Source organism: Salinisphaera aquimarina (assembly GCF_042643355.1).
In the GTDB taxonomy this organism is placed as follows: Bacteria; Pseudomonadota; Gammaproteobacteria; order Nevskiales; family Salinisphaeraceae; genus Salinisphaera; species Salinisphaera aquimarina.
In genome coordinates, this window is record NZ_JBHRSS010000001.1 from 681,691 (window position 1) to 724,931 (window position 43,241).

At 59.3% G+C, this 43,241-nt stretch carries 42 protein-coding genes and 2 pseudogenes; 13 read left to right on the forward strand and 31 right to left on the reverse strand.

The annotated features are described in order from the left end of the window. Positions 1–199 precede the first annotated feature (199 nt). The 3 genes from ACFOSU_RS03220 to ACFOSU_RS03230 all read left to right on the forward strand — a co-directional run bounded on the left by ACFOSU_RS03220 (position 200) and on the right by ACFOSU_RS03230 (position 7,270). A complete protein-coding gene (locus ACFOSU_RS03220) occupies positions 200–1,918 on the forward strand; it encodes a hypothetical protein (protein ID WP_380686362.1) in 1,719 nt (572 codons plus the stop codon). Between the two features lie 543 nt (positions 1,919–2,461). Further along, a complete protein-coding gene (locus tag ACFOSU_RS03225; protein WP_380686364.1) occupies positions 2,462–6,346 on the forward strand; it encodes a hypothetical protein in 3,885 nt (1,294 codons plus the stop codon). A 3-nt stretch (positions 6,347–6,349) separates the two neighbouring features. Then, the gene (locus ACFOSU_RS03230; RefSeq protein WP_380686366.1) at positions 6,350–7,270 is read left to right on the forward strand and encodes a peptidase U49, Lit peptidase; all 921 of its coding nucleotides are present in this window, start codon (positions 6,350–6,352) and stop codon (positions 7,268–7,270) included. Between the two features lie 147 nt (positions 7,271–7,417). Here ACFOSU_RS03230 and ACFOSU_RS03235 read toward each other — a convergent pair whose 3' ends face one another. Then, positions 7,418–7,798, reverse strand: coding sequence for a hypothetical protein (locus ACFOSU_RS03235; protein ID WP_380686368.1), 381 nt, complete (start codon positions 7,796–7,798; stop codon positions 7,418–7,420). Between the two features lie 634 nt (positions 7,799–8,432). Here ACFOSU_RS03235 and ACFOSU_RS03240 point away from each other — a divergent pair. Then, positions 8,433–8,759: a YnfA family protein gene (locus ACFOSU_RS03240; protein WP_209064985.1), complete on the forward strand. Its 327-nt coding sequence runs from the start codon at positions 8,433–8,435 to the stop codon at positions 8,757–8,759. Positions 8,760–8,973: 214 nt separating this feature from the next. Here ACFOSU_RS03240 and merA read toward each other — a convergent pair. The 6 genes and pseudogenes from merA to ACFOSU_RS03270 all read right to left on the reverse strand — a co-directional run bounded on the left by merA (position 8,974) and on the right by ACFOSU_RS03270 (position 13,133). Next, a pseudogene (gene merA, locus ACFOSU_RS03245) lies at positions 8,974–10,619 on the reverse strand (mercury(II) reductase). A 22-nt stretch (positions 10,620–10,641) separates the two neighbouring features. Beyond that, the gene (gene merF / locus ACFOSU_RS03250; RefSeq protein ID WP_209064980.1) at positions 10,642–10,854 is read right to left on the reverse strand and encodes a mercury resistance system transport protein MerF; all 213 of its coding nucleotides are present in this window, start codon (positions 10,852–10,854) and stop codon (positions 10,642–10,644) included. Positions 10,855–10,860: 6 nt separating this feature from the next. Then, positions 10,861–11,160: a cation transporter gene (locus tag ACFOSU_RS03255; protein WP_348767511.1), complete on the reverse strand. Its 300-nt coding sequence runs from the start codon at positions 11,158–11,160 to the stop codon at positions 10,861–10,863. A 12-nt stretch (positions 11,161–11,172) separates the two neighbouring features. Then, on the reverse strand, positions 11,173–11,535 hold the full coding sequence (locus ACFOSU_RS03260; RefSeq protein WP_209064978.1) for a mercuric transporter MerT family protein: 363 nt from the start codon (positions 11,533–11,535) through the stop codon (positions 11,173–11,175). An 88-nt stretch (positions 11,536–11,623) separates the two neighbouring features. Beyond that, positions 11,624–12,025: an Hg(II)-responsive transcriptional regulator gene (gene merR / locus ACFOSU_RS03265; protein ID WP_380686463.1), complete on the reverse strand. Its 402-nt coding sequence runs from the start codon at positions 12,023–12,025 to the stop codon at positions 11,624–11,626. Positions 12,026–12,725: 700 nt separating this feature from the next. Beyond that, positions 12,726–13,133: a MerR family transcriptional regulator gene (locus ACFOSU_RS03270; RefSeq protein ID WP_209064974.1), complete on the reverse strand. Its 408-nt coding sequence runs from the start codon at positions 13,131–13,133 to the stop codon at positions 12,726–12,728. A gap of 115 nt (positions 13,134–13,248) precedes the next feature. Between ACFOSU_RS03270 and lnt the strand changes: the two genes are divergently transcribed. The 3 genes from lnt to lspA all read left to right on the forward strand — a co-directional run bounded on the left by lnt (position 13,249) and on the right by lspA (position 16,043). Further along, on the forward strand, positions 13,249–14,775 hold the full coding sequence (gene lnt / locus ACFOSU_RS03275) for an apolipoprotein N-acyltransferase (protein ID WP_293623296.1): 1,527 nt from the start codon (positions 13,249–13,251) through the stop codon (positions 14,773–14,775). An 82-nt stretch (positions 14,776–14,857) separates the two neighbouring features. After that, on the forward strand, positions 14,858–15,487 hold the full coding sequence (locus ACFOSU_RS03280; protein ID WP_209064972.1) for a cation diffusion facilitator family transporter: 630 nt from the start codon (positions 14,858–14,860) through the stop codon (positions 15,485–15,487). 103 nt (positions 15,488–15,590) lie between these two features. Continuing rightward, positions 15,591–16,043: a signal peptidase II gene (gene lspA / locus ACFOSU_RS03285; RefSeq protein WP_353163403.1), complete on the forward strand. Its 453-nt coding sequence runs from the start codon at positions 15,591–15,593 to the stop codon at positions 16,041–16,043. 82 nt (positions 16,044–16,125) lie between these two features. Here lspA and ACFOSU_RS03290 read toward each other — a convergent pair whose 3' ends face one another. The 14 genes from ACFOSU_RS03290 to ACFOSU_RS03355 form a co-directional block, all read right to left on the reverse strand. Next, a complete protein-coding gene (locus tag ACFOSU_RS03290) occupies positions 16,126–16,743 on the reverse strand; it encodes a protein-disulfide reductase DsbD domain-containing protein (RefSeq protein ID WP_380686372.1) in 618 nt (205 codons plus the stop codon). After that, entirely contained in the window at positions 16,730–17,917 is a 1,188-nt protein-coding gene (locus ACFOSU_RS03295; RefSeq protein WP_353163507.1) for a protein-disulfide reductase DsbD family protein, read from the reverse strand. The genes ACFOSU_RS03290 and ACFOSU_RS03295 overlap by 14 nt, the downstream gene beginning before the upstream one ends. Next, complete coding sequence (locus ACFOSU_RS03300) at positions 17,914–18,732, reverse strand: TVP38/TMEM64 family protein (protein ID WP_380686376.1); 819 nt, start codon at positions 18,730–18,732, stop codon at positions 17,914–17,916. The genes ACFOSU_RS03295 and ACFOSU_RS03300 overlap by 4 nt, the downstream gene beginning before the upstream one ends. Positions 18,733–18,768: 36 nt before the next feature. Then, positions 18,769–19,002, reverse strand: coding sequence for a hypothetical protein (locus tag ACFOSU_RS03305; RefSeq protein ID WP_380686378.1), 234 nt, complete (start codon positions 19,000–19,002; stop codon positions 18,769–18,771). Between the two features lie 202 nt (positions 19,003–19,204). Next, on the reverse strand, positions 19,205–19,840 hold the full coding sequence (locus ACFOSU_RS03310) for a peroxiredoxin (RefSeq protein ID WP_293623890.1): 636 nt from the start codon (positions 19,838–19,840) through the stop codon (positions 19,205–19,207). A 69-nt stretch (positions 19,841–19,909) separates the two neighbouring features. After that, positions 19,910–20,200: a hypothetical protein gene (locus ACFOSU_RS03315; RefSeq protein WP_293623891.1), complete on the reverse strand. Its 291-nt coding sequence runs from the start codon at positions 20,198–20,200 to the stop codon at positions 19,910–19,912. 4 nt (positions 20,201–20,204) lie between these two features. Beyond that, positions 20,205–20,531: a hypothetical protein gene (locus tag ACFOSU_RS03320; RefSeq protein ID WP_380686381.1), complete on the reverse strand. Its 327-nt coding sequence runs from the start codon at positions 20,529–20,531 to the stop codon at positions 20,205–20,207. A 34-nt stretch (positions 20,532–20,565) separates the two neighbouring features. Next, positions 20,566–21,006 (reverse strand): DUF411 domain-containing protein, encoded by a 441-nt coding sequence (locus tag ACFOSU_RS03325; RefSeq protein ID WP_293623893.1) that lies wholly within the window; start codon positions 21,004–21,006, stop codon positions 20,566–20,568. Between the two features lie 726 nt (positions 21,007–21,732). Continuing rightward, positions 21,733–21,990 (reverse strand): hypothetical protein, encoded by a 258-nt coding sequence (locus ACFOSU_RS03330; protein ID WP_293623894.1) that lies wholly within the window; start codon positions 21,988–21,990, stop codon positions 21,733–21,735. 383 nt (positions 21,991–22,373) lie between these two features. Next, positions 22,374–23,369, reverse strand: coding sequence for a competence protein CoiA family protein (locus ACFOSU_RS03335; RefSeq protein ID WP_380686383.1), 996 nt, complete (start codon positions 23,367–23,369; stop codon positions 22,374–22,376). A gap of 190 nt (positions 23,370–23,559) precedes the next feature. Further along, on the reverse strand, positions 23,560–24,183 hold the full coding sequence (locus ACFOSU_RS03340; RefSeq protein WP_380686385.1) for a hypothetical protein: 624 nt from the start codon (positions 24,181–24,183) through the stop codon (positions 23,560–23,562). A 26-nt stretch (positions 24,184–24,209) separates the two neighbouring features. Further along, entirely contained in the window at positions 24,210–25,058 is an 849-nt protein-coding gene (locus ACFOSU_RS03345; RefSeq protein WP_380686387.1) for a hypothetical protein, read from the reverse strand. A gap of 89 nt (positions 25,059–25,147) precedes the next feature. Continuing rightward, complete coding sequence (locus ACFOSU_RS03350) at positions 25,148–26,194, reverse strand: DNA-binding protein (RefSeq protein WP_380686389.1); 1,047 nt, start codon at positions 26,192–26,194, stop codon at positions 25,148–25,150. Then, on the reverse strand, positions 26,194–26,499 hold the full coding sequence (locus ACFOSU_RS03355) for a hypothetical protein (protein WP_380686391.1): 306 nt from the start codon (positions 26,497–26,499) through the stop codon (positions 26,194–26,196). Before ACFOSU_RS03355 ends, ACFOSU_RS03350 begins: the two co-directional genes overlap by 1 nt. A gap of 325 nt (positions 26,500–26,824) precedes the next feature. Here ACFOSU_RS03355 and ACFOSU_RS03360 point away from each other — a divergent pair, with 325 nt between their 5' ends. Both ACFOSU_RS03360 and ACFOSU_RS03365 read left to right on the forward strand, forming a co-directional pair. Continuing rightward, positions 26,825–27,094 (forward strand): CopG family ribbon-helix-helix protein, encoded by a 270-nt coding sequence (locus ACFOSU_RS03360; protein WP_380686393.1) that lies wholly within the window; start codon positions 26,825–26,827, stop codon positions 27,092–27,094. Next, on the forward strand, positions 27,094–27,369 hold the full coding sequence (locus ACFOSU_RS03365; RefSeq protein ID WP_380686395.1) for a type II toxin-antitoxin system RelE/ParE family toxin: 276 nt from the start codon (positions 27,094–27,096) through the stop codon (positions 27,367–27,369). Before ACFOSU_RS03360 ends, ACFOSU_RS03365 begins: the two co-directional genes overlap by 1 nt. Positions 27,370–27,604: 235 nt before the next feature. Here the strand turns inward: ACFOSU_RS03365 and ectB are convergent, their stop codons facing one another. Together ectB and ACFOSU_RS03375 are read right to left on the reverse strand one after the other, a co-directional pair. Further along, positions 27,605–28,876 (reverse strand): diaminobutyrate--2-oxoglutarate transaminase, encoded by a 1,272-nt coding sequence (gene ectB, locus ACFOSU_RS03370; RefSeq protein ID WP_380686397.1) that lies wholly within the window; start codon positions 28,874–28,876, stop codon positions 27,605–27,607. A 22-nt stretch (positions 28,877–28,898) separates the two neighbouring features. Continuing rightward, a complete protein-coding gene (locus tag ACFOSU_RS03375) occupies positions 28,899–30,359 on the reverse strand; it encodes an NAD-dependent succinate-semialdehyde dehydrogenase (protein WP_380686399.1) in 1,461 nt (486 codons plus the stop codon). A 211-nt stretch (positions 30,360–30,570) separates the two neighbouring features. On the opposite strand from ACFOSU_RS03375, the gene ACFOSU_RS03380 reads away from it, so the two are divergent. From ACFOSU_RS03380 to ACFOSU_RS03390, 3 genes are read left to right on the forward strand one after another with little or no spacing between them, the layout of a single operon-like run. Next, positions 30,571–31,926 (forward strand): MFS transporter, encoded by a 1,356-nt coding sequence (locus ACFOSU_RS03380; protein ID WP_380686402.1) that lies wholly within the window; start codon positions 30,571–30,573, stop codon positions 31,924–31,926. Then, positions 31,923–33,206 (forward strand): NAD(P)/FAD-dependent oxidoreductase, encoded by a 1,284-nt coding sequence (locus tag ACFOSU_RS03385; protein ID WP_380686404.1) that lies wholly within the window; start codon positions 31,923–31,925, stop codon positions 33,204–33,206. Before ACFOSU_RS03380 ends, ACFOSU_RS03385 begins: the two co-directional genes overlap by 4 nt. A gap of 11 nt (positions 33,207–33,217) precedes the next feature. Then, positions 33,218–33,874 (forward strand): hypothetical protein, encoded by a 657-nt coding sequence (locus ACFOSU_RS03390; RefSeq protein WP_380686406.1) that lies wholly within the window; start codon positions 33,218–33,220, stop codon positions 33,872–33,874. A gap of 24 nt (positions 33,875–33,898) precedes the next feature. Here ACFOSU_RS03390 and ACFOSU_RS03395 read toward each other — a convergent pair whose 3' ends face one another. From ACFOSU_RS03395 to ACFOSU_RS03425, 7 genes and pseudogenes are all read right to left on the reverse strand, one after another. Further along, on the reverse strand, positions 33,899–34,561 hold the full coding sequence (locus ACFOSU_RS03395; protein ID WP_380686408.1) for a DUF6629 family protein: 663 nt from the start codon (positions 34,559–34,561) through the stop codon (positions 33,899–33,901). Between the two features lie 72 nt (positions 34,562–34,633). Further along, positions 34,634–36,061 carry an amidase gene (locus ACFOSU_RS03400; protein WP_380686410.1) on the reverse strand — a complete coding sequence of 476 codons (1,428 nt, stop codon included), beginning with the start codon at positions 36,059–36,061 and terminating at the stop codon, positions 34,634–34,636. Positions 36,062–36,091: 30 nt separating this feature from the next. Beyond that, positions 36,092–37,312, reverse strand: a complete 1,221-nt coding sequence (locus tag ACFOSU_RS03405) for a pyridoxal phosphate-dependent aminotransferase (RefSeq protein ID WP_380686412.1) — start codon at positions 37,310–37,312, stop codon at positions 36,092–36,094. Beyond that, positions 37,309–37,710 carry an ectoine synthase gene (locus ACFOSU_RS03410; protein ID WP_380686414.1) on the reverse strand — a complete coding sequence of 134 codons (402 nt, stop codon included), beginning with the start codon at positions 37,708–37,710 and terminating at the stop codon, positions 37,309–37,311. Before ACFOSU_RS03410 ends, ACFOSU_RS03405 begins: the two co-directional genes overlap by 4 nt. 57 nt (positions 37,711–37,767) lie before the next feature. Continuing rightward, positions 37,768–39,540 carry a thiamine pyrophosphate-requiring protein gene (locus tag ACFOSU_RS03415; protein WP_380686416.1) on the reverse strand — a complete coding sequence of 591 codons (1,773 nt, stop codon included), beginning with the start codon at positions 39,538–39,540 and terminating at the stop codon, positions 37,768–37,770. A gap of 82 nt (positions 39,541–39,622) precedes the next feature. Beyond that, positions 39,623–41,215, reverse strand: a complete 1,593-nt coding sequence (locus ACFOSU_RS03420) for an FMN-binding glutamate synthase family protein (protein ID WP_380686418.1) — start codon at positions 41,213–41,215, stop codon at positions 39,623–39,625. A 134-nt stretch (positions 41,216–41,349) separates the two neighbouring features. Then, positions 41,350–41,490, reverse strand: a pseudogene (locus ACFOSU_RS03425) (leucine zipper domain-containing protein); the annotation flags it as partial. 413 nt (positions 41,491–41,903) lie between these two features. On the opposite strand from ACFOSU_RS03425, the gene ACFOSU_RS03430 reads away from it, so the two are divergent. Further along, on the forward strand, positions 41,904–42,197 hold the full coding sequence (locus tag ACFOSU_RS03430) for a hypothetical protein (protein ID WP_380686420.1): 294 nt from the start codon (positions 41,904–41,906) through the stop codon (positions 42,195–42,197). 545 nt (positions 42,198–42,742) lie between these two features. Here ACFOSU_RS03430 and ACFOSU_RS03435 read toward each other — a convergent pair. Continuing rightward, positions 42,743–43,241: integrase core domain-containing protein (locus tag ACFOSU_RS03435; protein ID WP_380686422.1), on the reverse strand; the 499-nt coding region annotated here is incomplete at its 5' end.

The following is a 43,241-nucleotide window of genomic DNA, read 5'->3' on the forward strand; positions in this document are numbered from 1 at the left end:
CGTGAGCCTGAAAGAACTACTCAGTCACGATATCGAGAAAATGAACAATTTTTGTTGCGCGGCGCGGCCGTGCCAGAGAAGATCGAAGTAATAGGGATCGCACGCGCCCTCCAGAAAAGGGTACTCGGTTACGTGATCGACCAAAGCCGCGGCGCTGCCTGCCAGGAAATCGTCACCATGTAGTCTGGGGGTTTGAGTAGTGCGCCGATTTGATAGAAAGGCCCTGAGCGCTCTAGCGTGGGCTCCGGAAAAAGAAGACGCGGTCGCATGGTTGCTCGGTGCCGAGGCATCTGTTGATTTCCTGCGAGATAACGCCACGCGCGATGAGCTCGTGATCTACGCCAGTGGTGGCGCGGTTCTGGTGCATGGCGTACTCGCGCCGGCCAACCAGGTGACTCCGCCAAACCACAACGACCTGCGGGGTGCCTACCTTATGCCGGAGGACGCGTGGTGCATTCAGCGTGCCTGGGGCGGCGGGGCAGGTCATCGCATGTACCTCGATCCGCCCCTTAGCAGCGCGGGCTGCAAGTCCCTGGTGGGCGGAGAGAAGCTCATTTATCGCCGTTCGTTCAACGGAGTGACCAAAGACGCGCCGCCTATTGAACTCAGTCAGAAACTGGTGCACAGCTTGGCGCTGTACTGGGTCGAAGAGCGAAATGCGTATTGTCGACTCGATGATCGAGGCGATATCGAGGACGTTATCCGGGTGGTCTGGCTCAAGGGGCCACCCACGGAGCCCGAGATGGCGGTGGTGACCATCCTGATCGAGGACTTGGCCACCTACATGGCGCTAGCTGACATGGTGCTGGTGTTCAAATTCGATTTCACTCGTTTTGAGCCCAAGAACTTCGGCGGGTGGCACCAGGAGCGTCAGACAAACAAGAAGTCGGCGCCAGACCTGTTCTACGACGTGGGTTGCTCGGCGAACGCCAGCTACGCCAACGGCATCATGGTTCTGCGCTCCAAACTCACCGTCGAACAACTCGTTCAGGCATGGAGGGACGAAGAGGACGAATCCAAAAAGCAGTACGCCATGTTCAAGATCGTCGACTGGAAGAACCAGCGCCAGATAGAAACGTCCTGCGGTCCAGACCACCTGTCGAACTACTTCGAAAAGTCCGACAAGCCTTTCGAGATCTCACCAGCTTTCTTCCGCCCCGAAGTGCTCACGCGATTCAAGAACGATCCTGAAAAGTACGACTTGGAAGACCGCAGCATCGGTTGTCGAAATGCTTGGTATCTGAAGACCTACGACATCAATGAAGCCGGGCAGGTCCACACCTACGTCGGTTACCTGGCCAAGCTGCCGTACGAGGAGCAGGTGTACTGGCAGTCATTCAACGAATGGCCCAAGGCGCCGATTTCCAAGCGTGCCTACGAGAATGATTTCGAAGGTAAGTGGAGCAGCGAGTGCGATCCGCTGCAGATGCTCAAGTACAAAATCCGTCAGCTCGACCAGAATCCGCCCGCGTGGTGGAAGATTCGCGGCGACGAGTTGATAGACGTTGCCCGCTACCCGGCGACCGATTCAGTGTCCGAGTGGGGCGACGAGATCCTCGCGCTGGATCAAATGCTGGTCGAAGGCTTCCTCGCCAAGCCCTTGCAGAAGCTCGCGACGGACGCCGGCCGCAAGATCGACAAGCAATGGCAATCGGTGCGCTTGCTGCAGGATTATCTGGAAGCCCAAGGTCGCGCCCCTGAGGAAGCGAGAGCGGTGATGGAGCCGCTGGCGCGGTTGCACGGGCTGCGCAGCATCCTCAAAGGCCACGGCGCCCCGTCCAAGAGTACGGCCGCCTCCAAGAGTGCACGCAAAGACCACGGCACGTTGCGCGCACAGTTCACTGCCTTGGCAGGCGAGTGCGACGACACATTCATTTCTGTCCTAAGGGCATTCGGCACGGCGATCAAGCTGGACTAGGGCTCGGACGTCGCGGCTTGAGATATCGACACCTACTTGGCGTCGATGCGATCGCACAGCTGGCCGATGAGCTTCGAGAGGCGGTCATTGTCGCCTTGACCTTGATGTACTCGGCCAGATTCGCGACGTGGGTTGCCTCCGGCGGCAGCGGCAGCGGCCGCCGGTCTACCGGGCGTGTTGATCGATCGGGTTGAGTTCCAGAGGGGTGGTCAAGGTCATCCGCTTGATAACGTGATTGTGTGGGGGCTACGCCGCAAGGACATAATCGATGTCTTGATGGGCAAAGGAGGCAAATGATCGTTTCTGGAACGAGCTCGGCATCGGCAAGCGAGCTCTTGCAATTGGATCAAAAGCGACGATTCTGACGGACAACGCGGCATGGAGCGTGGTTTGCGACGCTATGTTGGCCGCTCGTGTAACAGTAGGGCCGGACTTGATCAAGCGTCTTCAGGGATAGATCAGCGGTGATCTTTAGTCGCCGGGTTGCCTCGATTTTTTTGTAGTATGTGGAGTTATTGGCTTCTACAAAGCTAAATACTATTAATGAAAGAAGAAGTTGATAGCGCGCACGAACAATGGAAAAAATCCCGCTCTGGTGCTTGGGCTGGACGCGGTTTCCATTACCAGCATCTCATTTCAACTTTGCTCCTCATTCGTCAGTGGGCCGGACTTGCCCCGTCTGGTTCCCTCGTGCCCGAGGGGTTGGACGACTGCGTCTTGGAGCTTGCAGATCGTGACATCTGGCTGCAGATAAAATCGCGTAAGGCCGCTGTGTTCAACGACACAGAAGTGCAAACGTTTCTGACCGCTACCCGTGCCAAGGTCGCGGCGATCAAGGGTGTGAAGAAAAATCACGCCGCCATTGTTCTTGAGCATCCGCGGACCGGTCGCATCGAGGGTAGTATCGACGAGATTTTTGGCGCTGAGAACCTATCGGTGTTTTCGTGCCCCGAGCCGGGCGAAGAAAGTGTCAAGCTGCTAACGTCAAAGCTCGACACAGCAGAAGTCATTGCCGGCGGCATTGTCAGCGATCTTTACAGGCTGGTCGCCGAGGCATCGCAGGAGAACGCGTCCTTAACCTTTGAAGAACGACGGCGGATATCTACCACTGAAATTGAACGCCGTATCTTTGAACGTTTGGAGGCCGAGGACCCTTCCGAGATAGACCGTGCCATGGCATCCGGCGCCCTGGAGCCGGTTGATTTCAGGAGCGCTATCAGCGAGCCGGCGTTCTATCAAGGCGTAAAGGTTCTTCCCGGGCATGTCGCAGCCGGGCTTGCGTTTGATCGCCCAGATGACTCGGATACCGTTATCCGCGCGCTTAGGCGACGACGGCATGTTCTCATATCGGGTCCATCAGGCGCCGGAAAATCCGCACTAATGTGGCTGTCCGCCGAGCTGCTTGCCGGCGAGTTCAGGTGGTATCAGGTTACGGCACGGGCTGTCGCCGCGGACGCCGATGCCATCATTCGCTTTGTACGTGCCCGCCACCCCAACGATGACGCCCCGATTGGTTTGGCGTTCGATGATGTTGGTTCTGTCAATAACGACCTCTGGAACGTTCTCGTCCGCGAACTGAGAGGTATGCCTGCAGTCTATTTTCTTGGCTCGGTGCGCCAGGAAGATATCTCTCTTATCGCCAACCAGCCAGATACGGAGTTCATACGTGTCCGCCTTGATGAAGAGCTGGCCGAAACTGTGTGGCGGAAGCTTCATGCTGAGAGGCAGACGAGGTGGGAGCACTGGCGGGAGCCGTTCGAGCAGTCCGAAAGCCTCATGCTGGAATATGTACATCTGCTGACGCAGGGCCGGCGGCTTCAGACCGTAATCGATGAGCAGGTGCAGCAACGACAACAGGAAAAGCGGACCGACGAGCTGGCAATCATACGAAGCTCAGCGGTGATTTGCGCGCGGGGCGGGGAGATACGGGCAAGCAAGCTATTTGAATTGCTCCATATGAAACCTGACGATGCCAGTCGAGCGTTGTCTAGGCTTCTTGACGAACATCTAGTGAGAGAAATCCGTTCCGGTGTGCTGGGCGGCCTGCATATCCTCCGCTCTCAGGCCCTCGCCAAGGCGTCGCATGATGAGGCGGTATTCCTGAGTAATGACTCTCTGTGGCAAAGCCTGCCGGCGGTGACTGGTGAAACCGTGCCATTTACCGTTCAATCAATTCTTGCGGAGGCACAAAAGGAAGATGAGACTGCGGCGTTGCGCAAGCTCGCGGAAATACTTGGCGCTAGCACAGACGTCGATACATGGACGGGCATACTGACCGGGCTGGGGCTAGCTACCCTCGAACGTCGTGTCAGTTCGTTTATGGATGTGCTTACGCAGCACGGGGTGCAGCGCGCTCAATGGTCACTTGCTTCGATGTTCGGCGATCCGGGCACCGACATTCCCGAGCTCTCAGACTTCGAGCAGTGGCAAAGTATCCGGGACGCTGTGCTTTCTTTCCGTGCTTTGCCGAAGGACGATCTGCGTCCCGCATGCCTAGAGTGCCTTCCCGATGGAAGCGTTGTCCCTTGCTGCCAGAATCTGCAGCAAGCCAACAAATTCCTCTCGTGCCTTGCGCCCATATGCGGGGGAGACCCCGTCCCACTAACAATGGTACCGGACTTTGTTGGCGACTTAGAGCAGGATATTGGCCAGGTTGCGTCCTTGCTCTCCACGGCCTATCTGATTGGCCCCAGTGTGGCCGAACACCTAGTGCAGGCGTTTGGCGGCGAGCAGGTTCTGTTCGAGTGGTACCGGTCTCAAACGCCATGGATTAACATGCCGGCGATTGAGCCCAACGGATCACACGGGCGCACGGTCCGAGCAGACTGGTACTACGTAGCTGAAGCTGAAGCTGAACAGCCTGACCCGCATGAAATCGTCTGCGGCATTTGCGAGACATTGATCGCCATTTCACCAGGCTCAGATGCCGCGGCATCCGACGCCATGAATCCGCAAGGCCGGCCGATTGCCATCGGTGATTTCAGACCATGGTCCAAAAATATGCCGCGGTCGAATCTTCCCGCAAAAGTGCGTGTGGCCTGGAATGTGACGTTCCGGCAAATACTGCTAGCCAGATCAGCGTCTGACACTCTCACCGACTATACCCGGCAAATGGCTGGGCTGGTAAAGCGAACCGAGAAGGTCTTTCGATCCTTCAGCGAGAAATGGATCAAGGGCAAGAGCATCGCAAACGCGGAGGCGCTGGCCGAGGAAGTCAATGAGATTATAGAGGCGGTCAATGCGCTTGCTTACGCTACCCCCGAAAAACCTACGTCCGAAATGACTGTCCCGGCGGCAGGTGCAGGGGAGGACGAGACACTTGGGGCGCTTCTTACCAGCGTACTCGGCAATCTCATGAGCAGGATGAACAAGGTTCCTGGGGAAGGAGTCAAAGCCGCAGCTACCTTTGCTGGCAGCCTCACCGCACAGGCGCAGAACCATGGGCAGTCAACCATATGGCGGACAAGTCCAGATCCGCCTCTTCGTGAGCTCGGCGCTCTGCAAGAGCGTCTCGGCGATGTTGCCAGCATTCTGCATGAAATGGCGCAGAATAGTGGCCAATCATCAATTCAGGGAATCGTGCGGACTGCGCGGAAAGGCAGCCTTGGTAAGGCAATCCGTACGACCGCTCGGCGCTGTCGATCGCTTGCCGATCAGCGGTTTCGCCAAAGGCTTCAAGATCTAAAAAATGCTCTTAAGAACGAAGGGTGGAATGCCCTGTGCCGGTCGCGGCCAATTGGCGAGGTGGACAGTGTGTACTGGCCTGCCCGAGAGGTAGCGGTGCTCGTCGAGATAACCGATTTTGAAACGGACGCTGGATCTATCGAAGCTTCTCTCGCCGCCGCACAGAATCACCTCGGAACTGACTGGCCTTTCAGAGTTGTACCCGTGATCAATAACTATGTCGTGCCGGCTTTGGCCCTTATTCCTTCATCCCACGTGACGTTGCCGGATCATGACTTCGCGAAGAACTGGCAAGGCCTTATCGACCGTCCGTTCCTCTCGCCAGAGATTGTCGATCGGTTTGACGCCGCGTTAACAGCCTGTACTCAACTATCCGGGATACTGGCCTGCCGCGACCCGGAGAACCTACACCCGAATGAGCAAGAAGTGTTTTCAAAGGCCGTTGAATCGTTCGAGCGCAATCGTGACGATGTCGCTGAGGCGGCTGAAACGACGAGTGCTGATCACCTGGCCTGGGCATGCAGCTATCTGAATGAATCTTGGGACCAGGTTGTCGATGAGTTTGAAGCCGCAAAGGCCGGGCAGATCGTTTCTCAGCCGCTCTGCATGAGTGCCCATCTCGCACTTGCTGGACAGTCGACTGAGCACACGACGGACCTCGCCGCATTGCGCATCCTTATGTTGCAGGCAGAGTGCATGAGCACGGCCGAGCATACTGACATTTCGTCGACACGGCCGGTGTGACCGATGGAATACTCGCCGTCTCCAGAAGAAATCGTTGCCGCCAGTATGGAAGCGGCCGTGCCGGAACGCCGTGATGAGATACGGGCTTTGTGGAGGCAGTATCACCCGAAGGTCATCGTAGCTAAGGATGCGAAGCGCGTTACGCTGAATGCAACCAAAGACCGGATCAAGTTCGATACGAAGACCATGGAAGTATTCTGGCTTATTGGCTTCAGTGGTTGGCGGGCCATCGAGTGCTATTCGCCCCATGTCATCGGATCAGCCGCATCAGGCCAAACGGTCAAACGGATCATTAAGGGTGATGAGGGGCTTGCCGAGATTGAGCGTGCATACAAGGAGCGCCGCGCGGCTGCGCAGGGACTAATCGACGCAGCGGGTCCGGCAACCGCACCATGGCCGCCCGACTTGCCACGTCCGAACTCTAGTCGCGACGCTGCATGTGATCCTCAATACAAGGCTGCATTCGATCTCACTTGGCTCGCCGTAGCGTTCACGCTGTTCCATGAATTCCGCCACGTGATACTCGATCGAGACAAACAGCGTCCGCAAGATCTAAGAGAAGAGGAACTAGCATGCGATGTCTGGGCGCGCGAGTTTATGACTGCCAAACTCGCAGCCTATGCTGAAGATCACGGCCATGACCATCACGAGGTATTGCGCAAACGCTCGATGGGTTTCGCTCTTGCAGTCCTGATACTCCATGAGATCACCCCAGTCTGGGATCATGGCGGTAATAATGCCTATTTTTCGGTACAGACCCGCATGCAGACAATCCTCGAGAATACGCCGCTTCCCGATAACGACCATTTCTGGGTGTTTGCCGCGTCATTGTTAATTGGGATATTTCGGCAAAGGGGGCAGCCAATTTCGGCGCCGGCGACGGATCCTCAATCGCTGGCGCGCCATCTTTTGGCAGAGCTGTAGGCGACCGGGGAATTCCCGCCTAATGGTGCGTCCGCTGCGGTTGGTCGAGATCCGCAAAGAGTACCTCCCTAGCAATCATCTGCAGCGAAATCTGCCGCGGCGAAACCTTCATCGTCTCGGGACTTTGCGGTTCAGCGCGCAGGGCTTCTAGGTATCACCCGTCAAAAGCGCTGTTCGAAATTCCGTCTGTATTCGATCGATAACGCTTTTCCGGGATTGGCGATCCAACGCGTAGTTGTTCCGTCTGAACTCGATCCCTTCGGGCACTGCCTTCACGTAGCCGAACATCATATTGGCGACCATGATCAGCGTGGAGTTTAACGCGCGGGCATATTTCCTCGTGATCGAGCTTTTGGCGTGACCAATCAGGGCAGCGATCGTGATTTCAATGAAGCGACGGTCGCTCGCGATGCTACGCCGTAATACGTCAGGGCTACGTCCCCAAGCGGCGTTCCCTTGCACATCTTCTTCCAACTCTGTGGGGGAAGTTCCCGACGGCGTTGTCAAAACCCTTGCTGAAGAGGACATATGTGCCTATTCGCCGCTTTCGCTCGTCTTTGAGATATTCGACAACAGGCAATCTGACAGCACGAACAGAGGAACCCTCCTTACTATCGACCAGCCGTAGGTAGCTCCCATCAAGATCGACCTCGCTCCATTTAAGGATTATGATTTTTTCGCGACTGCAGCCAGTCGGCGCGATCAGCTTAAGAATATTAGCGTGTATGCGTTAGTGGGCGCTCTCCTGCGCCTCGCGAAGAATCCCGCCTAGAATTCGGTATTCGGCCGACCATAGTCGGCCTGGTCTCGAAGGTGAGTCTGTTCGCGGCACAGGCCAGCATCGTGGCCGACACACGCTATTTGGACACGCAACCAAGGTAGCTATTTTTTAGTGGGTCGCCGAGTCGGATCGCACGACCGCGGCGCCGGTGCCGTACGCTGCTTGCGCAGTGACCTGTAAACGTCCGCTTTGGGTCGCAATCGGCCAAAAGCAGACGCTCACGGAGCTTCCGAACTCACTAATGCGCTGTTATCGCAAACACATCGACATGACACGCCTTCGGGATTCGAACCGTTTTTCAGTTCAGCCTAGTTCGTGAACGCTCAGTGCTGGTTTGCTCGCGTTAAACTGCATCGCCAAAAGCAAATCTGCTGGTCACTCATGCCGACACTTGTGGTCTATACCTGCGCTGCGCTTGCTGAGATCGCCGGCTGCTTCGCGTTCTGGTCTTGGCTCCGATCGGGGAATAGTGCGCTATGGCTTTTTCCGGGCATGGTTTCACTGGCGGCGTTCGCTTGGTTATTAACGCTCAGCCCCACTGATCAAGCAGGACGCGCTTACGCTGCCTATGGAGGCCTATATATAGTCGCTTCAATCCTTTGGATGTGGGCTATAGAAGGGCACGCGCCCGACGTCTGGGATGCCCTGGGCGGAGCGGTTTGTCTTGCCGGCGCAGCGATCATTCTGTGGGCCCCGCATGCGACGTGAAGTTTGTGCTTGAATCGCATACATCAGGGGCAAACTAGGTGAACCGATCATTGGAGGTCTGTATTGGGTGGTGCCCCAATCAAAGACATCGGGTCACGCGAAAATACCCCAAGACTTGATGGCGAATCCAGCGCTGCGAGGCTCGCCTCGCGCCGAACTGAAAGAGGTAGACGAACAACGGCTCGATCGATCAACCGATCGCTAACGGCGACAGTCACCCAGCACAGCAGGACAGCTGCTCGACATCTTTGGTAAAAGTCTGGGCACAGAGCTTGAGCGCTTCCACGTGAACCAGATAAGGAAACAACAGATCGCCCAAGGCTTCAACGGTCATGCCGTGGTGGACGGCCAATACAGCGGCCTGAATCATCTCGCCGGCTTCGGGAGCCAAGATTTGAGCTCCGAGTAGACGATGGCTGGCCGCCTCGGCAACCAGCTTGACGAATCCGCGGGTCTCGAAGTTGGCAAGCGCACGTGGTACATGTTCCAACCCCAAAGAACGGGTCTCGATCTCGAGGCCGCGCGCTTGAGCTTGGCGTTCATCCAGCCCACCGTCGCGATCTGCGGATCGGTGAAGATCACTGCCGGCATGACGGACAGATCCAGCCGCGCCCGACCGCCGGTCATGTTGACGGCCGCGCGGGTGCCGCCGGCGGCGGCCACATAGACGAACTGGGGCAGCGTCGTACAATCGCCAGTGGCATAGATATGCTCGGCGCTGGTACATAGCGAGGCATCAACCCTGATCGCACCGCGTTCATCGGTCACCACCCCGATCTTGTCTAGTGCCAAATCGCGGGTGTTCGGGGAGCGGCCCGTTGCCACCAGCAGCCGGTCGCCCTGGATCGGGCCGTCGTCGGTGTCGAGCGTGAATTGCCCTGCCGCAAAATGTACGGAACGCGCCTGGCTGTGCTGGCGTACGTCGATTCCTTCGGCGCGGAAGGCCGCGGCAAGGCCCTCGCCGAGCGCGGGGTCTTCGCTGGATAGCAGCGTACTGCGGGCCAGGACTGTGACCTTCGAACCCAAACGGCGGAACGCTTGAGCCTGTTCAACGGCAACGACAGAGGCGCCGATGACGATGATGTGCTCGGGCGTGTCCGGACTGAAAACCGCCTCATCGGACGTCCAATACGGCGTGTCGGCCAGGCCCGGTATCGGTGGGATCGTTGGGGAAGCCCCGGTAGCGATCAGAATGCGATCGGTCACCAAACGATCTTCGGACCCGTCATGTGCCGTGACAATTAGCGTATGCGCATCTTCGAAGTGGGCCCGCCCGCGGCGCAGCGTAATCGATGGATTATCGTCGAGTATTTTCTGGTACTTGGCCGCGCGTAGTTCTTCGACTCGGGACTGCTGCTGGCGCTGCAGGCGTGGCCTATTAATCGTTGGCTTGCAATCTGCCAACCCATCAAACGGGTTGTGGCGTTGGTGCTGGGCCAGTTCGGCGGCGCGAATCTGGATCTTGGACGGCACGCAGCCCACATTGACGCAGGTGCCGCCAATGATGTCGCCCGACTCGATCATGCTCACCCGCGCCCCTGCCTCAACGGCGCGGATGGCAGCCGCAAACGCGCCGCTGCCACTGCCAATGATCGCGATATGGCGGTTTTCGTCTTCTCCCGCGACCCGTGAAGACTGGGCAAGCGAAGATTCGTCGTCCCAGTTGCGGGCATCGTAGCCTTGGGCCTGTACCGCTTCGATCAGCGTGGTTTCATCTGTGCCGTCATCCAACTGGACTTCGGCACGGCGCTCGGCATAGGACACCACAGCGCTTGCGCTAGGAAGTGCATTGAGCGCGTCCTCGACCCTTTGGGCGCAGTGCGCGCAGGTCATGCCGTGAATAGCGAGTATGCGTTTCATTTGGGTTCCGGATCGGTCGGGTTTAGCAGGCCATTTTCTTACGCCGATAAACGGCGTAGATCGTCAGCCCCAGGAAAAAGGCCAGCGCGGGCAGCAGCACATAGTCCAAATAGCCCACCAGCGCAGAAAGACCGACGACGCCGAACAGGATCACCAGCACCGGCGTGAAACAGCACAGCGCCGCGATGACGGTGCCTGCAATGCCCACACTGAACAGCTTTTTATTGCGGCCCATGTGGTGTTACTCCGTTGGCTCGGACGGATAGCCAGCGCGGGTCGTGGCCGCGGTTAAGTCCGAGACCGAAGCAATCTTCGGATCGAAGGCGACCGTGGCGGTCTTGGACTCGTAGTCCACGCGCACCGTGTCGACGCCGTCGACCTGCTGGAGCGCCTTGCGCACCACAAAGGGACAGGTCGCGCAGGTCATATGACCCACCGCAAGCGTTACGGTCCTTTCAGCCGCCGCAAAAGCGCCTTGTATCCAGACCGTGCCCACCAGCAGCATGGTGGCCACTAGAATCATGCGTTGTTTTCGAACCATGACGATCGTTCCTTAGAGAAAAGCCGGCGCGTACCAGGGAAAGGTGAGCAGTGCCGTGACGAGTAATGCGAGCAGCCAGAAGATGAGGCGCTGACGGCGCTTGACCGCGGGTCGTGCGCACGCTGTATCGGAATCGCAACTCGGCTCGCGGCGATACAGCCGCCAACCGGCAAAAATCAGCAGCGCCAGCGTAATGACGACGAATATCGGCCGATACGGTTCCAGTGCAGTGAGCGAACTCATCCAAGCGCCGCCGACACCAATCGATATCAACAACACCGGCGCTACACAGCACAGGGAAGCCCCGACCGCGGCGAGTACGGCGCCGATCTGGGCCCAGGTGGTGCGACCGGTCGCGGTCGTGGGGTCGTTCATGAAAAGGCTCCGTGCCGGTTCGATAATCGGACGAAGCGCAGCTTAAACGCGGTACTCAGGTACCGTGTCAAGGGCTGGCTGAGTTATTTCAGTCGCGGTGGGACAGCGTCTTGATCAGCGGGCAATGGTCGGGAGCATGCGCGTTCCGGCAGCGATCGATCAGCCCATCCAGCGTGTCTTGCATTGCGGCCAGATCGGCGATGCGGGCTGCCACCAGCGCGCGCTGATTTTCGGCGACACGGCGTACATCATCGCAATGGCCGTCGCCCAACTTTAGCAACTCGCCGATTTCGTCAAGGCTGAAACCCAGGCCCTGCGCGCGCTTGATGAAACGAATGCGGTCAACGGTCGCGCGCGGATAGCGACGGTAGCCAGTGGAAGGTTTGTGCGGCTGATCGATCAATCCGCGTCGCTGGTAATAGCGCACAGTTTGCAGATTTACGCCGGCGGCCGCCGCGAGTTTTCCGATCGTTAGTCCAGTCTCAGCCAGGTCGTTTCAGGTTCAATTTGCCACGCGTAAATACGGTAGCAACAAGACATACTCGATGCGCCGTCACCAGCGCCTATCCAGTCGCGGGCGGTGCAAGTTCAAACCGGGCCGAGTCGGTGCTGGTAAATCTTGGTGGAGGCTCATGCTTGCCTGTAGTGGGTGACCGATACGGTTTGGACCATTGGCGACTGTATCCACTGAATGAGCAAATCCGGTCGAGCGTCGCCGCCGAGCATCTGTTTCACTGGGCATCAAACCACATCGAATTAAGGGTGCCTGATACGACTGCCCGTCAAGTCATTTTCGAAAGGCTTGGCATGGGTGCCGATCGCTGACTGGGATGGTCCACTTTAGGTCGATAGCCGGCCTCGCGCGATTAGCTATTCCGAGTTCCCTAACCGACGTGCCCCGGTAGAGAGTGCTTGAAAAACGTCTTGAGACGCTTTTATCGGCCGCCGAGAAACGCCGCCGAGTGCCACTCTGCCGGATGTAGGTTAGCGCCTGCGCCGTACCGGCGGCGCCTCTGTGCAAAAGAACGGCTCCACCCAAGTCGCCGAGCGACAATACAAACTAGAAAAGAATCGATCTGATGAAAACGTGATTGTCTTTTCCGCCGTTCATCGACTTTGTTTGGGTCAAAACACGAAACGGGAAAATCGTACGTTAAGCAGCGACGCGCGCCCGCAGCCTATCGGTAACGTTATTCATTGGCCGCTAAAGCTTCGATGATGCGGCAATTCTGGATTCGACCACCGCGGCAGGCATGAATCATATCCTCCAACGACATTTCCAACGCCTGCAAGGCCGTAAGCTTCTTACGCACGGCTTCGAGATGCTCTTTAGCGAGTCGAGCGACGTCTTCACAGGAGGCATCACTCTGATCGGCTTGCGTCAGCAGCATGCGTACATTGTCTTGGCTGAAGCCCAGTTCCCGGCAGTGCTTGATGAACATGAGCCGTTCGACATGTGAAGGGCGGTAGTGGCGCTGGCCGCCCTCGCTACGGCCTGCTTCCGGTAGCAGGCCTACGTCGCCATAGTAACGAATCGTGGCTACACCTACGCCCGTGTGTCGGGCGAGATCGCCAATCCGTAGATCGGATTGCCTCATAACCTTCTCGCGCTTGAAGCTCTAGTAGCTCGAGGACTTAGTGTGTGGCTGTTGCAGCACGCTCGCAACTAAAGCGTAGGAATATCCTGTGTGCAACCGAGCTTCGATCAACCGCATGTCGGCGCGCAACGTCTCAGCACTCCCAATCATGCTCGTGGTCTATGGTCTGGCGTTGCTCGCTGGCGGCGTTTTGCCGCTCGCTTTCGCGCCGTTAGGTTGGTATTGGCTGGCCGTGCTGTCGCCGGCGGTTCTATTCCTGTTGGCCGTGCGTCTACCAAAACGTGCTGCGCTGTGGGCAAGCTACTTCTTCGGGTTGGGTTACTTCGGTGTAGGCGTTTCATGGGTGTTTATCAGCATCAATCGCTATGGCAGCGGACCCGTAGCAGCCCTGCTCGTCACGGTAGGCTTTGTAGCCCTCTTGGCCTTGTTCCCGTGGTCAGTGGTATTTCTCGTGCGCACCTTATCCGCCCGGATGAATGGCGTTGCTCTATGGTTTGGTTTGCCAGCGGCATGGGTACTGAGCGAATGGGTCCGGCTCTGGTTCCTGACCGGTTTTCCTTGGCTTTTTTTAGGTTACAGCCAGATCGGCACGCCGCTTGCCGCGATCGCACCCGTATTTGGCGTGCTGGGCGTGAGCTTTGTGGTGACCGTTATGGCGGGGGGCCTTGCGTGGATGATTCTTCGTTTGAGCTTGCGGCGCCTGGGAATCACAAGCGGCGCACTGGTGGCGCTATTGCTTGGCATTTCATTGCTTGATCGTGAATGGACCGAGCCGGTAGTAGCCAAGCCACTGTCCATTGCGCTTGTGCAGGGGAATGTGGAACAAGACAGGAAATGGGAGTCAGGAGCGCTGGCGTTCACTTTGAGGCGCTATAGGGCACTGACACAGCCATACGCTGGAACGGACCTTATAGTCTGGCCGGAAACCGCCGTGCCGGCGTGGTTCGATCAAACCTCTGAATATCTAGACCGACTTCAAGTACGCCTCGGCGAGCGCGGATCGACCCTTATGCTGGGTATCCCCATGCGTACACGCCAGGGCGAAGCATACAATTCTGCAGTGAGCCTGGCTCGCCCAAGTCAGTTCTATTACAAACGGCATCTGGTGCCCTTCGGTGAATACGTCCCACTGCGTCGATTTGTGGGCCCATGGTTGAATATTCTGGGCGCACCGCTTGAAGACTTCAGGGCAGGCCAGCAGCCACAACTACTATATGCCTCCGGCATGCCCATCGGCGCATTGATTTGCTTTGATGTGGTGTTCGGCGCTGAAGTCACTGACCTGCTCCCAACCGCGCAGTTGTTGGTCAATCTGAGTAACGACGCGTGGTTCGGAGACTCCCTAGGGCCGCATCAACACCTGCAAATTACCCAAATGCGCGCCGTTGAAACTGGGCGCCCGCTTGTCCGATCCACCAATACCGGGCTCACGGCGGTAATCGATCACAACGGTCAACTGCTGGCGCGCGCGCCTCAGTTCGAGCCGACTGTTTTGCAGGCAGAGGTCACCCCGCGTACGGGGACCACGCCCTACGTCCGCTGGCAGGACAAACCGGTGCTGGCTGTCGTCGGGATCGCACTGGTCGTGCTCGTTGGGGTAGGAAAAAGAGACAAACGAAATTCAGTCTCGCTGAGTGCTTGACCCTTTAGTCGCTAGAGGTTTTATCGTCGTCTTATATCCAACAGAGTTTGGCGCATGATTGCGCTGGTGGAGGGAACACGGGATGGCCGATTGCGGCTGTGAATTCGAGGCCAAAGACCAGGCCCAACAAAAGGCGCTCTACTGGCTGTTGGCGATCAACGGCGTCATGTTTCTAGCTGAGTTCGGGATTGGTTTGCTAGGCGGCTCGACCGCCTTGATCGCCGACTCGCTCGACAACTTCGCTGATGCGGCCGTTTATTCTGCGGGGCTGTATGCGGTGGGGCGCGCCGCCCATCACAAGGCGCGCGCCGCTTCCATCGGCGGCGTCGTGCAAATACTGCTCGCGCTGTTCGCCGTGGGTGAGGTGGTTCGGCGAACCCTGATGGGCAGCAATCCCGAGCCCAGCTACATGATGCTGATGGGCGCGGCGGCACTCGTGGCAAACACAACCTGTTTGCTTATCATCGCCCGCCACCGACAAGGCGATGTGCACATGCGCGCGAGCTGGATATTTTCGGCCAACGATGTAATCGCCAATATCGGCGTCATTGTCGGTGGCGCGCTGGTCTACTACTTCGACACGCGGTACCCCGATCTCATTATCGGTTTGGTCGTTGGTTTTATCGTGTTACGCGGCGGTATCCGCATCCTGAAGGACGCGCGCCAAACGCGAGACGAGCTTCAGGAATCACCGTCCTCGGAAAGCACTTGAACATGGCGATATCTTCGCGCGGTGCAAACAGTAAGCATAGCTTGTGTCTGCGGGGGTGACGATAGGGGAGGACACGCTGAAAAGTTCTAGCCCGGCCGACAGGCTGCGTTGGTTGGGATTATCCGTCGTGATGCTGCTTCTGGATCAAGCAACCAAGTACGCGGCCAGCACCTATCTCGCCTATGGTGAGCGCAGAGCCGTCACAGAGTTTTTTAGCTGGACCCATCTACACAATACAGGTGCCGCATTCAGCTTTCTGGCCGATGCGGGTGGTTGGCAGCGGGCATTCCTGATCGGTGTCGCCGTTGTCATGTCGGCCATGCTGCTGGGCTGGCTGTGGCGCGGGGTGGCTTCGAAAGGTCAAGGAATAGCACTCAGTGCGATTCTAGGCGGTGCACTGGGCAACTTGACGGATCGCCTGCTACGCGGCCATGTGGTCGACTTTCTCGATTTCCACTACGCACAGTACCACTGGCCGGCATTCAACTTGGCCGATGTCTGGATTACCACGGGAGCCGCATTACTGATCTGGGCGCATAGAAAATACGGCAACTGAGCGTATCGGCCGCATTACTGAGCCAGCTCGGGCTGCCTGCATCCCCACTACGGCTCAGACCCTTTTGAAGCTTTTAGGCAGCTTAAGGTAGCGATGGGTTCACGGTGCTCGGAATCGACGTAGAAAGCGTCGAGGGTGGAAGGCAAAGCCCCGAGTCATTACAGGCTTGTACCACGGCCTGGACGGTGGGTATGTCGTTGTCGGCAACTTTATCCAGAGCTGCTATCAACTTAACTTTGCCCGAATACACCCGGATCGGGTCTTCAAGGCCGACGTCGAGTTCATCGCCCGGTGGGTATGCAAGCTCGGTCGATAACAGCACGCCGTTAGCAAATACCTTTATATCGGTCGGTATAAGAAAGTCGAAAGAGGCGGGATTGGCGTTGATATGCCACTCCGATGCGATGTCCAGTTCTATTTGGATCGTATCGCCGTCGCGCGTTGCATCGAGATTCACGTGGGCCGCGCTAAAACGCGGTGGGACGGACTTCGAGGCTGTTGATGACTCTGATGCGGTATAGAGGTCAACAACGTCCCGCTTATCATCCCGGTTATTAACTGTTGACTGGTCGGTCGTCGATTGCACTTCGGACTCCGTACTAGGCACGGTCCATTGCCAGAAAAGAAAAAGGCCGCTGACCGTGATCGCGATGGTCGCTGGCAATAGCCAAGAGAGGACAAAACTCTTATGGGTCGACACGCGTCTGCTCTCCACTGGTTTCGATGGCCGCTTTCAATGTGCTGACCGTAAATAAATCGGGCAGGCGCCGGTGAACCGCCCCGTTCGGCTTCAAGACCACGGCGAAGGGCAGGCCGGCGCCACCGAAGGATCGTAGGTAGGCGTCAAGCGCAGCGTCCGGCCGCGTGAGATCGGCGCGTAGAACGCGCATCTGGGCTGCATCGACGGCTTGCGCAATCGCGGCGTCGGCGTAAACGGTTTGTTCCAGAACTTTGCAGTTAATACACCAATCCGCCGTGAACTCGACAAGCACCGGCGCGCCGGCAGTGCGGGCCTCGGCAAGCGCGCGCTCCGTTAGCGGCTGCCAAGGCAACGCGTGCTGTGCGCCGGCCCCACGATCAAAGCCGAGCGTGACGGCGCCGGCCACGCCAGCGACCAAGACGAGCGCCGGTACCAAACGCGCGCCGGATCCGGGGCCGACCACCAATACGCGGATCAACCAGAAAGCCAGGGTCCCGAGCCAGGCGGTCCACAGCAGGGTGCCGACGCGTTCCGCGAGCACGGTCGTTGCAAAGAATGTCGCACCGGCCAGGAGAATCAAGCCCATGACCTGCTGCACGCGTGACAGCCATGCGCCGCTGCGTGGTATGCGTGTCAGTAGTCCGGGTTGGGCCAGCAGAACGAGGTAGGGCAGGGCCAACCCGACGCCCACCGCCATGAACAGCGCGAAGATCGTGCTCGGCGCCTGCGTGAGCGCAAATGCCATGACGCCGCCCAGGAAAGGCCCGGTGCAGGGCGCGGACAAGACCGCGGCCAGAAAACCGGCCAAGTAGGGTTCGGCATAGCCGTTGCCCTGGACGCGATAGACCCATTGGGGCGGTTGCACGCCGCGCCCCGCGAGACTGTAAACGCCAAGGCCGGCGAGCAGAAAGGCCAGTGCTGTACGAAACCAGAAAGCCTGGAACAGGGTGCCCCAGGTCCAGTTCAGCATGGCGGTCGCCAAAGCGAGCGCGCCGAAGAACGTGAGCGTGCCGGCCAGCAGCGCGATCGCTGCCAAAAAGCGCTGTCGCGTACCGCTGCCCACCACACGCGCGATCGTGCGCAACTTGATGGGCAACGCGGGTAGCACACACGGCGTGAGATTGAGCAGCACGCCGGCGAACAGCGCCAGCAGGAGATTCGTCCAGATCGTCATCGCCTGGCGTTTTGGCGGCGGCGATCCCGCGCCCTGGAATGGTCGTGCTCGCGGTTTCGCTCATGCGCGCCCCGCGATCGGATGACGTGCGCCGCGCCGAACAGGATCAGCGCGGCGCCCCCCGCCAGAATCCAGATATAGACCGGCAGGTGCAGCGCCTGACTACCGAGCAGTACGCTCAGTACGGTCAGCGGCAAAATACCCACGCCGGTGGTCCAGACGAACGTCCATCGCGGCACGCCGGCGAGTCCCGCGGCGTAATTGACCAGATTGAAGGACATGATCGGTATCAGGCGCGCGGTCAGCAGTGTCGTAATACTGCTATCACTCACGAATGCATCCAACCGCGCCTGATAACGCAGCGGAACCAAGCGTGACCGTGCGGCCGGGCCCAGGGCCCTTGCGATTTCGTAACTCAGTATTGCGCCGATCATTGCACCCGCCCAGGTGAGCAGTACACCCAGCCCGGAGCCGAAGACGACGCCATTGGCGATTGCGATGACCTCGGCCGGAAACGGCACGAAAGAGTGAGCCGTCATCAGGCCGATGGAAGCCGCAGGCGCCCAGGGACCAGCGCGCTCAAGGAGCGCGTGCAAACCATCGCTACTAAAATCGACAGCAAACAGGGTGTATTCGACCAAGCACCAGAGGATAACGATATCGATCCAAAGCAATGCCGCGGTTAGCACCACAGCCGCTATCAGCCACCCGCTGCGCGCGGTGCGTAGCAATGTGCGGAAGACCATAGCTAACAACACGAGGCCGAGTGCGGCCAACGCCAGGCAGACGAACAGCAAATCTGCGTTCATCGCCATCGGACTTCTCGCTGATCTTTTCGTTTCGGTAGGAAATTAAGCTTGAACATGGGTACCACGGGCGGTCATGAGCCCCCAGAGCCAGTTGATTTTGTAGGTTTCGATCTGCACGGCGGCGTAGCCGCTTTCTTTGAGCATTCGAGCGCACTCATGCGTTCGATAGGTCCGTGCGTGCGCATGCGCGCGCAGCCGTTGATAGCGCTCGAACAGCCGGCACATCAGATAATCGCCACACCAGTCCGTGAGCATGAGCTGGCCGCCTCCGGTCATAGCGACCCGCAATCCGGGCGTATCCCTCGGCCACGTTTTTGTTCGGAGCTTCGGTTTGCATATCGGAGCACAACCCTGCGAATAAATGGCCGGCGTTATATATCGTTGGGGCTATGCCAAACACGGATGGCGCGGGGCATGTTTTGTCTAAGAACCCGGACACAGCAACATGTCTGTGCCCGGGGCAGCACACTCTCAGCCGTTATTTGTTCGGCTGCTTGGTCATGCGAAGATAGGGCTTGAGCTCGTTCCAGCCGGCCGGGAACAGCTTCTCGGCTTCTTCATTGGACAACGCCGGCGACACGATCACGTCGTCGCCGTCCTGCCAGTTGGCCGGGGTGGTGACCTTGTAGTTGTCCGTCAGCTGCAGTGAATCGATCACCCGCAGGATCTCGTCGAAATTGCGCCCGGCACTCTTCGGATAGGTGAGCGTCATCCGGATCTTCTTGTTGGAATCGATGATGAACACGCTGCGCACCGTCGATGTGTCGCCGGCGTTTGGGTGGATCATGTCGTAGAGTTCCGCGACCGTGCGGTCGGAATCGCCGATGATCGGGAAATTCACGGACTGGCCTTGGGTTTCCTCGATATCGGCCGACCAGCGTTTGTGATCATCGACCGAATCCACCGAGACCACGATGGCTTTTACGGCGCGTTGGGCGAACTTCTCCTTGAGTCCGCCGACCGCGCCCAACTCCGTAGTGCAGACCGGTGTGAAATCGGCCGGATGCGACATCAACATGCCCCAGCCGTCGCCGAGCCATTCGTGGAAATCGATGCGGCCTTCGGTGGTGTCGGCCGTGAAATTCGGTGCGGTATCGCCTAGACGTAGGCTCATTTCTATACTCCTGTTCGATGAAGAAAAGGCCGACGGCCTCAATTCCGGTGGCCGCCGGCGCGCTCGTATCTAGCCCTGGTCGGTTGAACCGTCAGTGCCGTCCATATTCTCCATCTTGCTCTGCATCATCTTGTTGCAGGTTTCCATCATGTCGTTCATCTGACCCATCATTTTCATCATGGGCATGTTGCCATCGCCCATCATGCCCATGCCGTGGCCCTTGCCCTCCTGGCCTTGCATCATGTGGCCCATGTTGCCCTCGGATGCCGGCTTCGCGTCCTCGCCTTGCGTTGCGGCGAATACGGCGGGCACGCCCGCGATCAGGGCAGCGGCGATGATCGTTTTTACTGTTGTACGCATGTTTCTAGTCCTCTTTGGGTTGGTCGGAAGGTGCGCTCGATGACGCGATCTGATTTGAATAACGGGTTCGAGTATCTGGTTCCTGCCGGGACGTTGCACCATCGGTAGCGGTCGGCCGCATACTCCACATCATCCAGCCCATCATGATCATGCAGGGCAGGGTGAACAGCAGCGGGACGGCTCCGATGGTCACGACCCAGTCCCAGTTGAATACAAGCCCGACCGCCGCGGCGGCAACGCCGCCGACTAATAAGCTGCGGGGTTCGAGCCAGCGCCGGGCTGGAGGCACGGAGTCGGGTGACGTCGATTTTCCGGAATCACAGCTTTTCATCGTTTGTTACCTCGGTAATTGCCTGAATAAAGGCTCAATACGTCGTGTAAACGTCGCCATTCAGCGTTTTGATGACGAACGGTTCGCTCTTTTTGCCGGGCATGCCCGGCGAGCCGCTCGGCATGCCGGGTAAAGCGATACCTCGGATATCGGGTTCCTCGCGCAGCAGCTTGGCAACGACCGGCTCAGGTACATGCCCGACGACGACGTAGTCGCCGATGAGAGTGGTGTGACAAGACGACAACGCCGGTTCGACGCCGTGCTTTTCGTTGAGAGCCGCCATATCGTCCGTGTCGAGCACGTCCACCTCATACCCCTTGGCGTTGAGGTAGTCGGCGTACTGCTCACAGCACATGCAGCCCGGGTTGTGGTAAAGGCGAGCCTGTACCGGTGCCGCGATGGCCGCGCCGGTCGAGATAAACAGAACGAGCATGAGCGTCAGGCGCGCCACGGTCGCATTACGTAGTTGGGTCATCGGAAGAACTCCACGTGATCTAGGGAGTTCCGGAAAGCCGTTAGGCGTGCACATGCGACGTAATGGTTGATGTCGCATGACAGACCAGCACTGACCGCAGAGGCGCGGTCTGTGTAAGCTCAGCCGGAGTTTGTGACGCGCTCAGGCGTCAGTCAGATCAAGCGTGGATAGCTCGCGGGGGAAAAGGGTCGGGCCCTTCGAGTTGGCGGCCCAAATGCGTTTCGATGTGAAACGTGGGCACCGCAGGTGGCAGGGGCGTAACCCCGGCAGTGTTATGCGCAACATCAGCCATTATGCCGCAGATGGCCACTGCGCAAGTCGAAGTCGCCGCGGTTGAGTGCTGCGGCTTCGTGGTGTCGGCCTGACATAACGAGCAATCGCTTGACGCGTTCTCGGCCGGCATGGTCCACGCCATGACCGCTGGACTGGCCAGCACGCTGGTGAATACCAGCACCAAGATCAGCGCGTGGAGCACTTTAGACTTCATGTTTTCAATATAGGCCACAAATATGCCGTAAACAATACCCGGAGTGTGGTACGGGGCCGTTATTTTTTAGACGATCGGGGAATAACGCGGCATCTATTTCGGAACGGCCCGACCTTAATTCGTAGAGGGCCTTTTATTTAGTCGTTTTCGATGTGTGTACAGTCAAAACGTCGAAGCGAGAGGTGTCGGTGGTTCCGCAGCCGCGGGAGCGAATGGCTCGGGGTCTCAGACGGTGCGCTTTATGATCGTTGGGGTTTGGTGGTGTATTGATTCAAGCGCAGCCAGTTCGCCGTTGATTTCGTCGGCACCACGACGTAGAGAGATCTCAATATCGTGTTTGCCTTCTCGGCGCGCCTGACGTTCGCTCCGCTCTGATCGTATTCGTCGAAGAAAACCAGCTTGCCGCATTCGTTATCTAGGCCGATTTCGATTCGCACCGTGTCCCCGGGTATATCAGCGGGGCCGTGGCGTGCCGCGGTGTAGATCCGGTTTGCCATTGACACCCTCGCTCTAACAGATCGGTGCCTGGAATACCTGCACGGATCCGTGTGCCGCTGGGGCCGACACTCGCCCCGAGCCCACGCAGGCCTGCATTCAATCGTATGCCAAGAGCAATCGTTCACTGAACGACGGAAACGAAAGCCATCTGATCGTCGCAAATCCTGGTCCGGATCACTGCGAAAGTAGCAACGACGATGTCTTAGTGCGCCGTTGAGCAGCGTGGGTTGAGAACGGCGGCGAAGGTTCAGGCAAGAAGTTTGGAAAGTCCGCTTTGGGTCGCAATCGGCCAAAAGCAGCCCTCATATCATTCAGCCCGTAAGATTTCTCCGATTCCGAATTAGCGTATTACTTGCAGCAACGAATACTCTTTTGCCGCCTGCTACGGCTTACTCGCCTGCTTGTACTGGTTCGTGAGCTTGGCGCGCCAAGAATTTATGCCGTACCAGCGCATGAATAGCGCGCCGGGCCAAGAAGGCTCGCGCAAGTTGACCGGACATACGATCAAGAGAGTAGGGCGTTGGGCAGACGCTGGCTCGACAATATCGAATGCCAGCTCCACGTCCACCGAAGCGATGCCACGGGGTGTGGCCACTTGGCCCTCCAGGTACAACCTTGGGCCGCCGGCCTTTCGACCAATGAACATCCCAGGGCGTCTGACCTTATAAAGCTTTGGCATGACGCTGCCTCGCTCCCATTGAGCAGCTGTGGCCTCAAGGCGTGGCATCCCATCGGCACGTATTACTGGCCACGAGACGAATCGGTCTGCTTGACCGGCAGGGCTCACCAGGTAGTCGCAGATCTGGTTTGCGATCTGCTCGTAGCTATCGGATCGAGTGGGAGGGGGCATCGGACTAATGGGCGCCGATACGGCGCGACGGCGAGCCATCCCACGTTTGAACAGCCAATGGCGATCTGCCCCGTCCAAGAGCATCTGCTCGAGGATGTGACGGTTCACGTCGTAGGTTGTCTTGCTCAGGTCGATCTCGAAAGCCTCAAGGTTTGCATCTGCATAGTCATCACGAGCGGCCTGATTCTTGGCGTGTGTGACGCGAATCTCGATCCCGTATCGACGCCCACCGATTGTGGCCAGCACGTCGGCTCTACGTGTCTTGCCGATCGCAGTCTCGAGCGTGGCGGTTTCGAGCGGGGGTGTGAGTCCGGAGGGTAGAAGTATTCGCCGTTGGCGGGACGCGGCATCTGCGAGCACTTCTTTCGCGGCTCGATGTAGCGCGCTTTCACCCTCACAGCTTGTGTCGGCGAGATGAGCGAAATGCCAGATTCGTTTCTTTCTCTGACGTGCCAGCACAGGCTGGCGGCAGGTAGCGCAAAAACAGTCGCAGGCGCGCCCACGTCCGACCTCGTCGACATGCGCCATGACTACTTCGGCATTCTCAGCCCAGCCGAAATACCCATGCCAGTTCCCAACCATCGTATGAATTTACTACCTGGCGGCGAGCTGCGCAGTCCAGCGGCGCTCGAGCGGGGTGCGGCCTATCCTGATTAGTACAGAATCGCTATCCCCCCCGGCCTTTTAGCGTGAGCGGCCGGATAGGGCGATCCCCGAATCAATCGCAGCCGCGTGTCCGGCCCAGCTCATCCGGCGCCACGAAGTCGCGCCAGTGCCGCCATCCCTGTGAGCACCAGAACCCCCACTCGCGGGTTTTCTCTGCGGTAAGAAACAGGGTCGTGACAGGACACCCTTCCTCAATCTCGATGCGGTGGGGGCGTGCGGCGTCACGTCGGACAACGATATCGCCGGGGGATCGTTTCTCGCGCTTAGTGGGACCGGCGGGGTCATTCGGGTCGGCCGGAAGATGCTCCCAGTAGGTGCCATCGAGCAGCACCGTCACCCACGGCCACGGGTGATCATGCAGCGCGCGATCCTCGTCGCTGCGAATGAATCGATGAACGTAACCGTTCTCTAGCTGCTGCCCGTCGATGCACCAAAGACGCCGCAGTAGATCCCCAGCCTGCGTATCGAACAGACGGTATTTGCGCTGCACGAACCATCGGAGCATGTAGGGATCGTCTTGATCGCCGATGCGCTCGTCTGGCGGGCGCTGATCGATATGGGCATTTCGCGCCCATGCCATCACATCCTGGTGCTCGATCGAGCCGCCGGCGCAGGTGACGCCGGCTTCGAAGTCCCGCTGCGTCATGATCCGCCTAACGTCGCCATTCTTGTTCATCCTACTTGCGTAGCCATGACTCGCCCTTAACCAGCAACTCGCCGCGCCACGACCATGCGAATGGTCTGAATGATGTTGCTCGCGCTCATCCAGGGCGCGTTCAACCCCATCTGCCGCAGGATCAGCGTGGCGATACGGTAGGCATCCTCCGGCTCGACCGGAACAGCGCGTACTGGATGATCCTTGGCCCAGGTGCGGATGAAGACCTTTCGACCCTGATCTTCGAGCGAAAAACCCTTGTCGTTGTTCGGGCCATGATTCTTGTACTCGCATTTCGGGATCAGGCCGAACAGCACGCCCGCCACGACCGGCAGTTCGTTGCGCGTCATTTGAATGCGCAGCTTGCTCGACCAGTCGTAGCTTCGCGGCTCGGTTGCTGTCGCCGAGTCGAGAGACACCGTGTAATCGCCACCACGGGTATCGGCAGGCTCGAAGCACAGTGCAGCCTTACCGCCATAGATGTGCATGTTGTAATTGAATCGATCCGACGACGAATCGCTGCCAGAGCGCGATTGTAGCGGGGGCTCGTCCTGCCAATCCTCGGGCCCCGCCGCAGCAGGGGCAGTCTGTGCCGCTGGTGCATGTGCTTGCTGCGGGGGCGCCGGCTGCGGGTGCTGAGCCTGCTGCGCGGTCGCTTCGCCCCCTGATGCGCCGTTGCCGTCATTGACCGCCGTAATCTTGATGCCGATCTCGCGCATCGCCCTGGCGACGTAATTTCGCGCGCCGCTATCGCTGGTCATGTTCGAGGCCGCAGTCAGCAGCTGGTTGCGCGGGCGATTCTCGCGCAGGGCGCGAAACTGGGCACCGGTCAGCTGCGGCATATTGATTTGAGTCAACAGTTCGTTGAGCTCTCCGAGGTTTTGCGGTGCGGGCATTTTCAGGCTCCTGTTATTGTCTGATCTGGGTTCCATTATCCGCATTTCCCAGGTTCTGCAAGTGCCGCAACCGAATGAAAGTAGACGGATTAACGTTTCGATTTAGGGTTTCGTTTCGCATCTTCTTTATCTGCGTCTCGGGCCCGTTCAAGCCGATTGAGAAGGCGCTCGCGCTCGTCGGCGATCGCTGTCGCATGGGCCAGCTTTTCACGCAGGGTGTTCTGTTCGGACTGGGCGTTGAGCAGACTTTCAGACAGCGATGCCGCCTTCGTTTGGGCCTGTTCAATCGACGCTTCAAGGTCCGCAGCGTGCGACTGGCTTTTATCCAGGTCAGCATTTATTGCCTCTATGGCGCGATCTCGGTCGCGTAACGACTGTGCGTTCTCCTCGCGCTCACGGATCGCTTGATCTCGTTCGTCTCGCAGGGCGCGGATCTGTTCTGCGTGTTCGGCCTTGGCAGATAGGACTTCCTGCCTTGCCTCATCCACCTGTTTAGCCCAGAGCTTCTGCTGATCATCCGCGCGTTCTATCTCTCGATCTCGCGCGTCGCTGATCTGTTGCCGTTCGCGGACCAGGTTCTCGGTCTGCTTTCGATGGGTGGCACGCAGCTGCCGGACATGGCGTGCGGCCTGGCTGCGCGTGTCGCTCAACTCGGAGGTCAGGTGGGCATTCCTGTCCTGGCTGTCGTTCAGCGCCTCCTGGCTGACTTCCAGATCCTTGGCCAGCGATGCCGCCTCGCTTTCCGCGGCCTGTGCGCGCTGTTGCAACTGTCCGACCTGTTGTTCCAGGGCGTCGGCCTTCCGGCTTTTCTCTGCCACTGCATCGGTGAGTGACTTCTCGCGCTCTGCCATGAGCGCGCGCTGTTTCTCCAGCTCCTCTCGAGCGCTATCCCGGGCCTCGCTATAGAAGCGGTGTGCGGCATCGACCACCGAGCGGGGCAGCCCTTCGGGCAGCCCGGTACCCATTTGTTCGGCCAAGCCCTTGAGCGCGACCTTCATGTGACCGGTCAGCGTCTGCTGGGATGCCGTGGTGTCCAGTTCGCCCCGGACCTTGGCCATCGACGGATAGTCACCGCGTTCAAGCACCGCCCTGAGTGCGTCCTGCACGGCTTCCGGCGTGAGAGTGCTGCTGGCCATCAGGTCAGACTCCCAAGATCGACGTGAATGAGCGCCTCGGATTCATCGGTGACGCCGATCGGGTAAAAGCCGAGGAATTGCTGGCCGTCGTGAGAGATACCGTCGTAGCGACCGCTCGAATCCCGGTAGATCAGCGGCCGGGCGCCGAGACCGCCCATGCGTTCGGCGATATCGGCAACGACGGCCTCGGCATCGTGGGTCACCGATGGATCGCCGTCTTGGTCGATGACGACTTCGCCGCCGCTGGGCGCGATATGGACTGAGAAATCGTATTGCGCCAAAGCGCGAGGGGAGTGTTTGGGCATGACGTGGTTGAACCCGAGGTGTGGTGTCTAAATAGTACCGTACTAATACGCGATACTCACAACGTACCATATAGTACGAATATGAGAGCAGATAAACATAACCGTACTTATGTTGTGCGAAGGCGTGATTTGCGGGACGGTACAGCGTCGAAGTTCTGATGCGGTGTTTTCGTGCGTACAGGCTTCCATTCGAGTTGGCGGATTAATATTTTAATCGCTATGATTAGAAATGAATCAGAAGGGCTGACTGCAGTGTTTGTAGGCGGCAATGCCGCGCCAAACCAGTCGCTCGGTTAGCAACTACGAATGGAAAGAGGAACCCACGATGGCAAAGATCGAAACCCGAGTTCTAACCGCACACGTTCCCATCCCCATGGCCGAAAAAGTGGATCAGTTAGCCCATCGGCTTGAACGCTCGCGCGGCTGGGTCATGAAACAGGCACTCTCCTCCTGGATCGCCCAGGAAGAGGAGCGCGATCGCCTTACACGCGAGGCATTGGAAGACGTCGATGCGGGCCGCGTCATTGACCAGCAGGCAATTCAAGCATGGGCTGACAGCTTAGATGCCGATGAACCACTATCGATACCTCGCTGATGGAGGTGAAGTGGGCCCGTAAGGGCCTTTCCGACTTAGCGCGCCTATATGAATTCCTGGCTCCTGTGAATAAGCCGGCGGCCGTGCGGGCGGTAAAAACACTCACCGAGGCGCCACGTGTCTTGGTAACCAATCCCCAGATCGGCGAGCAGCTATCTCACTTTGAACCGCGAGAGGTTCGCCGCATTCTGGTCAGTCGATACGAGCTGCGTTACGAGATCGCGGGTGAGATCGTCTATGTTTTACGTGTCTGGCGCACGCGAGAGGATCGGTAGCCGGTGGCGGGGCGAAGTCCAGCCGGTTTCGGCCAGATAGTCAGCTCCCGGTCAGAAGCGGACTTCAAAAACCCTCGATCGTGCTAGCGCTCGTGACTCCAGACCGGCGTGCTACTCGATAGTGGGGAAAGGTCGGGCCAGGCCGATGATGCCGGCGCCGCGGCGCCGGTTCTTGCTTTTACTCATCACCCGCGCCTTGCTTGTAGCCCTCGGTGGTGGCTCGTGCGTTGCTGGACTACGCCGCCGCGAGACCGTACTTTTCGACCACTGTGCCGACGGCCGCGTCGATAATATCCAAGCCTTCGTCGAGATCGGCGTCGGTGGAAATCAGCGCCGGCATCACCTTGACCACGCTGTCACCCTGGCCCGTAGTTTCCATGATCAGACCGCGTTCGAAGCACTGGCCGATAATCTCGTTACCAAGCTCGGCGCGGGCACAATCCAACCCAATGAAAAATCCGCGACCACGGACTTCGGCCTCGAAGCCCGAATGCGAATCAACGATCGCCCTGAGTCGCTCACGGATATACTCCCCCTTGTCAACCACACGTTTTTCCAACGCATCGTCGCACCAAAACTTCTCAAACATGGCCACGGCCGTGACGAACGCGTGATTATTGCCCCGGAACGTGCCCGTGTGTTCGCCTGGCTCCCAGACATCCAGGTCGGGGCGCAGCATGACCATCGCCAACGGCAAACCCATGCCAGACAGCGATTTTGCGATGGTGACCATATCCGGCTTGATGCCGGCGGGCTCGAAGGAAAAGAACGGACCAGTACGGCCATAGCCGGCTTGGATATCGTCGACGATGAGCAACAGTTCGTGGTCGCGGCAAATACGCTCGACCTGGCGCAGCCACTCGAAATCGGCGACGTTGATGCCGCCTTCGCCCTGTACGGTTTCCACGATGACGGCGGCCGGTTTATCGACGCCGCTGAACGAATCGCTGAGCAACTTTTCGAGATCGTCCGCGGTATTGCGTCCGTCACGGTAGTAGCCGCTATACGGTGCCGTCGTGGTATTGGGTAATTCAAGGCCTGCGGAGTTTCGGATCGCGGCATTACTGGTCACCGCGATCGCGCCCAACGTCATGCCATGAAAGCTGTGGGTAAAGTGGATCAACCCACTGCGGCCGGTCACCTTCCGTGCCAGCTTGAGCGCCGCCTCGTTGGCGTTGGTACCGGTAGGGCCGGGGAACTGGAGCTTATAATCCATCCCGCGCGGTTTCATGATGACTTCGTCGAAGGTTCTGAGAAACCTCTCCTTGGCCTCGGTGGCCATATCCAGACCGTGATTCACGCCGTGCGACCGAATATAGTCGATCAGCGCCTTTTCCATATCAGGATCGTTATGACCATAGTTAAGCGCGCCCGCGCCGCTAAAAAAATCCAGATACACGCGCCCGTCTTTTGCGGTCATGCGATTGCCCTGGGCGGTCGTGAACACAGTGGGAAACGACCGGCAATACACTCGGACCTCTGATTCGAGACGCTCTATGATTTCCATGACGACTCCTCGCTATCGCTGTTCAAACCGCAGGCAATCCACCGATGCAGTAATACTTGGTCTCCAGGTATTCATCCATGCCGACATGGCCGCCTTCGCGGCCTAGCCCGGACTGTTTGATCCCGCCGAAGGGCACATGCGGACCGGTGATATCCATGGTGTTAACGCCGACCATGCCGTATTCGAGGCCACGCATGAATTTGCGGATGCGGGCGTCGGTATGGGTATAAACATAGGAGGCCAGGCCAAAGATCGTGTCGTTGGCCGCAGCGATGACTTCGTCGTCATCGTCAAACGAACAAATAGGTGCGATCGGCGCGAACGATTCTTCCGATGACACCTGCATATCCGGCGTAAAGTCCGCCACGAGCGTCGGCATAAAGAACTGCGAGCCCGGGGCCGCGCCTTGTTCGCGACCGATGATACGCGCACCCTGATCGCGGGCGTCGTCGATCAGCGATTGCGCCTTTTCCACCGCGTCCTCGTTGATCAACGGGCCGATCTCAGTATCTTCGTCGAAGCCGTTGCCGACTTTCATGGCGTTCATTCGCTCGGCAAAACGACCGATGAAATCCTCGTAGATGGATCGATGCACGTAGATGCGATTGGCCGCGACGCAGTCCTGACCGCTGGTCTGGAACTTGGCCGCGATCGCGCCTTCGACCGCAGCATCGATATCGATGTCGTCGCAGACGATGAACGGCGCATTGCCGCCCAGTTCCATGGCCGTGCACTTGACAGTATCGGCGCTTTGCCGGATCAGCTGCCGGCCCACGGTAGTTGACCCGGTAAACGACAGCGCTCGCACTTTGTCCGTTGCGCAGACGCGTTCGGAAAATAGCTTGCCGGCGCCGGTTACGACGTTGAATTCGCCGTTGTTCAGGCCCGCGCGTTCGGCCAATATCGCGAGTGAAAGCGCACAGAACGGTGTCTGGTTGGCGGGGTTAACCAGCGTGGTGCAGCCGGCGGCCAGCGCGGCCGCGACCTTGCGCGTGATCATCGCCAACGGGAAGTTCCAGGGCGTGATCATGGCCGCCACGCCGACCGGCTCTTTGACCGTGCCGATCGCGATCTGCGTGTTTTCTGGGGGAATGGTGGACCCGTTGGCTCGCCGGCCTTCTTCGGCGAACCAGCGCAGGAAACTGGCGGCATAATCGACTTCGCCGCGAGCCTCGCCGATCGGTTTGCCCTGTTCCCAGGTCATCAGACGCGCAAGTTCCTCGGCGTATTCGTGCATGCCGTCATACCAGGCCAGAAGCTTATCGGCGCGCTCGACCACCGAGGTATGACGCCAGGTGGAAAACGCATGATGGGCAGCATCAATCGCGCCATCGATGTATGCCGCGTTCAGGTCGGGCACGTGGCCGATGGTCTCGCCGGTAGCTGGATCGTTGACCCATTTGCGTGCCTTGTCTTCGGCGACGATCCATCGGCCGCCGACATAAGCCTGCTCGCGCAGCAGCGTCATTGTGCTGTTCGACATGTCCGTATCCCTTTCGTACTTCGATATCGAAAACCAATACTATCAGCGTGCATCATGCACTTATATCAGGGTTTTTCCGCAACCAATTTTCTTGCTTTCGCCTATGAGACTAATTCTGGTCTGCGTAATTCTACGCATGGTAAGGAAAAAGGTTTCCCGGTCATGGTCGAAAAAGCGCTTAGACACCTGATGACAAGGATGCACGTCGCAGATGAGTTCCCAGGAAATCACCGAAGACGACCACGGCGGCGAGGTAGACGATTCCACCATGCACCGCGCGATCGCGGGCGCGGCCACCGGCAACGCGCTGGAATGGTTCGACTTCGGCGTGTACGGCTATTTTGCCACCACCATCGGTCATGTCTTCTTTCCGTCGCAGAGCGATACCGCGGCGCTGCTGTCGTCGTTTGCCGTGTTTGCATCGGCCTTTGTCGCACGACCGTTCGGCAGTCTGGTGTTCGGCCCGCTGGGCGACAAGATCGGGCGCAGCGGCGTGCTCATCGCCACTATTCTGATCATGTCGGTCGGCACGTCGCTGGTCGGCGTGTTACCCAGCTACGAAAGTATCGGTATCTGGTCGCCGATTCTGCTGATTGCGCTACGCATGATCCAAGGCTTTTCCACCGGCGGTGAGTACGGCTCGGCGGCGACCTTCATCGTTGAATACGCACCCGACGATCGACGCGGATTCCTAGCCAGCTGGCTGGAGTTCGGTACCCTGACAGGCTATTCCTTTGCCGCGATTCTGGCGCTGATCCTCGACGGCTTCCTCGGCAACGACGCCATGACTAGTTGGGGGTGGCGTATTCCGTTCTTGATGGCCGCCCCGATGGGTATCTTCGGCGTCTGGCTGCGGCTGCATCTGGAAGACAGCCCGGCGTTCAAGGAGCTGCAGGACTCCGGCGAAGTCGAACAGGCGCCGTTCAGAACCCTGTTTGCCCACCATTGGCGCACCATGATGTTGTGCCTAGGTCTGGTGTTGGTGCTCAACGTGGCTTATTACACCGTGCTCAAGTACATGCCCAGCTATTTCACCTCGCAGCTTGATATCAGCGAGTTCAACTCGGTGTTGTTGTCGCTGGGCATTCTGGTCGGCATGCTGCTGCTGGTCACGCCGCTCGGGCGCCTGTCCGACAAGATCGGACGCAAACCACTGCTCTACATCGCCTGTGGCGGGCTGATCGTGTTCTCGATACCCGGCTTTTATCTGATGTCGCTGGGTAGCCTGTGGCTGGCTTTTGCGGGCCTCGCGCTGATCGCGTTCTTCGTCGTCTTCCTGTCCGGCGTGATGCCGTCGACGTTGCCGGCGATATTCCGCACTAACGTGCGCAACGGTGGTTTTACGATTTCCTACAACGTCTCGACGGCATTGTTCGGCGGCACCGCACCGTTTTTGATCACCTGGCTGATCTCGGTGACCGACAACACTTATGTGCCGGCGTTCTATCTGATGCTCGCGGCAGCCATCGCGCTGATCCCGGCGATCCGGCTACGTGAATCGGCCAATGCGCCACTGCTCGGCTCTAAGGCGCGCCACGGTCGCGCGCCCGACAAGAGGCGGCGTTGAGCCGGCCGAAAAACAAGACGGCTGCGCCGATAATAATCGTCGGTGGCGGCGCGGGCGGCGCCGAGTTAGCGGTCAAGCTTGCCGCCGACGGCCAGGCCGGCGTGCGCCTGATCGATCGCGAAGCTACCCACGTCTGGAAACCGCGCATCCACGAGCTGGCGGCCGGCCTGCGCCGCGGCCACGTGGACGAACTGGGCTACGCCGGGCTGGCGCAGCGCTGGGGTTTCGCCTTCGAGCGCGGCACGCTCGCGGACATCGACGCCGACGCTAACACCATCCGCCTGGCCGCCGAGCGCGACGACGATGGCCAGACACTGGTGCCCGAACGCAGCGTGGCCTATCGCGCGCTGGTGCTCGCACTCGGCGGCGTCACGCCCGATCTGGGCGTCGACGGCGTGCTCGAACACGCCTTCATGCTCGATTCGGCGCGAGATGCCGAGGTTATTTCTGAGCGTTTTTCCGCCCGGCTGCTCGCGCATGCGCGCGGGGTCGAGGACCGCGCTTTCGATATCGTGATCGTGGGCACCGGCGCGACCGGCGTCGAATTGGCCGCACATCTGGCCACCGACGCGCGCTCGACCACGCTGACGCCGCCCGCGGCGCTGCCTGATATCCGTATCACGCTGGTCGAGGCCGCCGATACCTTCATGCCCGGCATGAATGACAAAGTCCGCCAATCCATCGGCGAACGATTGAAAAAAGCCGGTGTTCGTATCGAAACCGGCCAGCAGATCGGCAAGGTCAGCGCCGACGCGGTCGAGACCGAAGAGGGCGCGCGCTTCACCGCCGACATGACTATATGGGCGACCGGTCGGGTCGGCCCGCCGGTGGCCGGCGATATCCAAGCGCTGTCGACCAACAAAAAACGCCAATGGCGGGTACGCAAAACGCTTCAGAGCCTGGATTCGGACGCTGTTTTCGCACTCGGCGATTGCAGCTATATCGACGACGAACCTGCGCCGCCCACCGCCCAGGCCGCCAGCGAGCAGGCCGCGCACCTGGCCAAGCAACTGCCGCGTTATCTGGCCGGCGAAACGCTGGAGCCGTTTTCATTCACCGACCAGGGCACGCTGCTGTCGCTGGGCGAGGCTGGCAGCGTCGGCGCGGTGCGCGGCTGGTTCAGCGACGATATCCAGGTCCGAGGTCGGCTCGCGCGCACCGCGTATCGCGGCCTGCAGCGCCAGCACCAGCTGCGGCTGCTCGGACGCTTTCGCGGCAGCATCGAAATCCTCGGCGATGTGCTCGGCGAAGCCGCAGGTCCGGATATGAAGGTTTATTAAACGCGAGAACTATGGCGACACAGCAACAGTTGGTAAAAACGCTGCTGGACAAGCACGGGCGTACTTTTGCCTCGGAACTGGGCGCAGATCTGGCGAAAAACACGCCGGCGCCCTTGTTTCAACTGCTGTGCCTGGCGCTGCTGACCAGCGCGCCGGTGCAGGCCGATATCGCCATGCAGGGCGCGCGCGCCTTGATTGACGCCGGCTGGACCACGCCGCAGAAAATGCGCGACAGCCGTTGGCAGCAACGTGTTGCGGCGTTGAACGCCGCCGGCTACGCACGCGTCGACGAGAAGACGGCTACCCAGCTCGCCGAGCTTGTCGATACGCTGCAATCGGAGTACGGCGACGATCTGCGCGGCGTGCGGCAACGCGCGGACGGCGACGTACATGAAGCGCGCAAAGCCTTGAAGGTCTTCAAGGGCATCGGCGCCGTCGGCGCCGATATTTTCCTGCGCGAAGTCCAGACGGTGTGGTCAGAGTTTTATCCGTTCGCCGACAAGGCAGCGCTCACCGCAGCCGGCAAGCTGGAGCTACCCAGCGATGCCCAAGCGCTGTCCAAGCTCGTGGACCGCAAAGACTTCACCCGCCTGGTCGTCGCATTGGTGCGTACCCAACTCGCCAAGGATTTCGACAGCGTGCGCCGGGCGGTTGAACGCCGCGGCTGAGCGACGCCGGGCGCCGAAAAGCGCTCAGTGCTCGAGCATCGCGCCGTGCGCCTCGGCGCGGCGCCGGCGATAAAAATGCCCATAGATCAATACACTGATCACCGCGGCATAGGCGCACCAGACCGAAGTGAAGGCGTACTGCTTGATCAACAGGACCACGCTCAGGCCGACTAGATTGAGTACACCGAGCATGACGATATAGCGATAGCCGGAGAAAAACAGGGCGCCGCAAGTGACCACGATATACAGCGCCGCGACCACAATGCTGCGCGTGCCCGGGTTGTGATAGACCACGCTGTGATCGCGCACGCCGATGTGGGTGTCGAAATTCAGCAGTGCCCAGAGCACATATAATACGAGCACGGCGCCCACGGCCAGAAATGGCAGGATCCTGCGCCCGCGCTGCTTGTCGGGCTCGATCAGCCATACGCTCAGCGGCATGAGCAGCGGCAGCAGCGCCTGGGCATAGAGCATGTAAACAAACCCCCAGTCGTCGAGCGTGCCGATACCGAGGTCGCCGTGCAGGCCCAGCCACACCATGCCTTCATTGAACTGATGCCACGCAAAGAACAGCGGCACGGCCGCAAACAACCATTCCTTGGGATGGTTGCTGCGCGCCACCGTCGCGACACCGACAACGGCAACGGCCGCAGCACTGGTGAAACTGGCGCTGGCAGAAAAACACATCGGCGGTTTACCGGTTAAGGGCAGCTGTAGCACAGCCACGCGATTGTCCAAAAGGTTGAATGCGTGGAAAATTCATGGCTTTCCGGTCTCTACAGGATTCGGCGCCGAGGGGAAACGCGCCGGATGCGCGTCCAGATAGGCGTTGCAGGCCCGCAGCACGCGGATATCGTCGAACTTGCCGCCGGCCAGCTGGAAACCCACCGGCAGCCCGGCGTCCGTGAAGCCGCAGGGGATGTTGGCCGCCGGCTGCTGGCTGAGATTGAACGGATAGGAAAACGGCGCCCATTCTTCCCAGTCCTGCATGTCGCTGCCGGGCGGGACTTCGTGATTGATCTCGAACGGCTCGATCGGCACCGTCGGCGTCATCAACAGATGATAATCCTGATTGAAGTGCTCGAGCCGCTCGGTCAGACGCGCGCGATCGGCCAGCGCCCGAAACAGATCGACCGCACTCCAGTTCTGCGCATGTTTGGCGTTGGAAACCAGTCCCGGGTCGAGCAGTTCGCGGCCCTTGTCGTCGCACTGCGACCAGACTTCCTGCGAAGCCGTGAACCATATCCGCCGGAAGATATCGATCGGCGACTCGAAGCCGGGATGGATCTCGACAATCTCGGCGCCCAATTCCTCGAGTTTGCGCGCGGCTTCCTTGACCCGGACGGCGATCTGCGGATCGACTTCGGCGTAACCCAGATCGGGCGAGTAGGCGATACGCAGGCCGCGCAAATCCTCGTCCAGATCCACGCCCCAGTCCTCGGGCTGACCCCGGGTGGCATAGGGGTCGCGGTAGTCGTAGCGGCCGATTACGTTGAGCATGCGCGCGGCGTCGCGCGGGTGCCGCGTCAGCGGGCCGATATGCGACAGCGTCGGCGCCTTGGCCGGTGGCCATTGTGGCGTCCAGCCAAAAGTCGGCTTGAAGCCGAACACGCCGGTGAACGCGGCCGGAATACGAATCGAGCCGCCCGAATCGCCGCCCTGGTGCAGCACGCCCATATTCAAGGCGGCCGCGACCGCCGCGCCGCCGGAAGAACCGCCGGGCGTTAAGCGGGTGTCCCAGGGATTGCAGGTCGCACCAAATACACGGTTGTCGGTGACCGCTTTCCAACCGAATTCCGGCGTGTTGGTCTTGCCCAGCAATACTGCGCCGGCTTCGCGCAGCCGGGTGACCGGTGGCGAGTCGTTCTTGCAAGGATGTGGGCGGGTGGTCAACGAGCCCTCACGTGCCGGCATGCCGGCGACATCGGTCAAATCCTTGAGCGACGCCGGTACGCCGTCGATTGGGCTCAGCGGCTTGCCGCGCCCCCACCGCTGGGCCGAGGCTTTAGCGGCTTTCTCCGCGCCTTCGCGATCCACAAAAACATAGGCGTTGACGACGTCATTGAAATGATCGATCCGATCCAGTGCGGCGCGCGTGGCTTCTAGCGGCGAGGCCTCGCCGGTTTCGAATAATTCCGCCAATTGGCCGGCATCCATAGAGCCCAGATCGGTGTCGTTATCGCTCATGCTGTCTTCCGGAAATTCAATAAATTTTTATTATGCAAACGCGTGCTGCAGACGCTCGAGGGCATTGCCCAGCGTCTCGCTGCCGGCGGCGAATGAAAGCCGCATGTGGCCCGGCGCATTGAACGCCGAGCCCGGAACCATGGCGATACCCAGCTCTTCGAGCAGCCAGTCGCCGAGCTGCTGATCGTCGTCAACGCCGTCAAGCGAGGCGATCACACGTTGGAAGTTGGGCAGGCAATAAAAGCTACCTTGGGCCGGATGGCAATCTATGGCGCCTATTTCGGCCAGCCCGTCGGCGACCTGCTGGGCGCGGTTGGAGAGCGCTGAGGCCATGTCATGCACCGTGTCGAGGCCGCCATCGAGGGCAGCCTGGGCCGCTTTCTGCGACACGGCCGCAGTGTGCGAGGTACTCTGCCCCTGCAACTGCTGCATCTCTGCAATCAAATGCGATGGTCCGGCCGCGAAGCCCACACGCCAGCCGGTCATGGCGTAGGCCTTCGACACACCGTTGATGACCACCGTGCGCTCTTTCAGCGACGGGCAGACATTGAGAATATTGGCGTAAGGCTCGCCGGTATAGCGCAGATGCTCGTAGATATCGTCGGAAACAACGAATACGTCCGGATAATCGAGCAATACTTCGCCTAGCGCCGATAGCGCTTCGCGCGACCAGACCTGGCCGGTCGGATTGTTCGGCGTATTCAGCACCACGATCCGGCTACGATCGCTCAGGCATTCATCGAGCACTTCGGGGCGCAGCACGAAGCCGTGCTCGTGATAGGTCGGCGCGTTGACGATACGCGCCCAGGCGATCTTCGAGATCGACGGGTAAGTGCCCCAGTGCGGCGACGGGATGACGATTTCGTCCATCGGCTGCAACAGCGTCATGCAAGTGTTAAACAGCGCCTGCTTGGCGCCGCAGCTGTGCATGACCTCGTCGTCGTCGAAATAGAGATTGTTGTCGCGCTTGAACTTGTGCCGGATCGCATCTTTTAAACTGGGCAGACCACCGACCGGCGTATAGCGAGTATAGCCGTGGTCGAGCGCCTGCTTGGCGGCGTCGATAATATGCTTGGGCGTATCGAAGTCCGGCTCACCGGCGTCTAGGCGCAGGATGTCGCGCCCTTGGCCGGCGAGCTTTTCGGCTTTCGCGTTGATACGGAATATCGACGAGCCGGATAGATCCTCGACTCGCCGAGCCACCCGCAGGCGGTGGTCGGCGTGCCGGGTTGTTTGGCCTTGACGACTCATCGCTGCAGCACAGAGCCATCGTCGTCGTACAGCGGATAGCTGCCCTGTTCATCGTGATCTTCCATGCCGACCAGCGACGGGCTGAAGCAGCACAGCACGGTCATGCCTTTTTCGCTGGACAGGATATGCTGCTGGTGCTTGTCCAGGGCGTATAGCACACCGGGCTTGAGGTCCCATTTACCACCTTCTGTGAGGTCCTCGATCTGGCCTTCGCCTTCGGTACAGATCACGGTTTCCTTGTGATTTTTGTACCACATGTGGAGTTCGCCGCCCGGCTTGATCACGGTCTCATGAAATGAATGGCCCATGCCGTCGGCGCGCAGCGTATAGCGGCGGCTAATGAACTGATCTTCGTCGACCTCGGTCTTCTTGGCGTCTCCATGGTCACGTACGATCATGTCTTGGTTTCCTCGTTTTCGGAGTGTAAATTTTTCGTATGCGTCGGTCGGCCGGCTTTACCATTTAGCGGTCACTTGCTTCATGGAATCCTTGAGCATGCGAAAAGCGTCGGGATCGCCCTTGAGCACCGAGGACATAAAGCCCTTGGCCTGCTCAAAACCAATATGCGGCGGCAGCGGGCCAATCTCAGGGTCGACGTAGGCGTTGATCACCACCGGCCGGTCGGCGGCAAGAGCTTCGTCCCAAACCCGATCAATGTCGTCGGCGCTGTTCATGCGCAAACCCTTGAGTCCGAGCATGGCCGCATAGTCGTCGTAGGCGAAATCGGGCAGATCCTGGGATGTCTTGAACTTGGGATCGCCTTCCATGACGCGCTGTTCCCAACTCACCTGATTGAGATCGCGGTTGTTGAGCACCAGTACGATGGCGCGTGGGTCGGCCCAGTCGCGCCAGTATTTGGCGATGCCGATCACGGCCTGATTGCCCAGCATCTGCATGGCGCCGTCGCCGACCATGGCGACGGCGGGCCGATCCGGATAGGCAAACTTGGCCGCCAGCAGATACGGCACGCCGTTGCCCATCGACGCCAGCCCGCCCGACACCGAGCCGATCATGCCGCGGCGTATCTTGAGATAGCGCGCATACCAGTTGGTGGCGGAGCCCACGTCGCTGACCAGCATGACGTCGTCCGGCAGGCGCTGATTGAGCGACCAGAAGATCTTCTGCGGGTTGATCGGATCGGCCTCGACGGCAGCGCGTTCGTCCATGAGCTGCCACCACTCGCGGGTGTTATCGATGATCTTGTTCTGCCAGCGGCGATCCCCCTTGCCGGTCACGCGCTCGAGCAACGCGGCCACGGTAGCGCGGGCGTCGCCTTGCAGATTGACTTCGGTGGGATAGCGCAGGCCGAGCGCTTCGGCGTCGATATCGATCTGCACCGCGCGCGCCTGACCGTCGGCGGGCAAAAACTCGGCGTAGGGAAAGCGCGTACCGATCATCAGCAGGGTGTCGCAGTCGTTCATCATGTCCTGGCTCGGCCGGGTGCCGAGCAGGCCCATGGTGCCGGTGACGTAGTCGACATCGTCCGGAATCATGGTCTTCGCGAGGATAGCCTTGGCGACACCCGCGCCGAGTTTGTCTGCCAGCGCCAGCACCTCGTCGACCGCGTGCTTGCAACCGGCGCCGGCAAGCACGGCGATCTTTTCGCCCTCGTCGAGCACCTTGGCAGCCGCGTCCAGATCCTCGCCGGTGGGTAGCCATTGCGGACGCCGGTAGCCGATACCCGAAAACACCGCACCGTGCGAAGCCGGCGGCTGCTCCATGGGCAGATCCTGGACATCGTTGGGAATGACGATCGCGGTGACGGCGTTGCGCGCCATGGCGATGCGCAGCGCCTGGTCGACCAGATGCCGGGCCTGGGCCGGGGTCGAAACCATATGCACATAGTCACCTGCCACGTCCTTGTAGAGCGCGGTGAGATCGATTTCCTGCTGGTAGTCGGTGCCAAGGCTCATGCGCGCTTGCTGGCCGACGATCGCCACCGCCGGCATATGATCCTTCTTGGCGTCGTAGAGGCCGTTGAGCAAATGCACGGCACCCGGGCCCGAGGTCGAAATGCACACGCCTGGCGTGCCGGTGAACTTGGCATGAGCGCTGGCCATGAACGCCCCGATTTCTTCATGCTGGGGCTGGATCAGGCGGATCTTGTCTTCGGCGCGGCGCAGTGCCGACATCACGCCGTTAATGCCGTCACCCGAATAACCGTAGACGCGTTCGACGCCCCAGGCAGACAGACGTTCGATAATGAAATCGCTGACCGTTTGTCTCATGCGTGGCTCGTTGCTGTATGAATAACCTTTTACCCTAAGCCTTATCTGTAGGGTGCAGCCATACGAATATTTACTGAAGAATCTATTGGGGCGAAAAGGTTTGCGGGTTGGCGCGCGCCCAGTCGGCGGCATAAATTTCAGGGATTTGATTCTCTAGAAAGTCGCGGCTGACAACCACCGGATGGATCGCACGATAGGTGTTGGCCGGCCCATGTTCGGGGCGGTGGTAGACCTGCTCGGGCGTGAGCAGCTCGGGGCTGTCGAGGCCCATCGCGCCGGTGATATCCAGAAACGACTTGATCGTGGCGTCGTGAAAATTGCGCACCCGTAGCGCCTTGGAAACCACGTCGATCGAGCGGCTGCGGGCCGGATTCTGGGAAGTCACGCCGGTCGGGCACGTGTTGGTATGACAACGCAGCGCCTGAATACAGCCGACCGAGAACATGAACGGGCGCGCGGCGTTGCACATGTCGGCCCCCAGCGCGATCTTTTCGACCATGTCGAAGCCCATGGCCACTTTGCCGCTGGCAATTACCCGGATTTCGTCGCGCTTGCCGATGCCGACCAGGCAGTTGTGTACGAACGGCAAGGCTTCGTTGATATAGGTGCCTATGAAGTCCTCGAACTCCGTCGGCGCGGCACCGGTACCGCCCTCGGCGCCGTCGACGGTAATGAAATCCGGCTGGATGCCGGTCTCGAGCATGGCCTTGCAGACCGCCATGAACTCGTACTGCCGGCCCAGGCAGAGCTTGAAGCCCACCGGCTTGCCGCCGCACAGCTTGCGCAGGCGTTCGACGAACTGCATCAACCCCACCGGCGTATCGAACTCGGGATGCGACGCCGGCGACAGACAATCCTGGCCGACCTCGATATCACGGGTCTTGGCGATCTCCTCGTTCACCTTGGAGCCCGGCAGCAGGCCGCCGTGGCCGGGTTTCGCCCCCTGCGAGAGCTTGATCTCGATCATCTTGACCTGCTCGGTACGGGCCTTGTCCTCGAACTCCTTCGGATCGAAGCTGCCGTCTTTGTGCCGACAGCCGAAATAAGCGCTGGCGATCTCCCAGATGAGGTCGCCGCCGTGCTCGCGGTGATAGGGGCTAATCGCGCCTTCGCCGGTGTCCTGGGCAAAGCCGCCGAGTTTGGCGCCCTTGTTCATGGCCAATACCGCATTAGCCGACAGCGAGCCGAAACTCATGGCCGAGATATTCAGGCGCGAGGAGTTATAGGGCTTGCTGCATTGAGGGCCGCCGATCTTTATGCGCTTGTAGCGCGCGTCCACGTCCTTGGGCGCCATCGAGTGCTGGACAAAATCATAGCCCGCGTCTTCGATGTCGCGACGGGTGCCGAACGGCGAGGTATCCGAACCACCGTCGGCGCGCGCGTTGATGATCTGGCGCTGTTCGCGATTGAAGGGCCGGCCGCTGGTTTCGGATTCGAAGAAATACTGGCGCATCTCCGGGCGTAAGAATTCCAACAGGTAGCGTATATGGCCCAGAATTGGATAATTACGTAGCACATTGTGATGGGAGCGCAGATCCAACGAGCCGAATATCGCTAAAATCGGCAATACGCCCCATGCGAATAGCCAGATAGGCGCGAACCAAGCCAAGGCTAGTCCGGTGCCCAAAGTGAACACTACAAACACGGTGTAAATCAGTCTCGGATAGCCAAACATGCAATAAACCTCGTACTCGAACAGGCGGATTACTCCACAAACCTGCGGCGTGTCGATAAAGAATGTGAAGAGTATCTGGCCGGTGCGGTGAGTACATGCGATGAGACGCTCTGGAACACCGACCTTAAGATAATTGCTTTCCACTTGTAGGCCGTACGCCTGCTGATGCCCATCGCCTGGGCGGCTTCAACAGGGCGTAGACCGTGTTCGCGGATACGGCGAATTAGCAGCGCTCGACCTTGAAACGTCAGTCGCGCATTCTGGTGTGTGTTCATCCGGGTCACTCCTGGGGCTTCTGGATTTCGACACCCATTAGCTTCAGGGAGAGTGGCTCGAATGAACAATCTACTGAAAGGTCACAACTAGGCTCGGCGAGCTGTGGCTGGGATTAGATGCAGGCGAGACAAAGCGGCCTGATAGATCGTATAAGCTCCCTACGCTGCGGTATATCAGTGGGCACGTTCAAGTATTTCTGTAGCTCTTTACTCTTGACTAGGAGCTCATATCCATTACTTACTATTATAAGAAAGCGCAATCTTCGGAGGTTTTGAGCACCAAGTTAACCTTAAAACTTATCGGGTTCAGGTAGCCTCTCGAAAAGGCGCGGTACCTCTGTCACGAGCGTTGACATAAACGGAATTTAGGTGGCGATAACGTCAACGCACCACAACAACCATCGGAGTCAAGCGTGACCAGCCAACAAGAAGACCAAACTGGCATTGCCCTCAACGACATCTTGGAACGAGCGGTTGATCGTATCCGCGAGATGCAGCAGTGGCTCGGCTCGGTGGAGCCCGGGGCGGCCGAACAATTCCTGGCGGCGGGTAGGGAAGCTGAGCGGACCTTGAAGTTCGCGACGACCACAGCACTTAAGCCTATTCGTAACAAAGACGGTAAACCCGCTTTCAAAGGCAGTGTTATCCATGACTCAAGCACGAGGAGCTTGAGAGAAGGTCTGGGGCAGAGTAGGGCGGCAGAGTAGTTAACGCTATGGTGCTGGAGATCGGGTGAGGTAGATAACAACGTCAAGCGGCGGCAACTTTATTGGTCGGTTCTTCCGTGTATTTGGATTTGTCTACGACTCTCTCAAATCACTCGACGAACTCTGGGATGATCTCGGACGCTCACGCCACCACTATCATGCGTATCTGGTTGAGTCAGTTCAGCACGCGGTAATCGCCGAACGGCAAACTAGAGTCCTGGCCGACATCGAGATGGCCTTTGAGGGTCTCTACGACATAGGCGGGAGCTACGATGCTGGCGATGTGCATCGCTATATCGATGCCCGTACTCGAGGCGAGCAGGTTGAAAGCCCATAGGCGAACCGTGGCGCACGTACCCGACACACCCTGACTTTGGGCGATCTCGAACGAATGACAGATTTGCTGCGTATAACCACGTTCATTTTTCGCTTGAGCGTGTTCTTAACTGTAGCGAAAACGTTCGGAATCAGTCATTGAAAAGGCCGCACTGCCGTTGCGGAAGCTGACCGGCACTGGTTATGACTTACACAATTCCGAAAACTCCCTAGGTGTGTAAACCCACCAGGTTGTTCACAGTCAATCCGAGCCGGCTGATAGGCGGGTTGTAATCGAGGCTGGCATGGGGCCGGTGCCAATTGTAGTGATGCAGCCAGTGGGGCAGATGGGCGGCACGCTGGTCTGCGTTGTCATATGAACGCGCATAGGTCCACTCGCGCAGCGCGGTCTGGATCAGGCGTTCGGCCTTGCCGTTGGTGCGCGGCCGGTAGGCGCGCGTACGGCGGTGGCTGATGCCCAGCCGCCGGCAGGTGCGGGCGAAGGCGTGCGATTTATAGCAGGCCCCGTTGTCGGTTAGCACGCGCGTGATGCGCACGCCCAGACCGCGGTAGTAGCGCACGGCCGCGATCAGCGCGGCCACCGCGCTGGCGCCGGTCTCGTCCGGCTTGATCGTGGCCCAACTGATCCGGCTGTGATCGTCGATGGCCACGTGCACGTAGTCCCAGCCCGCGCCCTGGCTGGCGCCACGGCGACTGCCGGTCACCCGG

Bases quoted from the DNA above. Each gene is read 5' to 3' on its own strand.
- ACFOSU_RS03225 (WP_380686364.1), top strand. From the start codon at position 2,462: ATGAAAGAAGAAGTTGATAGCGCGCACGAACAATGGAAAAAATCCCGC.
- ACFOSU_RS03230 (WP_380686366.1), top strand. From the start codon at position 6,350: ATGGAATACTCGCCGTCTCCAGAAGAAATCGTTGCCGCCAGTATGGAA.
- ACFOSU_RS03235 (WP_380686368.1), bottom strand. From the start codon at position 7,798: ATGTCCTCTTCAGCAAGGGTTTTGACAACGCCGTCGGGAACTTCCCCC.
- ACFOSU_RS03240 (WP_209064985.1), top strand. From the start codon at position 8,433: ATGCCGACACTTGTGGTCTATACCTGCGCTGCGCTTGCTGAGATCGCC.
- merF (WP_209064980.1), bottom strand. From the start codon at position 10,854: ATGGGCCGCAATAAAAAGCTGTTCAGTGTGGGCATTGCAGGCACCGTC.
- ACFOSU_RS03255 (WP_348767511.1), bottom strand. From the start codon at position 11,160: ATGGTTCGAAAACAACGCATGATTCTAGTGGCCACCATGCTGCTGGTG.
- ACFOSU_RS03260 (WP_209064978.1), bottom strand. From the start codon at position 11,535: ATGAACGACCCCACGACCGCGACCGGTCGCACCACCTGGGCCCAGATC.
- ACFOSU_RS03270 (WP_209064974.1), bottom strand. From the start codon at position 13,133: ATGAGGCAATCCGATCTACGGATTGGCGATCTCGCCCGACACACGGGC.
- lnt (WP_293623296.1), top strand. From the start codon at position 13,249: ATGTCGGCGCGCAACGTCTCAGCACTCCCAATCATGCTCGTGGTCTAT.
- ACFOSU_RS03280 (WP_209064972.1), top strand. From the start codon at position 14,858: ATGGCCGATTGCGGCTGTGAATTCGAGGCCAAAGACCAGGCCCAACAA.
- ACFOSU_RS03295 (WP_353163507.1), bottom strand. From the start codon at position 17,917: ATGACGATCTGGACGAATCTCCTGCTGGCGCTGTTCGCCGGCGTGCTG.
- ACFOSU_RS03300 (WP_380686376.1), bottom strand. From the start codon at position 18,732: ATGGCGATGAACGCAGATTTGCTGTTCGTCTGCCTGGCGTTGGCCGCA.
- ACFOSU_RS03305 (WP_380686378.1), bottom strand. From the start codon at position 19,002: ATGACCGGAGGCGGCCAGCTCATGCTCACGGACTGGTGTGGCGATTAT.
- ACFOSU_RS03310 (WP_293623890.1), bottom strand. From the start codon at position 19,840: ATGAGCCTACGTCTAGGCGATACCGCACCGAATTTCACGGCCGACACC.
- ACFOSU_RS03315 (WP_293623891.1), bottom strand. From the start codon at position 20,200: ATGCGTACAACAGTAAAAACGATCATCGCCGCTGCCCTGATCGCGGGC.
- ACFOSU_RS03320 (WP_380686381.1), bottom strand. From the start codon at position 20,531: ATGAAAAGCTGTGATTCCGGAAAATCGACGTCACCCGACTCCGTGCCT.
- ACFOSU_RS03325 (WP_293623893.1), bottom strand. From the start codon at position 21,006: ATGACCCAACTACGTAATGCGACCGTGGCGCGCCTGACGCTCATGCTC.
- ACFOSU_RS03330 (WP_293623894.1), bottom strand. From the start codon at position 21,990: ATGGCAAACCGGATCTACACCGCGGCACGCCACGGCCCCGCTGATATA.
- ACFOSU_RS03335 (WP_380686383.1), bottom strand. From the start codon at position 23,369: ATGGCGCATGTCGACGAGGTCGGACGTGGGCGCGCCTGCGACTGTTTT.
- ACFOSU_RS03340 (WP_380686385.1), bottom strand. From the start codon at position 24,183: ATGAACAAGAATGGCGACGTTAGGCGGATCATGACGCAGCGGGACTTC.
- ACFOSU_RS03345 (WP_380686387.1), bottom strand. From the start codon at position 25,058: ATGCCCGCACCGCAAAACCTCGGAGAGCTCAACGAACTGTTGACTCAA.
- ACFOSU_RS03350 (WP_380686389.1), bottom strand. From the start codon at position 26,194: ATGGCCAGCAGCACTCTCACGCCGGAAGCCGTGCAGGACGCACTCAGG.
- ACFOSU_RS03355 (WP_380686391.1), bottom strand. From the start codon at position 26,499: ATGCCCAAACACTCCCCTCGCGCTTTGGCGCAATACGATTTCTCAGTC.
- ACFOSU_RS03360 (WP_380686393.1), top strand. From the start codon at position 26,825: ATGGCAAAGATCGAAACCCGAGTTCTAACCGCACACGTTCCCATCCCC.
- ACFOSU_RS03365 (WP_380686395.1), top strand. From the start codon at position 27,094: ATGGAGGTGAAGTGGGCCCGTAAGGGCCTTTCCGACTTAGCGCGCCTA.
- ectB (WP_380686397.1), bottom strand. From the start codon at position 28,876: ATGGAAATCATAGAGCGTCTCGAATCAGAGGTCCGAGTGTATTGCCGG.
- ACFOSU_RS03375 (WP_380686399.1), bottom strand. From the start codon at position 30,359: ATGTCGAACAGCACAATGACGCTGCTGCGCGAGCAGGCTTATGTCGGC.
- ACFOSU_RS03380 (WP_380686402.1), top strand. From the start codon at position 30,571: ATGAGTTCCCAGGAAATCACCGAAGACGACCACGGCGGCGAGGTAGAC.
- ACFOSU_RS03390 (WP_380686406.1), top strand. From the start codon at position 33,218: ATGGCGACACAGCAACAGTTGGTAAAAACGCTGCTGGACAAGCACGGG.
- ACFOSU_RS03395 (WP_380686408.1), bottom strand. From the start codon at position 34,561: ATGTGTTTTTCTGCCAGCGCCAGTTTCACCAGTGCTGCGGCCGTTGCC.
- ACFOSU_RS03400 (WP_380686410.1), bottom strand. From the start codon at position 36,061: ATGAGCGATAACGACACCGATCTGGGCTCTATGGATGCCGGCCAATTG.
- ACFOSU_RS03405 (WP_380686412.1), bottom strand. From the start codon at position 37,312: ATGAGTCGTCAAGGCCAAACAACCCGGCACGCCGACCACCGCCTGCGG.
- ACFOSU_RS03410 (WP_380686414.1), bottom strand. From the start codon at position 37,710: ATGATCGTACGTGACCATGGAGACGCCAAGAAGACCGAGGTCGACGAA.
- ACFOSU_RS03415 (WP_380686416.1), bottom strand. From the start codon at position 39,540: ATGAGACAAACGGTCAGCGATTTCATTATCGAACGTCTGTCTGCCTGG.
- ACFOSU_RS03420 (WP_380686418.1), bottom strand. From the start codon at position 41,215: ATGTTTGGCTATCCGAGACTGATTTACACCGTGTTTGTAGTGTTCACT.